Here is a 54,515-nt window from a genome sequence, read left to right on the forward strand (position 1 = left end):
AGCGGCGCGTCAGGACCGACTGCGAAAGGAAAAGCCGTCGCGACGAGGAGGAAGAAGACAATCGGCAGCCACAGCGCCCCGCTACCCCATGCGCGGCGCAGGTCACGCCAGAAAAGCGCAAGGAGAGCGGTCATGCCAGCGCGCCCATGTCGAGCTCGGCCATGTCAGGGATTCCCAGCGCGAAATGCGACGCGAGCAGCACCGCGCCGCCATTCGCGCGGTGCGCAGCAATCGCAGCAACGAGACGTGCCTGCGCTGCATCATCCATGCCGTTGGCAGGCTCGTCGAGCAGCCAGATCGGTGCACCGCTCGCGATCACGCGCACGAGGGCCGCGCGCTTGCGCTGCCCGGTCGAAAGCATCGAGACCGGCACGTCACTGAGACTGGCAAGCGCCATCGCGTCCATCGCCCGGTCGACCGCGTGCCCGTCGACCGTGTCGACCCGCGCCCAGAAGTCGAGCGCGCGGCGCAGCGGCAACTCCGGATCGAGCGCCGCCGCCTCGTCGACCAGCGCAGCGCGCTCACGGCGCGTTATCGTGCCTGCAGCAGGACGCAGGAGGTCGGCAGCGAGGCGGATGAGGCTCGACTTGCCTGCGCCATTGGGGCCGCGAAGCCATAGCGCGCCGCCGCGGGCCAGCGTCATCGACAGCCCTTCGAACAGCAGCCGGTCGCCGCGGATACAGGCTACCCGATCGAACCCGAGCAGCTCGGTCATGCCATGTCTTCCAGGGCGTGCATATCGGCGTCCGAGAAACCGAAATGATGGCCGATCTCGTGGATCAGAACGTGGCGTACGAGCCGGTCGAGCCGCTCGCCTTCCTCGATCCATTCGACGAGAATCGGGATTCGGTAGAGGGTGACGCGGTCGGGCATGCCCCCGCTCTCGTCGATGCTGCGCTCGGTCAGCGGGCGGCCTTCGTAAAGACCGGTGAGTTCATAGGGATGGTCAATGCCGAGCGAGGCGAGAATTTCGTCGTCGGCGATCTCCTCGATCGCGATGACAAGGTTCGCGACATGCGGCGTGAAAACCGCCGGAAGCGTTGCCAGCGCGGTGTCTGCCATCGCCTGGAAGGCTTGTGCATCGGGCGCGCGGCCGGTCCAGCCGTCGGGAAGGTCGAGGAGGGCGGACTTGTCGCTCATCGCGCCCTTCCTTATGGCGGGCGGCACGGCTTGACCAGCGGGAGAAGAAGCAGTGGTTCAGAAACTCAGCGACGAGGCGCGCGCCGCGCTCCTCGCCCGTTTTCCCGACTGGACGCATGATCCTGATCGCGATGCGATCCGGCGGCGTTTCCAGTTCGCCGATTTCGCGCAGGCCTTCGGCTTCATGACGAGCGTCGCGATCATCGCGGAGAAGATGGGCCATCACCCCGAATGGGCGAACGTCTACAACCGCGTCGATATCCTGCTGACCACACATGATTGCGATGGCCTGTCGGAGCGCGACGCCCGTCTTGCCGAAGCCATCGAGCGGCTGGCCGGATCGGCCTAGCCGCTCGGCAGCGCTCGCCAGTCAAATGCGAGCGGGGCTTCGCGGAATGCAAAGCGATCGAGGTGGCGCGCGACAGCGCCTTTCAGCGCTTCGAGCTGTCCCTCCGCGCTCGCCTCGATCCGCACGGCGAGCCCGTCCGCAGCTGCCTCGAAGGCCACGATCGCATCGCCCGGCCAGTCGGCCCCGCGCGTGTCCCTGGGAAAGCATATCTTGCCGCCCTCGGGGGTGAATTCGACGGCCAGATTATGCTGCCAATGCTTGCAGAGCTGGTGCAGATATTTGCCTGCATTAAGGGTGGGAACATGCGCTGCGGCGGATATGGCGATGCTGCCCTCGCTCACAGTCGCTCGATCTTCTGCGCTGCCTCGTCGATGAGGGCGACGATGGCGTTGAGCGTTTCGGTATCCACCTCGCGGCCGCCCAGCCGGTTGATCAGCACCTGACGCAAATTGCCCATGGCGCGGCGGACGGAGGCTGCATCGGTTCGCTGGCGTTCTTCGCCGATTGCAGTCAGGCGCGCGATGAGGGCCGCGATGCGGTCCTGGTTGGCGTCGAGCTCTGCCTGGCCCTCGGGCGTGATTGCGAAGAGCTTCTTTGAACCCTCGCTTTGCTGCGCAGCAATCTGGCCCATGTCATCGAGCAGGGTGAGGGTGGGGTAGATGACCCCGGGGCTCGGTGCATAGGCGCCGCCTGTCAGTTCCTCGATCTGGCGGATGAGGTCGTAGCCGTGCCGCGGCTCGTCGGCGATCAGCTTTAACAGGACGAGCCGGAGCTCGCCGCTGTCGAACATCCGCCGCCGCGGACCGCGGCCGGGGCTGTCATCGCCGTGGCGCCCGCCAAAACCGCGCCCGAAACCATGGCCGAAACCGTGACCCCGGCCGCCGCGATGCATTGCGTGGCGGTGGCCGCAGCGGCCAGTGACATCCATGTGATTGCGCATTTATCTTCCTTAGTGTGTTTCAAGATGGCTCTAAGATATATCTTACAAACATTTCTTCAAGGGCCTTTCGTTCGCGACGAAAAAAGGGCCGGCGGTGAAAGCCGGGAGGCACCACTCGGTTCGTCGATTCTGAACGTCGCCATGACTTGACTAGTTTTCATTTGAAACTAGGGTCGAGACTCAATCACAGCCAGAAGGCGACGGCAGCGGCGAGGCTTACGGCGGATAGGAAGTTGCGGGCGAGCTTGTCGTAACGAGTAGCGATGCGGCGGAAGTCCTTGAGGCGGCAGAACATGGCCTCGACCCGCCAGCGGTCCTTGTAGCGGCGTTCGTCATACTGGATCGGGCGCTTGCGGTTGCGCCGTCCGGGGATCACCGGGATCGTGCCCTGCTCTCGTAAGGCGGCCCTGATGCGGTTCGCGTCGTAGCCACGGTCGGCGATCACCCGCTTCATGCCGATAGTTTCACCGATCAGTAGGTCTGCGCCTTTCACATCAGATGTGTTGCCGGGCGTCAGGACGAGGCGCAGTGGTCTTCCGAGAACATCGACAAGCGCGTGGATCTTCGTTGTCCTGCCTCCACGCGAGATGCCAATGGCATTGGCCCGCGCCCCCCTTTTGCGCCACCGGCAGAGCGGTGAGCCTTGATGTAGCTGCTGTCGATCTGGCCGGTCTCCGCGATCCAGCCTTGCTCGGTCAGCGCCGCCAGGATGCGCGTCCAGATGCCGCGGCGGCTCCACCGGTTCCAGCGATTGTAGACCGTCGTCGAAGGGCCGTATTCGGACGGGCAGTCCGCCCAGCGGCCACCACACTTGAGCATGTGGATGATGCCCGAGATCACCCTGCGATCATCGACCCGCCGCGCTCCGGGCTGGTTCTTCGGCAGGTGGGGCTCGATCGCCCGCCATGCTTCATCCGACAGCCAGAACAACGAACGCGACATCTCCAACAGCCTCCTGCTTCAGTGGAGACTCCCTGAATCAATGTACACGCCGATTTTCAAGAGGCTGATTGAGTTTGGACCCTAGGAGCCCGCATCGCTGAGACCGCGGAAAAGATGCGGCCGCAAGAAATCTGCAGGGCCCGGGCCTCGTTCGCGTCACGCGACGGCCCTTGGGCGAATGCAGAGATTTTCGTTTTGAACATCCATCGGCCCCTTTGCGGGTGGTTTATCGGATTTTAACGGTGCGCCGTTAACGACCGAGGCCTCTCGTATTGGACCAGAAAACGAGATTGTGGGACTCAAATCATGTCGGGGACAAGCACGGCGCGAGGGCGTATTGCCGTCGCCGCGAACGACCGCGCAATGCCCAGCGGCTCGGCGGGCGAAGAGGAATGGCGCCGCATCTATCTGGGCGTGCGGGGCAAGTTCCTGCTGGCGCTGCTGATCGCGGCGAGTTGGACGGCGCTCAGCGTCTGGCTGTCGCGGCGCTGGCTCATTGATCTTGCCGCGGTGACGAACTGGGCGTTCGCGCTCGTCTCGATCATCTTCATCGCCTACGTGCCGGGGTTCATGAATGCCTTTCTGATCGCGACGCTGTCGCTCGATCGCAGGCCTCTTGCCCGGGCTCCCGCGAAAACGCTGCCCGGCGTTACCGTCCTCGTCGCGGCTTACAATGAAGCGGGTGGTATCCGTGACACGCTGACGAGCCTCGCGCGCCAGGATTATGGGGGACCGCTTGAGGTCCTCATCCTCAACGACGGCTCGTCGGACGAAACCGCGAGCATCGTGCGCGAAGAGCTCGCCTCGCTCCCGCTGCCAAGGGACGCGGTCTTCACGCTCCATGACTTCAGCGTCAACCGCGGCAAGTCGGCCGTGCTGAACGACGGTCTGCGCGCGGCAGCGCACGACTTGGTCGTGACGGTCGACGGAGACTGCTGGATGCGGAGCAACGCGCTCACCCAGATCGTCAGTCGCTATCTTTCCGACCCCGACAATACGGTCGCGGTGGCTGGGGCGGTGATGGTCCGCAATTCACGGACCAACCTTTTGACCCGCGCGCAGGAGTGGGACTATTTCCACGGCATTGCGTCGGTGAAGCGGATGCAGGGCATGTACCACGGCACGCTCGTCGCGCAGGGTGCCTTCTCGCTCTATCGCCGCGATGCGCTCGAAGAGGTCGGCGGCTGGCCCGAATGCGTCGGCGAGGACATTGTGGTCTCATGGGCGCTGCTCGAGCGCGACTATCGTATCGGCTACGCCGACAATGCGCTGGCCTTCACCAACGTGCCCGAAGGCTTCCGCCAGTTCGCGCTGCAGCGCAAGCGCTGGTCACGCGGTCTTATGGAGGCGTTCAAGGCGCATTGGCGCCTGCTCTTCAAGCGGCGGATGTCGACGCTGTTCATCTGGTGGAACGTCTGCTTCCTGCCGCTCGACCTTGTCTACAGCTTCATCTTCATTCCGGGGATCATCCTCGCGATGTTCGGCTATTACTATATCGCGGGGCCACTGACGCTCGCGGTCCTGCCGCTCGCAGCGCTCTGGAACATCGTCATCTTCCGCATTCAGCGCGGCGTCTTCGAAGGCCAGGATCTGAAGGTCCGGCGCAATCCGATGGGATTTCTCTTTTACGCTCTGGCGTACAGCCTCCTGATGCAGCCGGTTTGTGTGTGGGGCTATGCCGCCGAGATCATCGGGATGAAAAAGAAATGGGATACCAAGTGAAACGGACATCGATCATCGCCGCGGCGATATTCCTCGCTTCGGCGGGCCTGCCGGCGGGAGCGCAGGAGGGTGCGCATGTGCCCGCTGAAGCGGAAGCCCCGGCGAGCCGCGCGGTGGGGCTCGATCTTTTCGTCTCGACCGACGCCGACAACACCGACGTCTACCGCGCAGGTGTCAATCTGGACCTTCGCTATCGCGGCCAGCAGGACTATCTGGGCGTGCGCGCCGAAAAGGCCTGGTACCGCCCGCTCGGCCAGAAGACGGTGGGCAAGGAGCGCGTCTTCCTGCGCTATGCCGATAGCGGCGGACATTGGGCGTGGAATAGCCAGGTTGGCACCGACGGCGACACGGTGATCGGGTCGGCCTCGATCCACGACGATGCTGCCTTCCGGAAGGAATTCTTCATCGAGCGCGACGTCGTCGAGACGCCGCGGGGGGTAAATGAGGGCATTTATTACACGTTCGCGGGCGCGGCGCTCGACCTGCCGGTCGATGATCGCAATAGCTTTACCCTCGTCGCGGGTGCGCAGGAGTTCACCGGCAAGAATGTTCGCCTCCACGCGCGCGCGAACTATGTGCATGTGGTGGAACCCGAATGGGGGCTGAGCGCTCAGCTTCGCACGCGCTATTTCCGCAGCACCAGGCCTGGCGAATATGATTATTATTCGCCGCGCTGGTACGCCCAGATTCTCCCCGTCCTCCAGGTGCGGCGCTTCAGCGGCGGCTGGCGGTACATGGCCGCGGGCGGAGTTGGCGCGCAGCGCGATGCGATCAGCGACTGGCGTGCCTCCTATTTTGCGGCCGCCGAGGTCACGAGCCCCGAGGTCGGCCGCGGCTGGTATGGGAAGGCGAGCGTCCAGTACAACAATATCCCGCAAAACAGCGGCGCCTATGATTATGGACAGGCAATGCTCGGGATCGCCCGCGCCTTTTAAGCTCGCGCCGAGTGTCTCCAGGCCATCCGCTGCGGAAATCTCCAGCAGTCTCATATGTACTGAACCCGGACACGGCCTTGACTTTGCGGCGCCCACCGCTATGAGGCGGCCCGTGTCGCCGTGGCCTCGGTCCCGGCGATTCCGTCCGAGACAGTTGGTGAAGGGACTTTGCCCTTCTTAATTTCCAGCCGAGACGGGGAACAGTCTTTATCGGTCGCCCGCCCCAGACGGCGTCGCGGCTTGACCGACCCCATCGGACATCGTTGCGCAGGTTGAGGCGGGATCCGTCCCGCGTCTGCCTGCGTGTGTTAGCCGCCCGGCGGCGCGCGTGCCTTGTGCACGCTCGCATTCGGGCAAGAGTGGAGAAACAGGCATGGATCGTGCTGAAAAGGCCGAAGCCGTATCTGCGCTGAACGCTACGCTGTCGAATGCTGCCTCGGTTGTGATTGTTCGCAACCTTGGTCTTACCGTCGCTCAGTCGACGGTGCTTCGTCAGCAGATGCGCGACGCCGGGGCGAGCTTCAAGGTCACGAAGAACCGCCTGGCCAAGATCGCGCTCGATGGCACGCCCTACACCGGCATCGGCGACCTGCTGACCGGCCCCACGGCCATTGCGGCTTCCACCGATGCGGTGGCGGCGGCGAAGGTCGCGGTGGAATTTGCCAAGACCAACGACAAGCTTGAGATCGTCGGTGGCGGCATGGGGGACGTGGTTCTCGACGTGGAAGGCGTGAAGGCGCTCGCGGCGCTGCCGTCGCTCGACGAACTGCGCGGCAAGCTCGTTGGCCTGCTCCAGGCTCCGGCCACCAAGGTTGCCCAGATTGCGGCGGCCCCGGCTGGTCAGCTGGCGCGGGTCTTTGGTGCCTATGGCGCCAAGGAAGCGGCATAATTTTTACCTACCCCTAACAATTCACCGGGCTTTCCCCGGTTCTGATGGAGAATGAAAATGGCTGATCTTGCTAAGATCGTTGACGACCTGTCGGCGCTGACCGTTCTGGAAGCTGCCGAGCTTTCGAAGCTGCTCGAAGAAAAGTGGGGCGTTTCGGCCGCCGCTGCCGTGGCGGTTGCCGCTCCGGGCGGTGCGGGTGCTGCTGCTCCCGCCGCTGAAGAGAAGGACGAGTTCGACGTCATCCTGACGGGCGACGGTGGTCAGAAGATCAACGTCATCAAGGAAGTCCGCGCGATCACCGGCCTGGGTCTTGGCGAAGCCAAGGCGCTCGTCGAAGGCGCGCCGAAGGCCGTCAAGGAAGGCGTGAACAAGGCCGAAGCCGAAGAGCTGAAGAAGAAGCTCGAAGCGGCCGGCGCGACCGTCGAACTGAAGTAATTCAGCTCACGGGACGGGGCCGGTTCGCCGGCCCTCGCTTTTCCGACAAGAAAAAGGGCGGTGCCACGCGGCGCCGCCCTTTTTCATGCTCTGCTCGCAAAATCAGGGACGATTCCATCCCGGGCGGAGCGCGCCCTTGCGGCCGGGCCCCGCTTCAGGGCGACGGACCTCCTGCTCAAGGGGAGCAGGCTCGGCGCGCTGCGACACCTCCCAGGCGCTCGCGGGCTTGCGGCGCAGATCCTTCTGGTCCGCGAGCGTGTCCGCATAGGCCTGGCGCTCCTTCTGGTCGAGGAAGCGCGCACGCTTCATCCGCTTGGAGAGCGTCGCGAAGGGATTGTCGGGCGTTGGGCCCGCCATTGCGAGCGCCTGATGGCGGCCCATGCTACCGTGCGATGCCGGGAAGGCGGGGATTGCCTGCGGCGCACGAGGCGGGGTACGCTTCGGTGCGACCGGCGGATTATAGGGCATCGCCTCGGCCGCTGCCATCTCCTCATAGCTCATACCAGGCGCGCTATTTTCACCGCCGCGGCGGCGGCGCGCGAAGGCAAGACCCGCGCCGCCCGCAAGGAGCAGCGCAGCGGCCCCGCCGACAAGCTCCCAGGGAAAACCATCGTCCGCGGCGGCGCGCTCATCTGTTGCGAGCGGCGCGGTATCCGCTACCGGCTCGGGCTCGCTCGTCATGGGGACGGGGAGCGGCTCGGCGGAGGTGTCCGCGGGGGCTGCGGCGCGCGAGGCCTCAGCCGGCGCCGGTGCCGCAGTCCTGGGAGCCGCGGGAGCCGCGCGCTCGCTGCGCTCCGCCGCGACAGGGCGTTCAGCGCGCTTGGGGACCGGGGCCACCTGGGCTTCGGCCTTGACCGCGGGCTCGGCAGGCGCCGGAAGATCGAGTGGGACGCGGATCACGGGCTTGGGCGCCGGCGCAGTCTCCTCGACCGTCGGGGTCGTCGGGGCCGGCGCCGGGGCTGGTACGATGACGGGCGGAGGCGCGGCCACGGGCGAGGTCATCGGAACATTGGGGGCGTCCTGCGCAAAGGCGGCAGGAGCGGTGATAGCCAGGAACGCGGCAATCGCGCTCGTGGCGGGACGGGAGAGGGGATTATTCTTGCTCATAGTGAAGGAGAAACGGGCAGCGCGCCCAAAGCGCTGCTCAAAACCTGCAGATTTCACGATGAGCGGTGGCTACCGGACGGCATGATGAAGAAATGCGCCGTCGCAAAAGCTCGCGAGGGGGCGCTTTTGCGAAGTGGGCCGCTCCGCAGGCTCGGTTTAGAGCCCGGGTCGGGGATAGCCGGGCCCTGGGGAAGGACCGGCCAGCATCAGTCGGCCACCCAATTGCCGTGAAAGCCGGGCGGGACCCGGTGTGGAAGGTGAACGATGGCTTGCGGTGGTCCCGTAAAATCGTCGGCGTTGAGGATCACCAGGTCCGTCGTTTCATCGTTCATGTCGACGACGAGTCCAATCAGCCAGCCATCATCTTCGGCGCCTTCGGCCGCGCGCGGGACGAAGACAAATTCGCCGGGGTGGCGCCCGGGGCCGAAGTCGCGGGTGTCGGTGACGCCCCGGTCGAGGTCGTGGCGGAAAAGCCGCGTGTCGGCGATTTCGAGCTCGCCCGGCCCATCGGGGAGGGCGACACTGTAGATATAGCGATAGGGACGCGTCGTGCGCCGTTCGTCGTAACGGGGGAACTCCTGGTTATGATCGTGGATGACGGTGCGGGTGGTCACTCCTTGGACGGGATCGATCGTCCAGCGCTCCATGCGCGAGCGCGGGCTGTCGGGACCGCGTTTCGATTCGGCGAACATCGTCTCATGCGCTGCGACATCGACGATCACCTTGCCGTCCCCCGTTTCAAAAGCATTGGCGGGATGAAAGACGTAGCAGGGTTCAACCGGTACCCATATGACCTCGCTTCCCGCGCCCGTCCGGGGGAGAAGGCCGACGCGTGCGGGATGCGCCGGGTTCCATGCATAGGGGAAGCGGTAACCTGCGAGCAGCGACTTCATCGAGAAGGTCACGGGCAGATCGAAGACGAGGACATGGTTTTCGGTGATCGCGCAGTCGTGGATCGAGGGACCATCGGCGACTGCAATGGCTTCCTCGCGGATGACATGCGCCTCGGCATCGAGGACGACGTGCCAGACGGTGTTCAGCTGGTCGCCCTGATAGGTGATCGCGTGGGTTTCGTTCGTGAAGGGATCGTGGTGGGGGTGGGCGGTATAGGGGCCCGCGAGCGTCGCATCGAAAGGATTGTGCGCGATGGTGTCGAGCGTCTCCGACAGTTCAACGGGCTTGCCGCCTGCCTCGACGATCGCAAAGGTGCGCCCTGCGAGGCCGACGACATTGGTGTTGGGCGCATCGGATCCCTCGGTGCGCGGGCCGGGAGGGATCTCCTCGCCGAGCTTTGCGCACGCCTCCGCGCCGCGCACCCAGCGATTGCGATACCAGCGCGCGGCGCCGCCCTCGATGCGGATGCCGTGGACCATGCCGGCGCCGGTGAACCAGTGATAGCTTGCCGGGTCGGGGGGGAGAGCCGGGTTGGGGCCATTGCGCAGATAGCGGCCCGAGAGCGCCGCGGGGATTTCGCCCTCGACCCGCAATTCCTCGAGCGTCATCTCCTCCTCCATCGGCCGATGGATGCCGGTGAGATAGGGATGGGCGTCGACCGGGCGCGGGAGGCGCTTTCGGTTAAAGCCTGCGACCTTGCCGATGCCTTTGGTGACCGCGCTGCGGATCAGGGTTTCGACGTTGCTGGCCATGGCACTTCTCCTTAAGCCCGAGGTTGGCGGTGCCGCGATGCGTGGGTTGCGGAACCGACTCGCTATGTTTACAGTGGAAACATGATGGCAAGCAAAGATAACAGTGTCAACATAAAAGATGCGCCTGCGAAGCCCGCGCGCAGCTATCATCATGGTGATTTGCGCGCGGCGGTGATTGCGGCGGGGCTGAAGCGGCTCGGCGAGGGCGATGCGGGCGAGCTCGGGCTGCGCGCGCTGGCGCGCGACGTCGGGGTGAGCGCGACCGCGCTCTATCGGCATTTTCCCGACAAGGAGGCGCTGCTCGACGCGCTCGCCGACGAAGGACTGCGGCGGCTTGGCGCCCTCCAGGCGCAAGCCTGGCTGAAGGCCGGCGGCGGGCGCGCGGGGTTCAAGGCGACCGGCATCGCCTATGTCCGCTTCGCGCACGACGAGCCTGCGCTCTTCCGTTTGAGCTTCACGCGCCAGATGCCCGAGCGCAAGGGCGAGGAGGAGGGCGACGGCGGCGAGGTCGCCTACAATCTCTTGCGCGCTGGCGTGGGCGAGGTGTTCCCCGCGGAATCGGTCGACACCGCCGCCCTGCACGCCTGGGCGCTCGTTCACGGCCTTGCGATGCTGATCCTTGATCGGCGCGTCGCATGGGACGAGGACATGGTCGCGCGCGTCGTGGGGCTGACCTTCGGCGGGGTCGATTGACGGGCCGAGCGGATCGGCGGTGCGGGCGCGTCACCTTTCCCTCCAAGCTGATAGTTTCTTCGCGTCGGGCGAGAGGAAGGTGGTGTATTTCTGTTTTGGGCCCTGCTGTTCGCGGCAGCGCCGGCGGGGGCCGCGCGGGACAACAGCATTTTAGTAGGCGAGGCGGTCGTAACGGGGCAGCGTGCCTCGGCAGACTTTCAGCTTTGCCCGAAGGTCGACTGACTAGCCTGTGCCGGTCCTTGCTCGCCATGGCTGACGCTATAGGTTGAACCGCGGCGCAATTCTCCTATATATGATGTCGGTAAGGTCGTATTTTGGCAATCAGAATGACATCGCTCACATCGCAGATCATGGATCGTTTGAACAGCGGCCGCGAGCTTCGGCGAGCGGAGCTTAGGTTGAATGCGGCCGACGATTCCGTCGGACGTGTCCTCCGTAAGCTCGTCGCCGAGAAGAAAATCGTGCGGGTGGGGCGCGGCCGTTATCGTAAGGTCGGCAACAAATCTTCGCCGCCCGCCAAAACGATCGCCGAAGCTGTCGCGGCCAAAATCCGGCGATCTAAGCGCAATGTTTTTCTGCGCAAGGATTTCGAAAAGCTGGGCAGTTATGACGCCGTCGGGCGCGCGCTACGACGCGCCGAGGCGTCGGGTATTGTCGTTCAGATCGGTTACGGTCTGTATGCGAAGGCTGAGCGCTCGACGTTTACCGGGCGCGCGGCGCCCGTCATCGGGATCAGACGGTTGGCAAGCGAAGCGCTCGCGCGGCTGGGTAAGAGGACAGCCGCCTCCTCATTCGACGACGCCTATAATCGCGGTCGCTCGACGCAGGTGCCGACGGGCCGAACGATCCAGGTGAAGGACCGTGTTCGCCGGCGGATCGGCTACGACGGCAAATATGTCATTCTCGAACGCGCCGGCTGAAAGCGAGGCCGCATCACGCTGACGATCGTCAATCCTGATCAGTATCGCGATCAGATCATCAAGCTGATAGCGGCGGAAGCGCTGAAGAGTGCGGCGGCATTCGCACCCGGTTATGGGGTCGAGGTTGCAGGGCTCAGCGAGCAGTTGATCTGGGCGCAGGCGAGCGCGACCGAGGTATTTCTCTACATCCCATATCGCTTTACGATAAGGCCCAAGTAAAAGGGCCCACCGGTGTGGCCGGTGAGCCCCTGGTCCTTGGGAATGTGCGGGCCGGTAGAGCAGCGCCGTGAGGGCGACCGGCCCGGTGCTGCTAGGGCGCGAGGATCGCGACGGTGAGGTAGAGCAGCAGCGGCAGGCCGAAGCCCAGCAAAGTCAGCGCCACAAAGGCGACGCGCGTCCACAAGACGTCGAAGCCGAAGTTGTCGGCCATCCCGGCGCAGACGCCGAAGACCATTCCATTGCGACGGTTCTTGCGAAAACCCTGTTTCATTTCTTTCCTTTCGATCCCGGCGCGAGCACCGGCGTCATTGTGCGAACCGGCCGCTGGTCAGATGACCAGACGGCCGAATTCGGCAGCATTCGGGCCGACAGCGGCCAGGAACATCAGCGAGCAGTAGAGCGAAGCAACCGCGGCGATCGCGTAGCTTTTGAGCGATTCGGAGTTGAAGTGAGCCATTTTGAAATCCTTTCTTTTCCTCCCATCCGGACCATCCGGCTGGATGCCAACACTAATGCAGGAGGCGTGCCAATTTCATTCAGCCCCAGTTAACCGCCGTTTTTTGGGCTTTGAAATATAATTACGTTGTGATTTTTGCGGTGTGATGGGGAAAATTGCCGATGAGAGGAAATTTTTGCGGAAACCTCTTGGCCTCGGCCCTCTCGCGCGCTCGATAGGCGCATCGCAGCCTCGGCGTTGCGCGCGGCCGGGATGAAGGCATCGGCGCGAATGAGGGATTTCCCTCGGCGGCGGAAATATCCTAGGCGCTCTTACGATGACGCTCACTCGCCTCTCGCTCACGGATTTTCGCAATCATGCGGGCGCCGACATGAGCGCCGGGCCGGGGCTAGTCGCGCTCCACGGCGACAATGGCGCGGGGAAAACGAATATCCTCGAGGCGATTTCACTCCTGGCGCCCGGTCGCGGGCTCAGGCGCGCGCCGCTTGCCGAGATGGTGCGTGACGGCGCGAGCGGGGGGTTTGCAGTATTCGCCGAGGTCCTCGCAGGCGAAGGGCTCGCCCCGGTCGCGCTCGGCACCGGGATCGAACCCGCGCATCCGGGGCGCCGGCTCGTGCGGATCAACGGGAGCGCGGCGGCTGCCACCGCGCTCGGCGAATGGCTCGCCGTGCTCTGGCTCACCCCAGCGATGGACCGGCTGTTCGTTGAGACCGCGGGGAACCGGCGGCGCTTCCTCGACCGGCTCGTTCTCGCACTCGACCCGCGACAGGCGCAGCATGGCAACCGCTATGAGGCGGCGCTGCGCGCGCGCGGCAAGCTGCTCGCCGATCCCGCGGGCGCCGACGCGCGGTGGCTCGCGAGCCTCGAGGCGCAGCTCGCCGAGCATGGCGCGGCTATCGATGCTGCACGGCAGCGCACGCTGGCAGCGCTTTCCGCCGAGCTCGCGCAGCAACCTGATGCCCCCTTTGCGCGGCCCCTCCTCACGCTCGTCGGCGGCGACGGGACGATGCGCGCCGGGCCGTGGAGCGAGGAGGCCTTGCGCGATCTATTCGCCGAGCGACGCCGGGTCGACGCGGCGGCAGGCCGCGCGACCGCCGGGCCGCACCGCGATGACCTCGCCGCGGTCCATGCCGCGAGCGGACGCGCGGCGGCGCGCTGCTCGACCGGCGAGCAGAAAGCGATGCTGCTCTCGCTCGTCCTCGCGCACAGCGACAGCGTTGCGCGCGCGCGCGGGCATCGGCCCGTGGTGCTCCTCGACGAGGTGGCGGCGCATCTCGACCCCTCACGCCGAGCGGCGCTCTATGAGCGGCTCGCAGGGCAGGGCGGACAGGCGTGGCTGACGGGCACCGAGGCGGCGCTGTTCGAGGATATGCCAGGGTCGGTGAGGCGGTTCCGGATTGCCGGGGGGCGGATTTCGGCGGGGTAGGCGAGCGATTGGTCCCGCAATATACTGCGGCCCATCGTGCAATGCGGGAGAGAGAAATGCGCCTAAGCTCGGCCCTGCTGATAGGAGCCATGCTTTTCAGCGACGCTGCCGCCAAGCAGCCCGCGGCGGACACTCGCGATGTCGAAGTTTTGGGACGGCTTGAGAATCTGTATGATTATGAGCCGACGAACCTTCCCGACGACCTGCTGGGCCACGGCCGGATGACAGCGAAATTTTATGTGGCGCGAGTCTTGCGCGGTCCGCGGCTTCCGCCTGTGGTCACCGTGCAGTATTTCGGGCACACTTTCATCAAGAACGGAAGAATGCGCCTGAAGCTACGGCGCGATGGCGATATTTACCTTGTCTGTGCCACCACTGGGAGCGTCGGGTTTCAATGCCCTTGATACAGGCGACCGACTAAAGAATCTCCCGCACCAGATCCTGCGGGCGGCAGAAGCGGACGCCCTTGTCGGTCTCGACAAACGGGCGATTCACATAGGCGGGATTGGCGACCATCGCGGCGATGATCTCGTCCTCGCTCGCATCTGCAAGGCCGCGCTCTTCGGCGTCGGTACCGCGAAGGCGGAGCGCCTCCCTAGCGGTAAGGCCGGAGTCCCTAAAAATCTGCCGCAGCTTGTCGGCGGTGTAAGGGGTCTTGAGATATTCGACGACGGTCACCTCGACGCCCGGCGTTTCTTCGAGGATTGCGAGCGTCTTGCGCGAGGTGCCGCAAGCGGGATTGTGCCAGATAGTCGCTTTCATGTGGACGCTCTATCGTTCCGTCACGGGCGGGGCAAGGGCCGGGCCGGTATGCCGTCCGCCCATGTAAACCCGTTGTTCATGGCGATTATGGCACAACACCCCGTATGACGAAGAAGATGTGTCTTGCCTTTTTAGGGCAAGTTGCGGCTATTCTCCCGACGAAGGACCGCCAGAGGCGGCATGCGGGGTTGGGTTGCAAGTGAAGAAGATGATCGATCGCAGGTCGATGCTGGCGGGGCTCGCAAGTGCGGGGGTCTTGGCCGCGACGGACGCGCGTGCGCAGGTCCCGGGCTGGATCTCGCAGCACCCGCAGGCGCCCACCGCGGCGCCCGTTGACTATCTCGCGGTCGCGCGCGCGCAGCTTGGGCGCGAGGGCAATCGGATTGCGGTCACCGACCGGGTCGGCATCGTCGATTTCGGGCTTCCCTCCTCGCGGCCGCGCTTTGCGCTCGTTGACATGATCGCGGGGCGGATCGATCTGTACCCGGTTACCCATGGCCGCGGTTCGGACCCGCAGCATGATGGCTGGCTCAAGAGTTTTTCCAACACGCCGGGCAGCCTAGCAACCTCGCGCGGCGCGTACCGCACCAGCGACTATTATTGGGGCGCAAACGGATCGTCGATGCGCCTCGTCGGGCTCGACCCCGACAACAGCAATGCCGACATGCGCGCAATTGTCGTTCACGGCGCCTGGTACGCCAATCCGTCTCTCATCGCGACGCAGGGCAAGCTTGGACGTAGCGAGGGCTGCTTCGTCTTCGGCGAGGAATTGCTCCCGCAGATTCTCTACAAGCTCGGTCCCGGACGGCTGTTGTTCGCCGACCGGCTGAGCGCCCCGCCGCCCCAGCCCGTGCTGCCGCCGCTGCCGGGGACGGAGAATATAGTCCGCACCGGCACGGCAAGCGGGGCATTGCCCGGGACGGCCGACTAAAGCGTCGGTGGGCTGAGACGAGGCTGCCGCGAACAGGCCGCTCAGCGCTCCTCAGCCTTTTGCCGGATCGAGCGCCCGGCTCCGGATGATCGCTTAATAAATCCCCGACATCCCGGGCGCGGCCGCGCGCGGCGCGCTCGCGGGCGCCGCTGGCCCGGTGGCGGTGACAGTGGGGACCACCTGCGGCGGGGTGGGGGAGACCAGCACCGCGGCGGGGCGGCCCGGCTTGGTGAAGCTCGCGACGACGGGGGCGTCGCGGCCATAGATATCGGCGAGCTTCTTCACGCCGCCCTTGCCGTCGGGCACGACGGTCCAATAGGCGACATAGACGGGGAAGGGCTTGTCAAAGCCGAAGCGCGTCGTCTTGCCGCTGGCGATCGCCTCGCCGAATTCTTCGGGCGACTTTCCTGCGAACATCACTGCCATCAGGCCCGAGAAATGAAGCGCCTTTTCGGTGCGGATACAGCCGTGGCTGAACGCGCGCTTCTCTGCCGCAAAGGCGCCCTTCGACGGCGTATCGTGAAGGTAAATGGCGTGCGGGTTCAGCATCTCCATCTTCATCACGCCGAGCGCGTTGCCCGGCCCCGGCTGCTGGACAACCGAAAGCGTGTTGCCCTTTCCGGTCCAGGTGTAGCCCTGCGCGCGGGCGCGGGCGGGATTGCTGGCGATGGTCGCGCCAATACCCTCGTTGATGATGCTCCGCGGGAGCGTCCACGTCGGGTTGACGATGATGCCGGTCGCCAACGGGTTGAGCTGCGGTGTCGGGGTCGAGGGCTTGCCGACGACGGCCTTGTGCGTCGCGATCACGACGCCCTCGTGGACGACGCGCGTCATATATTCGGGAACATTGCTGACGACATAGCCTGCGCCAAGGTCGCGCGGCATCCACCGCCAGCGCTCCATGTTGACGCGGATAACATCGGCTTCGGCGGGCGTCTTGGCCGAGGCGAGCGCGGCCTTCAGCAGCGCGAAGGTCGGGTGAACGGGGTTGAGCCCGCCGAGCACGGCGGGAATATCGTTCGCGGTCAGTGCATAGCTCAAAAGCGGAAGCAGCGGGGTGCTGTCGGCGTCGCTGTCGGTCATGAACCACTGCTTGCGCGCGGCGTTCGGTGTGCGGCCGTCGCGCAGATGCGTCGCGAGCAGAAGGAAGCTGTCGGTCGCCACCTTGTCGAGCAGCGCCTGGTTGCCGCTGGCGAGCGCGGCCTTAATCCCCTCGGGATTATAATCCTTCGGGAAAAGTCCCTCGCCCTCGACCGCCGCGATGAAATCGAGCAGCGCGCGGGCATTGTCTTCGGACCAGCTCGGCAGATTTGCTTCGGCAAGCGTTTCAACGACGGGGGCGTCGTCGGTGACCTTGTCGGGCTGGAGGATGACCGAATCCTCCTTGACGTCGGTCGGCGCGGTCTGCGCAAGGACCGGGACAGCCGCGAGTGCGAGCGGGAGAAGGAGCGCCGCAGCAGACGCGGAAAAGGGAGAGATTTTGACCATGGCGCTTGCCATAGCCAAAATGAAAGGGGTTTGGAAGGCGCGCCGACAGCGCGTGCGGCGCGTTTTTGCGAGCGCAGCGGAGCGAGCAGGGGAGGCCTAACCGCTTAGCATTTCTTCATTTCGCCCGTGGCGCGGGAATGGCCCTTGCAGGCTAGGCGGCGCCGTCCTGCTGCGCGAGCCACTCCTCGAGCCATTTGATCGTATAGTCGCCGTCGATCACGTCGGGCGCGGCAAGCAGCGCCTGGTGGAGCGGAATATTGGTCTTGACCCCGCTCACCACCATTTCCTCAAGCGCACGGCGCATCCGCATCATGCAGCTTTCGCGCGTGCGGCCGTAGACGATGAGCTTGCCGATCATGCTGTCGTAATAGGGCGGGATCGCATAGCCCGCGTAGAGCCCGCTATCGACGCGGACGTGCATGCCGCCTGCGGGGTGATATTGGGTGACCTTGCCGGGTGAGGGCAGGAAGCTGCGCGGGTCTTCGGCGTTGATGCGACATTCCATCGCATGACCGCGAAATTCAAGGTCCTCCTGCCGCACCGACAGGCCGCGCCCATCGGCGATGCGGATCTGTTCGCGTACGAGATCAAAGCCGGTGATCATCTCGGTCACCGGATGCTCGACCTGGATGCGGGTGTTCATCTCGATGAAGAAGAACTCGCCATTTTCCCACAGAAACTCGATGGTTCCCGCGCCGCGATAGCCCATCTTGGCCATGGCATCGGCGCAGATCTTGCCCATGCGCGCGCGTTCCTCGGCCGAGATGACGGGCGAGGGCGCTTCCTCGAGCACTTTCTGGTGGCGCCGCTGGAGCGAGCAGTCGCGCTCGCCCAGGTGGATCGCATTGCCCTGGCCGTCCCCGAATACCTGGAACTCGATGTGGCGCGGGTTACCGAGATATTTTTCCATATAGACGGTCGGATCGCCGAACGCCGCCGCCGCTTCGGACGAAGCCTGGCCCATCAGGTTTTCAAGGCTCGCCTCGTCGGGCACCACCTTCATGCCGCGTCCGCCGCCGCCCGAGGCGGCCTTGATCAGCACCGGATAGCCGATCTCGCGCGCAAGCCTTTTCGTCTCCTCGCCATAGGTGACGGCGCCCGGCGAGCCCGGGACCACCGGCAGGCCGAGTTCGACCGCGGTGCGCTTCGCTTCGACCTTGTCGCCCATCGTGCGGATATGCTCCGCCTTCGGGCCCACGAAGATCAGACCATGCGCCTCGATGATCTCGGCGAAGCGGGCGTTTTCGGACAGAAATCCGTAGCCGGGATGAATCGCGTTGGCGTTGGTGACTTCGGCGGCCGAAATGATCGCGGGAATATTGAGATAGCTGTCCTTTGCCGCGGGCGGGCCGATGCACACCGCCTCGTCGGCAAGGCGGACGTGCATTGCGTCGGCATCGGCGGTCGAATGGACCGCGACGGTCTTGATGCCCATTTCGTGGCACGCGCGGTGGATGCGCAGCGCGATCTCGCCGCGATTGGCGATCAGAAGTTTCTCGATGCTCATGGGCTGAATCAGCCGATAGTGAACAGCGGCTGGTCGAACTCGACCGGCTGGCTGTTCTCGACATGCACCGCCTGAAGCGTGCCCGACCTCGGCGCGGTGATCGGGTTCATCACCTTCATCGCTTCGATGATGAGGATGGTGTCGCCTTCCTTCACCGCCGCGCCTGCGCTCGCAAAATTGGGCGCGCCAGGCTCGGGTGCAAGATAGACGGTGCCGACCATCGGCGAACGAACTGCATCGGCAAAGGCATCGGCAGCGGGCGCTGCGGGAGCTGCCGCGGGAGCGGCCGGCGCAGCCGGGGCTGCGGGCGCAGCGGCGGCGGGAGGGGCGTATGCCATCGGTGCGGCGGCCGCGGTCAGGGTGCGCGCCACGCGCACCTTGCGATCGCCATCCTCGACCTCGATTTCCGAAAGCTGCGTGTCGTCGAGCAGTTCGGCAAGCGCGCGCACGAAGGCCGGATCGATGTTGATGCCCTGCTCTTTATGGTCACCCATTTGTATTTTCCTGTTGTTGCGGCGCCGGATCGGAGGCGCCCTGACCCCTATTTATGATCGCGCCTCTTGTCAGAAGCGCGCGGCGGCGTCCAGCGCCAGCGTGTAACTCTCGGCGCCGTGCCCCGCGAAATGAGCGGCCGCTGCCATCCCCACATAGCTGATATGACGAAATTTTTCGCGCTTCATCGGGTCCGAGAGATGAACCTCGATCACCGGCACCTTGATCGACTTGATCGCGTCGTGGATCGCGATCGAGGTGTGGGTATAGCCGCCCGCATTGAGAAGCACGGCTTTCGCGCCGGCGACATAGGCCTCGTGCAGCCAGTCGATGAGTACGCCTTCATGGTTCGTCTGGCGGCATTCGAGCGAAAGGCCGAGCTTTTCCGCCTGTGCCTCGAGGCGGGCGTGAATGTCATTGAGCGTGTCATGGCCGTAAATCTCGGGCTCGCGCGTGCCGAGCAGGTTGAGATTGGGGCCGGAGAGGACGTAGACGATGGGCTTGTCGGTCAAAAGGCGGGCTTTCGGTTGCGGCAAATCACGCTCCCCCTATATGGGCTGCTTGGCAAAAGGCAAAGCAAGGGTGCAGCGGTGATTTCGATCGTCCTCAACGGCGAACAGCGGCAGGTGCGCAGCGGCAGCATTGCCGATCTCGTCGCCTCGCTGGGACTCGATGTGAAGAAGGTCGCGGTCGAGCGCAATCGGGAGATCGTGCCGCGCTCGACGCTCGCCGATGTCGCGCTCGCCGAGGGCGATGTCCTGGAAATCGTCCATTTCGTTGGAGGCGGCTGATGGCCGCTGCGAGGATCGTACCCAATCGCTACACCGGCGATGCCGGGGCGGGGGCAAGCTTCTTCAACGATGTGCTGGGGCTCGAAACCGCGATGGCGATGGATTTCATCACCATCTATCGTTCGCCCGCGCAGCCGATGGCGCAGATCAGCATCCTCAGCGAAGACCCCTCGGGCCTGCGTCCCGCCTATTCGGTCGGGGTCGACGACGTCGATGCGGTCCACGCGCGCGCCATCGAGGCGGGGCACGAGATCGTTTATGCCCTGCGCGACGAGCCCTGGGGTGTCCGTCGCTTCTTCGTTCGCGATCCGCTCGGCGACATTGCGAATATCGTACAGAATAAGGATCGAGTGTGAGCAGTATCGACAGTTGGAGCGTTGCCGGGCGGACATTCACCTCGCGGCTGATCATCGGCACCGGGAAGTACAAGGATTTCGAGCAGAATGCGGCCGCGGTCGAGGCCTCGGGGGCCGAGATCGTCACCGTCGCGGTGCGCCGGGTCAATGTGTCCGATCCAGCCGCGCCGATGCTCACCGACTATATCGACCCCAAAAAGATCACCTACCTGCCGAACACCGCCGGCTGCTTCAACGCCGACGACGCGATCCGCACGCTAAGGCTCGCGCGCGAGGCGGGGGGATGGGACCTGGTGAAGCTCGAGGTGCTCGGCGAGGCAAAGACGCTCTATCCCAATATGCGCGAGACCCTTGAGGCCACCGAAGTGCTCGCCAAGGAAGGCTTTTTGCCAATGGTTTATTGCGTCGATGATCCGATCGCGGCGAAGCAGCTCGAGGACGCCGGTGCCGTTGCCATCATGCCGCTTGGCGCGCCGATCGGGTCGGGGCTCGGCATCCAGAACCGCGTCACGATCCGCCTGATCGTCGAGGGCGCCTCGGTGCCGGTGCTTGTCGATGCTGGCGTCGGCACCGCAAGCGACGCGGCGGTGGCGATGGAACTTGGCTGCGACGGCGTGCTGATGAACACTGCGATCGCCGAGGCAAAGGATCCCGTTCGCATGGCGCGCGCGATGAAGCTCGCGGTCGAAGCGGGACGCGATGCCTATCTTGCAGGGCGGATGGGCCAGCGCCGCTACGCTGATCCATCGAGCCCACTCGCCGGGTTGATCTAGATTAATTTTCGCCTTTTTGGTGGGGCGCTCAGGCGGAACACTGACGGCCCGGACTCGTTGATCTGTCGTGAGGCATGTGCCTCGTTCCAGCCAAGGAGATCTCCCCGTGGGTGAATTCAAGGACAAAACGAAAGGCCTCGCCAACGAAGCCGCCGGCAATGCCAAGCAGGCGGTTGGCGACGCGACTGACAATGAGCGCCTGCGCGCCGAAGGCGCAGCGCAGGAAAGGAAGGGCGAAGCCCAGAACCTGACCGGCAAGGTCAAGGGCGCGCTTGGCGACAAGATCTGACGCGGCCTCCCTCGATTGAAAATAAAGGCCTCCGGCAAAGCTCGGGGGCCTTTTTCATATAGCCTGTCCGATCAGGGCAGCCGCCGGAGGGGCGGCGGCGTCCAGCGACCATCGAGCGCTTCGCGCCGCGGCAGGTAGAGGCGCAGGTTCATCGTGAAGGGCCCGTCGGGGGCCGGCAGCCAATTGGCCTCCCTTTCAGCGCCGGGGTTCTCGTTCTGGATAAAGAGATCGAGCGAGCCGTCTGCGTTGAAGTGAAGCTTGTCGCGGTCGCCGATCGCAAAGCGGTCGATCGGATTGGCTACGAAGAACTGGTCGGCCCCATACATGGTCAGCGACCAGAAGGCGTCGGCGGGCGGGAGGTTCTCCTTGTCAAAATGAAGGACATAGCGCGCTGCGCCGGTGAGGAGCTTCCCCTCGCCATCGAGCGGAACCATCGGATAGATGGCCTCTTCGGGCGGCAGGGCGCCAAGCCCCGCAAAGCCTATGAAGGCGCGCTGGAGATAGTCGTTCCCGTAGACGCCGAGCGCATTCCCGAGTGCGACCCAGCCATTTTTGGTGAGGCTGAGGCCCCGGCGCCTTTCGGCGATGCGCCGATAGGCATCGGCCGCGGCGCGGGTGAGCCCGCGCTCGACCGCAGGGTCCGCGGCGGCAAGATCGAAGCTTTGCCCCGGCACCAGCCCGATACGCTCCATGCGCAGCAGCATCGCATAGTCGCTCGCGTGCGGCGGGTTGCGCTTCAGCGTCTCGGCAAAGAGCGCAAAGAAAGCGGCGGGCGTCATCCGCGCGACCTGATCGGCGGGCGGGGTCTTCATGTCGACACCGGGGTCGAAGCTCACCTCCTGTGCGGGGCGGGATTTTCCCGATTGCGACAAGGGCGCAGCGGCGAACCCGGCCTGCAGCGCATGCACATGATCATAGTCGGCAGCGCCATTGGTCTGGATACGCCCGATGATCCATCCCTGCTCGGTGGGGCTGCGGAGCATCCGCACGCCCTTGGGGAGCTTTCCCGCCCAGCGCGGGCCGACGAGCGCGACGGTGCCGCCGCCGTTTCCCGTCGTTCGCGTGCCGAGTGCTGCGAACACTTCGGTCCACATGTCCATGATGGGGACCACATGATAGCGCCCCGCGGTGTCCGGCAGCGTCAAGAGCAGCGGTTCCTTGCCGACATCGAACCAGAGGGTCGAATAGAGGGTGTCGGCGTTCGGCCGCACGACATCCTTGAAACTTGCGTCGGGGTAGGCCTTCATGTGGGCGAACTGATTCATCGGCGCGCGCATGCGGTCCCCGCCGGCATTGGTCGAGACGCGGCGCGTGACCTCCATGAGCACCATCGGATAGGCGTAGGTATAGGCCTCAAGGCCGATGGCGTAGGCGTCTTCTTCGGTCACGGGCGCTGTCTCAGGCGCGGCTTTCACCGGTCCGGTGAGAAGCGCTGCTGCCATCGCGGCAAGGGCAAGAAGCATTTTCATGGCGCATGGGTCTCCTCTCGGGCCTCGCGTACACGCCCTTCACCGCCAAGTCTGTCAGCGAGCCGACAATCTCTACTGGGAATCTATCGCGCACCCCCTAAAACGGCGAGGGAAGGGGAGTGGATATGCGAGCGAGGCTCGAGGCCGACCGATCGCAGGGCCGTTGGGGCAAGGAGGAGCGAATAGAGGCGCTTCGTCTTTGCCCGCTTTTTTGCAACTGGCCCGAGGCGCGGCTTATCGAGCTCGGCGCAGTCGCCCGCGCCCAATTTTACGCGCGCGGCGCCGACATAGGCGCGCAAAGGGCGCAGCGCCGCGAGGTGATTGTCGTCGCCGAGGGCGGCGTCGAGATCTGCAGCGCTTCTGCCGAGGGCAAGCGCTTCGTCCTCGGTCTTGCCGGCGCGCCCGACGTGCTTGCACTGGTGCTGCTTTTCTCGAAGGTGCGACTGCCTTACGAATTCCGGGCCTATTCCGAGAGCGTGCTGCTCCACCTGCCGTGCGATGCGCTGACCGCAATCCTTGATGCTGAGCCTATCCTCTGGCGCGACGTCGCACTCCTCCTTTGCACCCGGCACGGCGACAGTCTGCGCCTTCTCCACGACCAGACGCTCGGCTCGCTCGAACAGCGGATGGCGGCGACGCTGGCTCAGCTTGGACGGATTCACGGCATCGCGGCGCAAGGGGGCACCGAAGTCGGGCTCCGGCTGCCGCAGGAGCAACTGGGCGCGATGCTCGGGGTCACGCGGCAGAGCGTCAACCGCGTGCTGCGCGGCATGGAGCGCGCCGACTTGATCGCGATCGATTACAACCGCATCACGATCCGTGACGTCGCCGCGCTCGAGGCAATCGCGCGGGAGGGCTAATGCCTCAGCGACCGCCCGAGGCGACGATGTCGACGTCGGTCATTCCGCCGTCGCGGCGCAGCATCACGACATAGGCAAGATCGCCCTTGGTGCCGCCGAGCATATGCTCGTTGCCGCGCACGCGGTGATCGCTCGTATAGCCTGCACGCACCGCCATCGTGTGATAATAGTCGAGCACGCCCTGGATCGATGCGGCGGTCTGGAAATTGACAACGCGGATGTTGCACTTGCCGCCGTCGACGCCCGCCGCCTCGCGCAGCGTCGCGCGCGGATAGACCGGGAAGGCCGCGGGCATGCGGTCCGCCCAGCCGTTGGAGTAGGTGAGCTTCGCATCGCAGCTGCCCTTGGTCTGCTCGCGCGCGAGCGCGCCGATGGTGACGGCGCGCTTGGAAGCGCAGTCGCCCGCGCAGCCTTCCTCCATTGGGAGCGCCTTGGGTGCGGCGAGTAGTTTGCCCGCCTTCATCGCCGCTGCCGCCTCGGCAGCGGTCGCAGCCTTGCCGGCAGCGACGCCGGGGACACCGCCGTCGACCGGACGATTGCCCGGTCCCACCGCGTTGCGATTGGCCTGCCCTGCAAGCTTGGGGTCGACCATGATCTTGTCTTCAAGCGCGCCCTTGATCGCGGGATCGGCGCCCGTCAGCCCATCGTCGAGCGGCGCGAGATCGGCCTTCTCGGGATTGTCCCGGCAGCCGGCGAGCCCGGCGGTCGCGATCAGCAAACCGGCAACGAGCCATTTTCCCCGCAAGATCATCGCTAACACTCCCTTAATCTTTCATCCGGACTAGCCGAAGTCTGGTTAAGAAGATGTGAGGAAAAAGCGTTAACCGGTAAGGCTTTGTTAGCCGAAAACTGTCTCGGAGCGAGACGCCTTCGGGCTGCAGCGGATGAGGCGCGAGGTTTCGACCGCGGCCTGGCGGTGGACGACCGCTTCCCGGTAAACCGGGTCGGTGACCATTTCCATGAAGGCGCCGCTGCTCGGATATTCAGCGATAAAGACCGCGTCCCAGCTTTCGCCGTCGGGACCGATCACCATCGCCTCCATCGTACCGCGCCAGACAATCCGGCCCCCGACGCGCTGGAAGATTGCGCCGCTCTCGGCGCCATAATGGCGATAGGCCTCGGCGCCCGTGAGATCTTGGTCCGCGAGCGGATGGCCGGCGGGATAGGCGGCCTTCTTGCGAAACCGGACGAGATTGAGCATGTGGATCACCGTGTCGCGCGGCAGCGCCTTGAAGGCGTCGAACTGCGCGCGTTCAGGGTCGACATGATGGTCGGTCATGGCATGAGTTCCTTGCGCTTTTGCCGCCACTGATCGGCGCTTTGCCTCCAGGCATCGACCGGCGCGTCCTCGAAGGGGGCGGGAAGGCGGGTCGGGCCGCTATTCGTCGCGCCGAGCCGTTTGGCGAGCGCCTGCGAGCGGTGATTGGCAGGATCGATACTGTGCATGATCTCGGGCCATTTCAGAAACTCGACCGCAAAGTCGCACGCCGCAACCGCGCCTTCGAAAGCATAGCCCATGCCGGCGAATTTGGCGCGCACACCGTAGCCGATTTCGGGACCCGGCCAGCCGTCGGGTTCCCAGGGGCCGAGCCGCCCGACCCATTCGCCCGTCGCGCGCTCGATGACCGAGAACATCGAATAGCCGCGGATGTGCCACGCGCCGGCAAGCGTGCACCAAAGCCGCCAAGCTTGCGCCCGCGGGCAGGTCCCGCCGATGAAGCGCATCGTCTCATCCTCGGCGCACATCTCGGCAAAGGCGCCGAAATCCTCAGCGGCGGGCGGGCGCAGGATTAGCCGCTCGGTGACGAGAAGAGGTCCATTGAGCATGGCAGTCCTTTCGGCGAGGCGGCGAGGTGAGCCCCGCTTCTGGGCGAAGAGGAAAGCAGGGGCAAGGCGCAATTGCGCCGGCGTGCAACAGACGAGGGCGCCGTCCAAAGACGACGCCCTCTCCATCACGCGGTGCGGGTGGAGGGGTCCGAACCCGCACCCGTAACGGTTTTGTGCAGCTTTTTAGCGGCAGCGATATTTGTCGCGGTCGATCTCGCGGCCGAGAAGCGCGCCGCCCGCGGCGCCGATTACCGTCCCAAGCAGCTTGTCGCCGTCGCCAGCAATCTCGTGACCGGCAAGGCCGCCGACAGCGCCGCCGATCAGAAGGCCCGTGGTGCCATTGTCCTTCTTGCAGCGATAGCGGCCGTCGCTCCCGCGCCAGATGCGCGTATTCTTGTTGACGCGCTGGTCGTGCGCATAATGGCGGCGATCGCGCTTCTTGCGATAGAAGCCTGCGTCCTGGTCGGCCTTGACGAAAACATGGCCGGGCGCCGGGGCGGCGGGCGAGACGCCGGCATAGGCGGGGGCAGTGGCGGCAACGCCGATCGCCGCAACCGCTCCGAGCAGGCTTTTGGTGAGATTACGCATCATAAGTCCTTTCCTGGTTCGACGCCTCGATGCCTGACGGTATCCGGCGTTTCGCTGTGAGAACGGCTCCAAACTGAACTGCGTTGCATGAACCCTAGGCAACAAGATGAAAGGAGCGCTGACGGCGACGAACCGATAGGGTCTTGCCGTGCTACCGATGAAGTGCGACATTGGATCCATGCTCAACTTCGCATCGATCGTCGTCGGCGTTATCGCCTTGATTTTGGCCATTCCCGCCTTCATCCCGCTTCTCGGCTGGGCGAACTGGATCGTGGTGCCAATTGCGGTTGTCGGGCTTGCGCTCGGCGCGATGTCGAACCGGACCAGCGGCCGCAACCTCAATATCGTCGTGATCGTCGTCGGCGTTGTGCGCCTGATGATCGGCGGCGGTCTTTTCTGATACTCTCGCTTTTCCAAAGAGCCGCATCATGAACGACCCAAAAGCTCCTCCGGGGAGGAATCAGGGTGGGCTGCCCTACGCGCTGGCGGCTTACGGAATCTGGGGTTTCGTTCCGCTCTTCTTCAAGCTGCTCGAGACCGTGCCGCCGGTCGAAGTGCTCTCGCAGCGTATCATCTGGTCGCTCCCGCTTTGCGTCGTCATCATGCTCGCGCGGCATCAGATCTCCGACTTCCTGGCGGCCCTCAGGAATATGCGCGTTCTGAGGCTGCTGCTCGCCAGCGCGCTGCTGATCGCGCTCAACTGGCTGGTCTATATCTACGCGATCTTCACGGACCATGTGCTTGCCGCGAGCCTTGGCTATTATCTGAACCCGCTCGTCAATGTGATGCTCGGCATGCTCGTCCTCGGCGAGCGACTGAGCAGGCTCCAGATGCTCGCGGTGGCGATCGCCGGGGTAGGGGTGGCCATCCTCCTCGGCGGCGCACTCGATACGCTGTGGATCAGCCTGACGCTTGCCTTCAGCTTTGGCCTCTATGGCCTGATCCGCAAGATCGCACCTGTCGGCTCACTCCCCGGCCTTGCGATCGAAACGACGCTTCTGCTGCCGCTCGCGGCCGCTGCCGCGCTCTACTATATCTGGATCGGCGACGGTGCCGGTTTCGGGAGTGATACAGGGATCAGCTGGCTGCTTGCAGCGGGCGGCGTCGTCACGGCCGTGCCGCTCCTCCTTTTTGCCACCGCCGCGCGGCGGATGAGCTATGCAACGCTCGGCTTCGTCCAGTTTCTCGCCCCCACGATCCAGTTCCTGCTGAGCCTTTTCGCCTTTGGCGAGCCGCTGAAGCCCGTCCAGTTTCTTTGCTTCCTGCTCATCTGGACGAGCGTCGCGGTGTTCAGCTTCGACATCTGGCGCAAGCTCCGCGCCGAACGAGCGATGGGCGCGGCCTGAACCTTCAGGCGTCTTGCCGGGCGAGGCGCCACGCGAGCGTCTCGCCGGAGTGGAAGGGCACGACGTCACCGATCCGCTCTGGAACGACGGCCGCGCCGCGCTCGAGCGTAATGCGGCCCTCGTTGAGCGGGAGGCCGTAGAAGCGCGGGCCATGCTCGCTGGCAAATCCCTCGAAATGGGCGAGCGCCCCGTCTTCGTCGAAGGCCTGGACATAGCTTTCGAGCGCATAGGGCGCATTGAAGATCCCTGCGCAGCCGCACGCGGCTTCCTTGGTGTGGACCGCGTGCGGCGCGCTATCGGTGCCGAGAAAGAATTTGGGCGACCCCGAGGTTGCGGCGGCGCGGACCGCGAGGCGGTGATGCTCGCGTTTGGCGACGGGCAGACAATAGGCGTGCGGCCGAATGCCGCCGACGAGCATCGCATTGCGGTTGATATGAAGATGCTGCGGGGTGATGGTTGCGGCGATGGTCGCCGGCGCGTCGGAGACGAACTGCGCGGCCTCTGCCGTGGTAATATGTTCAAGGACGATCTTGAGCGCGGGCAGCGCCTTTGCCAGGGGCGCGAGGGTTCGCTCGATGAAGACCGCCTCGCGATCGAAAATGTCGACCTCGGCGTCGGTGACCTCGCCATGGACGAGCAAGGGCATGCCGACCGCCTGCATCCGCTCGAGAACCGGCATGATGTTCGCGATATCGGTGACGCCGTGCGCGCTTCCCGTGGTAGCATGCGCGGGATAGAGCTTTGCTGCCGTGAAGACGCCCTCGTCATGGCCGCGCGCCAATTCGTCCGCGTCGCTCCTATCGGTGAGATAGGCGACGATGAGCGGGGTGAAATCGAGCTCGGCGGGGACCGCCGAACGGATTCGATCCCGGTAGGCAATGCCCTCGGCGACCGTCGTCACCGGCGGCGCGAGGTTCGGCATCACGATCGCGCGCGCGAACTGGCGCGCGGTATAGGGCGCGACATGCGCCAGCATCGCGCCGTCGCGCAGATGGACGTGCCAGTCGTCGGGGCGGCGGATGGTGAGGCGGTCGGTCATAAGGAGGCCTTGGGCAGATCGTGACTTGGCTTTGGCTCGCGCGTCCCTAGATTATCGGAATGGCCAATACCACCCTCAACGATCGCGCCCTCATCCGCCTTTCGGGCGATGATGTCCAAGGCTTCCTCCAGGGACTTGTCACCAACGATGTCGCGGGAAATTTGCCGGTCTGGGCGGCGCTCCTGACGCCGCAGGGAAAGGTGCTTTTCGACTTCCTCGTCTGGGGCGACGAAGATGATCTGCTACTCGATTGCGAGCGCGATGCGGCCGAGGAGCTAACCAAGCGCCTGACTATCTACCGCCTCCGCCGCGCGATCAGCATTGTGCGCGAGGAGGAGCTAGCGGTGCATTGGGCACCGCTTGGCGACCTCGGCGTCCCCGACCCGAGGCTCCCCGCGCTCGGCCAGCGCTGGCTCGCGCCGCGCGGCCCGGGCGAGGAGGGCGCTGATGCCAATTGGCGCGCACACCGGCTGTCGCTTGGCGTCGCCGAAGGGCGCGCCGAGCTCGGCGATGGGACAACGCTCTGGCTCGAATGCAATGCCGCTGAGCTCGGCGGCGTGAGCTTCACCAAGGGCTGCTATGTCGGGCAGGAAAATACGGCGCGCATGAACTGGCGGCAGAAGGTCAACCGGCGTCTGGTCGTGGTGCCGCTCGCCGCGGCGGAGCCCGCGCGGCAGATCATCGCCTATCCCGATCTCGGCTGGTCGGTCGAGCATCGCCGCATCGAGATGATTGATGCCGCGAAGGCGCCGGAATGGCTCCGCGCAGGGCTCGCTGCGCCGGCTTCGTGACGCACGCGCCCCGGCATGATATCGTGCGGGTCATGCGCGCTCTTCTGGTCTTCTCGGCGCTCCTCGCCGCTTTCGCCGCACTTCCCGCCATGGCGCAGGATTGCACGGCCTCCACTCCGCAGGTCGAAGTGGGAGCGCCGCTGGTGCCGATAGAACCCGCGCCCGCCACCGCGCCTGCGAGGCTTGCGCCGCTCGCTGCGGACTCGCCCTGGCTGTCTCGCTTCGCGGCCGCGGCGGACGAGCTTTTTCCGGCGCTTCGCTCACGCGAGGCCGCGCGCTGGGAGCCGCTTCTTGGCGGACGCTGGCTGGGGGCTGCAAAGCGCGAGGCTGTCGCGGCGCTGCTTGCCGACCGCTGCGCTGCGTTCGCGCCGCTGTTCGCGGCCACTGGGCCTATCGAACGCAGGATTTTCGGCTGGAGCGTTCCCTCAAGCTACAGCGCCGCCGACCGCGCCGAGATCGATGCGAGGCCCGAGGCCGAGGCGCTGGTCTGCTGGGCGGCGGGGGAGGGCGGGGCGCAGCTCTGGCCGGAAACCGCAGCCGAGGCGGACAATAGAGCGGGGCGGCCCTATGCCTGCGCGCGTATCACCTATTCGCTGCGCGGCGGGGTGTCGAGCTGGCGGGCGTTCGTAGAGCGCGGCTGATCTCAACCCGTCTTAACTCTTCTCCAACGCGCCGCGTGCGAAAGGCAGCCTATGTTGGGGCGATTTATCGGTATCGCCGCGGGGATCGCGGCCGTGTCGGTCGGCGTGGCCGGGATTGCCAGCCGCTCGGCTCCTGATCGCGTGCCATCCACGATGGACGCGGGCGATGAAAATTCCAATTGGACGACCCAACGCCGCGAGCGCGGTGGTTGGACTGCCGCCTCTCCACGGGGAAGCAGCGAGGTCCAGCTGAGCCGCGCCGGGGATTCGCATTTTTATGCCGATGCCGAGATCAACGGCCGTCCGGTGCGAATGATGGTCGACAGCGGGGCTTCTATTGTTGCGCTCACGAGGGCCGACGCCGAGGCGGTCGGAATCGATGTCGATCGATTGCCCGTTTCCGGGACCGCCCGCACCGCGGGGGGCGATGTGCCGATGCGCACGCTCTTGCTCACAAGCGTCGAGGTGGGCGGGATCGAGATTCGCGGAGTGCCGGCTGCGGTCGTCGATGCCGATATGGGCGTGTCGCTCCTCGGGCAGAGCTATCTTGCGAAACTCGGCGCCGTCACGATCGAGGGAGACACGATGACCCTGCGGTGAGGGATGGCCGGCCTGCCGTTCGTCAGGCGGGCCAGGTCAGCAGGGCGCGGGCGCCCTCATCGAGTTCGATCGATGCTGGGTCGGTGAGCAAAATGGCCTCGCCGAGCGTGAACGCCTCTCCCTCGGCGCGGCATCCCGGCGAAAGCGGGACGAAGGTGGCCTCGCCCGCGATGCGCCCGATCATTTCCGGATCGAATGGCCCGGCCAGATGGGCGAGGTGAAAATAAGGACCTTCGACCAGCATCCGGCTCGTCTGCGGGTCGACCAGCGTATCGCGCGGGTCGTGAACCGGGCCCGGCGTCGCGACCTTTAGCCCTTCGTCGAGATGCAATTCCCGCGGGCGACCATAATCATAGAGCCGATAGGTGCAGTCGACATTCTGTTGCACCTCGACGACGATCAGCCCGCCGCCGATCGCGTGGATTGTGCCAGCGCGGTTGTAAACGAAATCATTGGGTTTTGACGCGCGCCAGTCGATCATGTCGGTTATGCTGCCGTCGAGCGCTGCGGCACGCAGCGCCTCGCGCGTCGTCTCCGCGGTCAGCCCGACGCCGAGCTCGGCCTCGGGATCGGCGGAGAGTATCAGCCAGCATTCTTCCTTGCCGCGCGGATAGCCCGCTGCGCGCGCGGCCTCGTCGTCGGGGTGAACCTGGATCGACAGCCGCTCGGAGGTGAAAAGAAATTTGACGAGGGTCGGCGCCTCGTCTCCTGAGGGATGGGCGAACCAGATTTCGCCGATCCGCCGGCCTCCAAAGTCACCGAAGGTGGGGGGGATGTCGGTGCGGCCCCAAGGCTTTTCGACGATGATCGTTTCGAGGCGCGTCAACATGGGGCTAAGATCGGATGCGGGCCCTGGTAGGTCAAGCCCTATGGGTCAAGCCGCCCGATGAAGACGATTGGAGTGCCCGCCGCTCGGCTGGTCTAGCCAGAGCCCGCGCGTGTCATAGACGATCTTGTCGGCGCGCTCTTCGAGCGGGATGGACTTGAAAAGGTCGTGGTCCACGAGGACGATCAAGAGCTCGCATTCAGACAGAGCGCTGTCGAGGTCAATGAGGCGCGCGCCGGTGCCAGCAAACTCCATTGGCAGGCCCCGTGCATAGGGTTCGACTATATCGATCTGGGGGCCGAAGCGACGCGCGAGCGCCGCGGCGACCTCCAATGCGGGGCTTTCGCGGAAATCGTCGATATTGGGTTTGAAGGCGAGACCAAGGCACGCGACGCGCGCATTGGGATGTTGCGATACGAGCATCTCGGTAGCGCCGATCACATGTGCGGTCTTGGCAATATTCACCTCGCGCGCCGTGCGTATCAGGCGGCTGTGCTCGGGCGCTCCGTGGACCAGGAACCAGGGGTCCACCGCGATGCAGTGGCCGCCGACGCCTGGGCCCGGCTGGAGAATATTGACGCGGGGATGGCGGTTGGCGAGCCGGATCACTTCCCACACGTCGACCCCGAGCGCCTCGGCCATCATCGACAATTCGTTGGCAAAAGCGATGTTGACGTCGCGGTAGCTGTTTTCCACCAGCTTAACCATCTCGGCAGCGCGCGCCGTCGTGGTGACACAGGCGCCGCGCACGAACTGGCGATAGAAGGTCATCGCTCGGCGCGCGCAGCGCGGCGTGACGCCGCCGATGCAGCGATCGTTGTCAACCAGTTCGACAAGGATGCGCCCCGGCAGAACGCGCTCGGGGCAATGGGCGATAAAGATGTCGGCGGCGCCGCTGCAGCGCCCCGGCACTTTGAGATCGGGGCGGAGGTCGGCGATCAGATCGGCGACCTTTTCGGTTGTGCCCACCGGCGAGGTCGATTCCAGGATGACAAGATTCCCCACTTCCAACACCGGGGCGATCGCCCGCGCAGCGTCGAGGACAAAGCTGATGTCGGGGCGATAGTCGGCATCGTGCGGCGTCGGCACGGCAATGACGAAGGTATCGGCGGCGGCCATTGTCGTCGAGGCAACGAGCGTGCCGCGCGCGACCACACCCTGCACAAGCCCGTCAAGGTCGACTTCCTCGATGTGCACCTTGCCCTTGTTGATGGTCTCGACCACCGTGGCGCTGACGTCGATGCCGGTGACCTGACAACCTGAACGGGCAATGAGGGCCGCGGTGGGGAGGCCGATATAGCCGAGCCCGACAACAGTCACTTTCTGTTCGATATTAACGGCCACGCGCGACAATCTCCGCAATCTGGACGCCGGCGGTCCCGTCGCCAAAGGGGTTATGGGCGCGGGCCATGGCGTTGTAGGCGCCATCATCATCTAAAAGGCTGAAGATTTCGGAAACGATATGGTCGCGCCGCGTACCGACGAGCCTTGCCGTGCCTGCGGCGATGCCCTCGGGGCGCTCGGTGGTCTCGCGCATCACGAGCACGGGCTTGCCGAGCGACGGCGCTTCTTCCTGCACTCCGCCGCTATCGGTGAGAACAAGGTGGCATTCCGCGAGCAGCCGCACGAAATGCGGATAATCGAGCGGGTCGATGAGTGCGACATTGGCAAGCCCGCCAAGGGTCGGCTCCATGGCACTGCGCACCTGCGGATTGGGATGAACGGGAAAGATGACCGCGACGTCGCTGCGCGCGGCAATCGCCGCGATCGCATCGGCAATCGCCTTCATGCCGTCTCCGAAATTTTCGCGTCGGTGCGAGGTGACGGCGACGATCCGCTTGCCCTGAAAGCGGGCGACGAGCGGATCAAGCCCGGCGGCGAGCGAAGGCTCGTCGTCGATGCGCGCCTTTGTGGCAAGGAGCGCGTCGATCACGGTGTTGCCGGTGACGTGGATCTGGCTGTCGGGGACATTTTCGGCCCGCAGAGCCGCAGCGGCGGTCTCCGTTGGCGCGAAATGGAGGTCTGCGACCGCGCCTGCAACCTTGCGGTTCACCTCTTCGGGCCAAGGGTGATAAATGTTGCCGCTGCGCAGCCCCGCCTCGACATGACCCACCGGGATCTTACGGAAATAGGCGGCGAGCGTCGCCGCCATCGTCGTCAGCGTGTCGCCGTGAACGAGGACGCGGTCGGGGCGCTCGGCGTCGAGGGTCTCGCCGAGCCCCGTTACAAGGCGCGCGAGCAGCGCGTCGAGCGTCTGGTTCGCCTGCATGAGATCAAGGTCGATATCGGGCTTGATGCGCGCAATGTGGAGCACCTGGTCGAGCATCTCGCGATGCTGCGCGGTGACGCAGACACGCACGTCCGCGTCATCACGGCCTTGCAGCGCGTGGATGACGGGGAACATTTTGATCGCTTCCGGACGCGTCCCGAAAACAGTCATGATTCTCATAGGTTGTGTCCGCGCTTGTGGTTAAGGACGCACTAAGCGCAAATACTTGCGACACCCTTAAGTTTGCCGAGGCTATGAAAAATTCCGCTTGGGGCGCCGTGCACTGCAACGCTATCGCGCGTCCCGCGTATATTGCCACGGCCGATCGGGGGGGCTAGGGCGAGTATCGCCTGCAAGGCCCTGTTTTCGGCCATATGTCTTGTTGAGTAACGGTAGATCGGTCTGTTTGTTCATGTTTTGGAAGCGTAAATGCAAGCCTGCCCAACCGGCGCGCAGCGGCTTTTCGATCCCCGAGGGGCAGCGCGTCTATGCGATCGGCGACATTCACGGTCGCGACGATCTTTTTGCCGGAATGCTTGATTTGATCCGCGCCGATAATGCCACACGCGGCGCGGCGCAGGTGACAATCATTCTCCTCGGCGATCTTATTGATCGCGGGCCGCAATCAGCTGAGGTCGTCGAGCGCGCTATGCGGCTACGCGAAGAATTTCCTGATACCAGGCTGCTTATCGGCAATCACGAGGAATGCTTTCTCGCCGCGTTGACGGGTGACGTGCGGCGTCTGCGCTATTTCATGCGCATTGGCGGCGATGCCACCGTCGCGAGTTACTGGGACAATGAGGAAAGTCTTGCCGACGCGACCTTCGAGGAGGTCGCCGAGCGGTTGCCGCAGCTTGTGCCCGCCGAACATGTCGCATTTTTGGGAACGGGCGAGGATATTATCGAGATCGGCGATTATGCCTTTGTCCATGCGGGCATCCGCCCCGGAATCCCGCTCGAGAAGCAGTCGCTCTCGGACCTGCGCTGGATTCGCGATGAATTCCTCGACAACCTCGCCGACCATGGGAAGATGATTGTCCACGGTCACAGCATCACGGCAGAACCAGACGAGCAGGCGAACCGCATTGGCGTCGACGTGGGTGCCTTTCGCAGCGGGACGCTCGCAGCCCTTGCGCTTGAGGGCGACCAGCGCTGGTTTGTCTTCGCGCACGAGTGCGAGGCGAGGGCGAATGCGGCCTGAAGCCTGCGTCAACCCAGGGGAATCGCATTTGAAAAATATAGTAGCGCGATGAGTTGATATGGATTCTTTGGGTGTCCTTCATAGTAAGGAGGATATCCATGTCCTGGTTTGCCGCGGCGTTTGATGATCTTCGCGATCCGCGAACGGGCAACGCGCGCCGTCACGATCTGCTGGAAGTGCTGACGATGGCGCTGACGGCGTCGATTTGCGGGGCGGAGAGTTGTTCGGATTTTGCGGATTTCGCGGTGGATCGCGAGGATCTGTTCCGGGAGTTTCTGCGCCTTGAGAATGGGGTTCCCAGCCATGACACCTTCTCCCGGATTTTCCGGCTGCTGGATCCGGCAGCCTTTGCACGCTGCTTCGAGCAGTTTCTGACCGCTCTTGGCGAAGCGGGTGCCGGTGTTGTCGCCATCGACGGCAAGACACTGCGGCGCTCGTTCGACACGGCAGCCGGCCGATCGCCGCTGGCGGTGGTGACGGCCTTTGCCTCGTCGACACGCACCGTCATCGGCCAGGAAAGCTTCCGTCCGGGGGAAGGCGACAGCGAAATCCTTGCCGCAAGAGCGCTCCTCGAATGCCTGGACCTCACAGGCCAGCTTGTCACCGCCGATGCCCTGCACTGCCAGACCGAGACTGCGCAGCTGATCCTCGATCGTGGCGGCGATTATCTCTTACGTCTCAAGGCGAACAGACCGGCCCTGCATGAGGCGGTGGCCAGCTACTTCGCTGCACCGGATATCCTTGCCGGTCTCGCCACGACTGAGACAAGCGATGCCGATCATGGACGTCTCGAAGAGCGGCGGGCTTTTGTCAGCCATGACCTTGGCTGGCTGCACGGTCCCAAGCGCGCCTGCACCGAACCGGTGGACATGCCCGCTCTTGCCTGTCTCGGCATGATCGAGGCCACGGTCACCCGCAATGGAAAGACCACAACGACCCGCCATTATCATCTCTCATCCCGGACGCTGAGCCCGGAAGAATATCTTGCCGCCGCCAGATCCCACTGGTCGATCGAAAATGGTCTCCACTGGGTGCTCGACATGACATTCGATGAAGATCGCGCCCGCAGCCGAAAGGACCATGCCCCCGAAAATCTCGCAACCTTGCGCAAGCTCGCCCTCAATGTCCTGCGAACCGCCAGACCCGATATCTCCATCAGGAGAAAACGGAAACGCTCCGGATGGTCCAACGCCTTCGCCAAAACCATCCTCGGTCAAATGCGATAGCCCTGTGCGTCAACCTGCCCCGCCTTGCCACTCTTCGCGGGACTGTCTATTCGTGTGGCCAGGCGCGTCGGTCGCCCGGCTTCCTCCCAAATCCAAGTCCTAGAACATCTATAATATGAGCAGACGAACTAGAGGGGCCGCGCGCCCGACGGGCTTGGGTTCCTCCCAGATACAAGAGTGGGTGCCACTTCTGTTTCTGCTGTTCGTGTTTCTCACCGGGGGTGGCTCGCGAAGTGACGTGGCTTCGCTCCCGATATTGCGAGGCGTTTCAGTACTGTTCGCGTGCTGGGCAGTTACCCGTATGACGCGGGAGGACTGGCGCCGTATCCGCAGTCCCCTGGCAATCCTGCTCGCGCTGGCCGCCTGGATCGCGATCCAACTAATCCCTCTCGCGCCTTCGATCTGGCACGCATTGCCCGGCCGTGAACTGATCATCGAGATTGATCATGTGCTCGGGCACCAAGATCTGTGGCGGCCGATTTCAATGACCCCTTCGGATGGTTGGAACAGTCTCCTCGCGATGACGGTTCCGATTGCGGCGTTACTGGTCTCCAGCCGCCTTTGCGCCGATGATATGGCCCGGTTGATGCGGGCTTTGGTGATCATTGCCGTCGCAAGCGGCCTGCTTGGGCTACTCCAGATCGTCTCGGGCAATGGCAGTCCCGCCTATCTATACCGGATCACCAACCCCAACTCGATGGTAGGTGTCTTCGCCAACCGCAATCACCACGCCGTTTTCCAAGCATGCGCAATCATCTTTGCGGCAACCCTCCTTCGTGACGAGTTAATGCGGAGGCAGCAAAATATTCTGGTTCAACTCGGATATGCTGCGGCAGCGATCCTATGTACCTCCATGACGATTTTGATCGGCTCGCGGGCTGGCTTGTTGGCTGGAGGGGTCGCGTTCGCAATAGGCTATGCAATGATCCTCCCTGCTTGGCGTAGTCGGCCCGCAGCTGCTCAGCACCGCGCGGGCGGCGGAAACCGGCTTGCGTCGCAGTGGCTTATTTATGCTCCCCCAGTATTACTTGCGGCCCTCTTGGCAACGATCCTGTTCTTGGCCGACCGCACAACTTCATTAAGCCGGGTAACGGATAATCGGGTCGCGGATGATCTTCGGATACTCGCTTGGCCGAGCGTTCAGCAGATGATCGAGACATATTGGCTCGTTGGTGGCGGCTTTGGTTCTTTCCCAAGCATTTACCAGATATTCGAGACCGATGCGTTGCTACAGCCCGCCTACTTCAATCACGCCCATAATGACTGGGCTGAGATGCTGATTACAGGCGGTCTGCCGTTTGCGGTGATCGTTTTGTGTGGCTTGGCGTGGTTTGGCAGAGCCGTCTGGCGCATCGGTTTTCAGCGGCTAGTTAAAGGATATCGTGGCGACTATCGCCTCCCGGTGCTCGCGACGGCAGCGATACTCGCCGGGGCCAGCGCTGTCGACTATCCGCTGCGAACGCCATCGCTGCAGGTCATGACGATCATGCTTCTTGTTGTCTTCGTATGTCCTATGCCCGCCACGGCCCAGCGGGAATAGGGTTGCGAGCAAAGGCCGAGCCACTATAGCTTTTTGCCGTCGATTACGGGGTTTGACAGTTTTCCTATGAAAAATCTTCTTCTGTGTGCCGCGACCGCCGCGCTGCTTGCTGGATGCGTGAAAAGCGCCCCTCCGGTGGCTAGTGTGCCCGGGACGCCGATCACTGCAGTGTCAGAACTGCCCCCGCCCGAAGCGTCCGACGTGATCCGATCGACACGGTTGGCGTTCGTCGGTCCCTTCACAGAGTTGCGTATTGAAGTCTTTGGGGTGCCGGATCTTCAGCGCGACATTATGACGGACGGGGAGGGGAATTTTTCCTTTCCTCTCGTCGGAACGGTCGCGGCCGCCGGTAAAACCCCGTTGGCCCTTGCCGATCAAATTCGATCACAGCTTGCAGAAAAATATCTCCGCGATCCCCAGGTTACGGTGAACTTCAAGGCACCTACCAGTGCAAGCGCGCTCGCATTCCAGTCGATGGCGGTCTCGGTTGACGGTGAGGTTAAGCGGTCGGGTTCTTATCCCGTCGCTGGTCGCGTGACCCTGATGCGCGCCATTGCGCTCGCGGGTGGTCTCACCGAATATGCAAAGCTTGAGGATGTTGTCGTGTTCCGCAACGTCGGAACGAAGCAATATGTAGGCATTTACAATATTGAAGCCATTCGTCGAGGCAACTACGCCGATCCGGAGATATTCCCCAACGACGTTGTAATCGTGGGCGATTCACCGCAGCGTCGGATGTTTAAAGACATTCTAGCCGCTACGCCGGCGCTCCTGTCGCCGCTGATCTTGCTTGCCCGAGAATTTTGATAGGGATTGACCGCCAAATGAACGAGATTGTCCGCGGCCCTGTCGTGTCTGTTGATCCCGCTGCTGTTCACCGCGAAGATGGCGAGCGGCAATATGCTACATCGCTTCCAGAAATTGAGCGCATATTTGCAGCGATTATAAGCCATCGTAACTGGGTCATGGCGGTTATTATTGGTACGCTGCTACTTGGCCTCCTTGCGACATTTCTCACGACGCCAGAATATACTTCGACTGCGCGGATCGAGGTTCTCCCCGATGCTCCCGTTGACACCTCGGTAGAAGAACAGCGAGACCGAAGCGCGATCAACGAGATCGCCTTCTACAATACTCAATATTCGCTGCTTAAGTCGGAATCTCTCGCCGAACGCGTCGTTCGAGCTGGAAACCTTACCGCGGACAAGGCGTTTATCGACGCGTTTGACCTCGAGGTTTCCGACGGAGGGATGACCAGCGCCGAGCGAAGGAGCCTGACCGACAAGGCGGTAACTGCTTTGCTAGACCACCTTGACGTCTCCCCAGTGCGGACCTCAAGTCTAGTCGACATTAGCTTTTCGACGCCGTCCCCCACATTGTCTGCAAAACTTGCGGACCTCTGGGTTACCCAGTTCGTGCAAGCGACGATCGATCGTCGTTTCGCAGCAACTTCGGACGCCCGCAAATATTTGGAAGCGAGACTGGAGACGCTTCGAAAAAATCTCGAGTCTTCTGAGCGGGCGCTGATCAACTATTCGGTTTCCAAGGGGATCGTCACCGTAGCCTCCGAAACGGACACCAGTGGGCGGACGCGGACCCAAACGCTGGTGGGGTCCGATATCATCCAGATCAGCCAGGCGCTTGCCAAGGCGCGTGAGGCGCGCATAGCCGCCGAAGCCGAACTGGCCAATACGATGACGGGCGTAGCGCAGGTGAACGCGCCGACGATCAGCGCCTTGCGCCAGAAGCGAGCTGAGGCGGAAGCCGAACTTGCGCGAATGCAAACGGTCTTCGCGGATGATTATCCGGCCGTAGCATCGTTGCGGTCGGAAATAGCAAATTTAGACCAGAGCATCCGCGCCGAGGTCGGCCGTTCGTCGGAGGGCAATCGCGAGGCATATAACGCTGCGGTGAAGCGCGAACGCGAATTGGAGGCTGAGCTTGATGGATTGACGAGCCGCTACAATAGCCAGCAGCGGGAATCGATCGAGATGGCGATTTTGCAGCGGGAAGTAGATTCGAACCGGCAGCTTTATGAAGGCTTGCTCCAGCGCTATAAAGAAATCGGGGTTGCGGGCGTGGGGACAAACAACGTTTCGCTCGTCGATCGCGCTAAACCTGCAGAACGTCCTTCGAGCCCCCGCTTGTTGGTCAACATTGCTGTATCGCTTCTCATCGGTATGGCACTGGCTGCCGGTCTCGTGTTTGTACTCGAGAAAATGGATAGCTCGATCCGCGATCCGCAGGACGTTCTGCCACGCTTTGATTTGCCGCTCCTGGGAGCCATCCCCGAAGTGCTCAGTACGCCGATCGTAGACGCGATTGCGGACAAGAAATCGGCAATTTACGAAGCCTATTTCTCCTTGATGACCAACTTGACCTTCCTAACCGAACACGGGGCGCCGCGAGCGATCATGCTGACGTCGTCGAGGCCGAAGGAAGGTAAGAGCAACTCGTCTCTGTGCCTCGCGACGGTGCTTGCGGCTACAGGTAAGTCCGTCATTTTGGTCGATGCGGACGTTCGCAATCCATCGCTCAATCGCTACCTTGATATTCCCAACCAACGTGGCCTCAGTCACTATCTTTCGGGCGACGACGACCTCGATGGAATGATCGCGGAGTTACCCAACTTCGGGTTCTCGATCATCACTGCCGGCAAAATGCCGCCGAATGCTGCAGAACTGCTGGGAAGCGAGAGGCTTGGTACGTTGATCACCGAATTGTTGAATCGCTACGATCACGTACTGGTGGACGCGCCGCCGTTGCTAGGATTGGCTGACGCGCCGCTCATTGCGCGCCGGGTGGAAGGTGTATTGTTCACCATTGAGGCGAACGGCACCAAGAATCGAGCGATCGCAACGGCGCTGAACCGCCTCCGGATGTCGGGAGCGAAGCTGTTCGGTGCGATCGTAACGGAGGTCGGCGCCCGCAACCAAGTCTACGGTTATGGTTACGGTTATGGGTACGGTTTCAGCTATGGCGCCGCCAGAAGCGGTGATGAATGAGTTGGCTGGGCCGGCGTGAGAAGTTGGCGGAACGGTGAGAACTGCTCGAATTTTTTTATGGTCGGCGTCGGGTGTACTGGCTCTGCTGGTTGGCACCGCGAGTGCGGTAATCAGTAATCAAGTCAAATATCCGAGTAAATCCGCGGCGCTCGGCGTCGGCCCCATGGGACAGGTCCAAGCAAATCTTGCTTTCGCCTCCTATGCGGTGCGGCAAGCGACCGACCGGAAGGCTGTGGTTTCCTCGCACGAGCGCGAGTTGGCTTCGAGCGCATACAGGAAGGAGCCTTTGTCATCCGCTGCGCTCGGACTCTTGATCGCATCATTTGACCGCGCGAACGATGCGAAGAGGGAGAAATTACTAGACCTAGGTGGCAGACTCACCCGCCGGAGTTCGTTAATTACATCGGCTTCGGTGGAAGCCGCAGCCCGCCGAAATGACGAACACAGCTTCTTTCGCTGGCTGTCGCGCGGCATTCTAACAAACGAGAGCTTGCGCGCCACGTACATTGGAGCGATGGCACAGGCAACAGCACGTCCGGGCGCAGATGCTACGCTTGCTCCAGTTCTAGGAGCGAAGCCGAGTTGGTCAGCGCGCTATTGGAAGACTGTCCTCGGTACACCGGAAAGCCTGGTTAACGCAGCGAAGCTGCGTATTCGTGTGGCAAGAGCGCCGTGGAAGCAGACGGACATAACCGACGCCGATCCGGTTCTCATGTTGTATCTTGTCCGCGATGGCCATTTCGATACGGCGCGGCAACTGTCGCAGGTATTAGGACGACCGCACCAGGCATCAACGGGGCAGGGGGACGATGTCGCTCTCGCTAATTTCTCCCGGCAGCCACTGTTGCCGCCGATGGATTGGCAGTTGGCCTCATCTGGAAATCTGGGTGCAACGATCGAACCGGAGCGCAAGCTTCTGTCGATTTCCGCTATCGCCGGCGCGAGGGGGTATGCCGCCCGCCGCTTGGTTGAGCTGGCGCCAGGGTCATACGAATTGGATTGGACCATCTCCGCGAACACAGCTCTCGACAAGGGCATGTTGACGGCACGGCTCGATTGCGCGGAAAAAGGTGGCAATTCGAATGTCGCGCAGGAAGTCGACCTGGATGCAGGGCGCCAGCGTGCGGACCTAGGCCGTGGACTCATAAGCGTTGATCCAGAGGCGTGCTGAGAAGAGCTTGATGGCGGCGAGGAAGTTGTCGGCTCGCTTGTCGTATCGGGTGGCCAAGCCTCTGGCGTGTTTGAGTTTTCCGAAGAAGCGTTCGATCAGGTTGCGATATCGGTAGAGGAAGGTGCTGAACACAAAGCCCTGCCTGCGATTGCGCTTGGCGGGAATGTTGGCGAAGCCGCCTTGTGCTGTGATCCGCGCGCGGATGGCGTCGCTGTCATAGGCCTTGTCGGCGAGGAAGGTGCTGCCTTCCGGCACGGCGCCGAGCAGCGGATCAGCTTGTTTGCAATCGCTCGCCTGTCCTTCGGACAAGTGCAGCTGGATCGGCAGGCCTCGTCCATCAACCAGTGCGTGGATCTTGGTCGTCAAACCGCCGCGGGAACGTCCCATGCAGCGATTTGGGTCCCCCTTTTTAAGGTCGCACCGTGCTGGTGGACCCGGATGGAGGAACTGTCGATCATCACCAACTCGCCGTCGAAGGCATGGGAAACTGCCGTCAGCAGCCGATCCCACACACCGGCTTTGCGCCAGCGCACGAAGCGATTGTAGCAGGTGGTGTGTGGACCATAGCGTTCCGGAATATCCGCCCAGGGGCTGCCTGTGCGGAACCGCCACAATATCCCGTTGATCACCCGGCGATCATCCACACGTGGCACGCCCCGCGGCTTGTTCGGAAGCAGCGGCTCGATCACAGACCATTCGAAATCTGTCAGCTCAAAACGGCGACGCATCTCCAAGACTCCTTTCCCGAGCCTTGAATCAATCACTGCCGCCTCGCGCAACTCAGTTTATGAGTTTACCGCCTAACACTCGCGAACGATACCTGCCGGTGGCATTGGTTTTCGATCAATCTGAATGTCCCCGACAGTGCATCCGGCGTTGACGCCCAGCTTCACGGCCTGAACCTCAAGCACGTTCGTTAATGACCCCCAATATTTGAACGGACTCTAAAGGAACAAAGCCCTGACCTATCCCTCTTCCTCCTCTCCTGCGCGCAGAGTTCTCATAACCGGTACGGCCGGTTTCATCGGATTCCACCTCGCGAAGTTGCTCCTCGCCGAAGGATTCAGTGTTTGCGGGTATGACGGGATGACTGACTATTATGACGTCAACCTGAAGCGACGGCGGCACCAGACGCTTTTGCAGAATATGCAATTCTCAGCGACCGAAGCGATGCTTGAGGATGGTGAGCACTTTTGGCGGGTTGCCGAAGATTTCCAGCCTAATGTGATCGTACATCTCGCGGCGCAGGCCGGGGTTCGGTACAGTCTGGAAAATCCGCGCGCTTATATCGACAGCAATATCGTGGGCACTTTCAATGTGATGGAGGCGGCGCGAAAGCTGCAGGTGTCCCATTTGCTTATGGCGTCAACCTCCTCTGTATATGGTGCAAATGACGTGATGCCTTTCACGGAAACTGAAAAGGCTGACACCCAACTGACCATCTATGCTGCGACCAAGAAGGCCAACGAGAGCATGGCTCACAGCTACGCTCATCTTTGGAACCTTCCAACGACGATGTTCCGTTTCTTTACGGTGTACGGGACTTGGGGCCGACCGGATCTTGCCCTGTTTAAGTTCGTCGATGCTATTCTCGATGGGAAACCGATCGACATTTATAACCACGGCGACATGTACCGAGATTTCACTTATGTCGATGATCTGGTGCGCGCCATCCGGCTTTTGATTGACGTGCCGCCAGTGCGTCCCGCGTCACCCGGCGACATCGCTGACGGCGATAGCCTATCGCCGGTTGCGCCCTATCGGGTGGTGAATATCGGCAATTCGGAGAAAGTCCGCCTGCTCGATTTCATCGAAGCTATCGAGCAGGAGCTCGGGGTCAAGGCGGTTCGCAATTACATGCCGATGCAGATGGGCGATGTGCCAGCGACATGGGCTGACGCTTCGCTCCTGCAAAAGTTGACAGGGTATCAGCCCCAGACAAATTTTCGAGATGGGATCGCCCGGTTCGTCGGATGGTTCCGCGAATATTATCAAAAGTAGGTGGTATGTCGATTTCTCCCATGATTTCCGAGGAGACGCCGATCGGGGTGATCGGGCTTGGTTATGTCGGGCTGCCGCTGGCTGTCGAGTTCGGCAGGTTGCGGCCAGTGATCGGATTCGACATTGATGGTCGCCGCATCGAGGAGTTGCGTGGCGGTATTGATAGGACCCGCGAGACGTCACCTGAAGAGCTGGCAAGCGCCAGCTGCCTACACTTAACAGACAAGATCGATGAACTGGCTGCTGCGAGCGTTTATATCGTAACGGTTCCCACGCCGATTGACACTCACAAGCGGCCGGATCTGACGCCGCTGCTCCGAGCCTCAGAAACTGTCGGCTCTGTTTTAAAGCGCGGCGACATCGTCATTTATGAAAGCACGGTCTACCCCGGCGCCACGGAGGAAGACTGCGTCCCGGTTCTGGAACGAGCGTCTGGCCTGATCTTCAACGAAGATTTTTTTTGCGGCTACAGCCCAGAACGAATTAATCCAGGGGACAAGGAGCATCGGCTTCCCAATATTAAGAAGGTAACGAGCGGATCGACGCCCGAGGTAGCCTCGCTCGTTGACGAACTTTACGCATCGATCATCACTGCCGGGACGTTCAAGGCGCAAAGCATCAAGGTGGCAGAAGCCGCCAAGGTCATCGAAAATACGCAGCGTGACCTCAATATTGCGTTGATGAACGAACTCGCAATCATCTTTGATAAGCTCGGGATCGACACCCAGAGCGTTCTCGCAGCAGCTGGCACCAAATGGAATTTCCTGAAATTCTCACCAGGTCTGGTCGGCGGGCACTGCATCGGCGTGGACCCCTACTATCTTACACACAAGGCGCAGGCAGTAGGATATCATCCGCAAGTGATCCTCGCGGGGCGACGCGTAAACGATGGAATGGGGAGTTATGTAGCCGGTCAGCTCGTACGCCTGATGATCAAAAGAAGTATCCAGGTTCAAGGTGCCCGTGTCCTCGTCTTGGGATTAGCATTCAAGGAAAATTGCCCTGATCTCCGGAACACCCGGGTGGTAGACGTGATCGACGAACTCAGGGATTATGGCATTGAGGTCGATATTCACGATCCTTGGGTCGACGCTGCCGAAGCGGAGAGAGAATATGGACTGTCGCTCACCGATCCTGCACCAGGGTTTTATGATGCGGTGGTACTGACGGTCCCGCATCGCGAATTTGTCGATGGCGGCGCGGCGCGCCTGAGGGCCTGGACTCGAAGCGGGGGTGTTTTCGTGGATATCAAGGGCGTGCTTGCGCCTGAGGAGAGCGATCTTCGACTGTGACGGGCGTTGCGATCGGGAGCCGCTTCCCGTCGAAACGATCACGGCGCGCCGGAGGCGTCCAATGAAGGTTCTTTCATGCTTGCTGCCTTTGATCGACTGGCAAGGCCTCGCTTTCATATGGTCAGCGCGATATCGATGCTATGGTTAGGTTCGCTCGCCGGATCGGGATGTGCATTTCTAACCCAGATATTGCTGGCGCGTAATCTGAACCCGGCGGGCTTTGGCGCCTTCGCAGCTGCGCTCAACAGTGTAACGCTGGTCGCGCCCTTGGCTAGTTTTGGCCTGGGCGGTTTTTGGCTCCGCGCCTTCGGGGAAGAGGGCTGGGAGGCCGAGCGCTGGCTCAGAGCTTCACTGCGCTATGCCGCAGGCACGACGATCGCGGTGATGGCCGGTTTGATGCTCTGGGCTTTCCTAGGGCCGCATGATGACGCGACACGCTGGTTACTCGGTATATTGTCTTTCCACTTGGTCGGGTTTGTCGCGGTAGAGCTTGTAAGCTCGAAGCTGCAGCTCGAGGCGCGCTACAGGGCGCTCGCACTTTGGCAATTTTTTCCGCACATGGTCCGGCTGACCCTCGTTGCGACGCTCGCCCTGGCTGTGGCACGGGGACTTCGATTACAGGATGTCGTCATCGTCTACGCAATGACTGCCGCTGCCGTATCGGGGCTGGGCGTCCGCTACCTATGGCAGATGCGCCAAGGGCGTCTTCAACTCCACGGTCATGGTCCAAAGCCCGATACTGCCGGATGGCGGCCGGCGCCCACCGCAATGCAGGTTATGGCGGAAGCGTGGCCGTTCGGGGTCGCTGGCGTCTTCTATTTGATCTATTTTCAGATCGACATCGTTCTTCTCAAATATCTTCAGGGAGATCAGGCCGCAGGTCTCTACAATGTCGCGTTCGTGGTCATGGGCGCGGTATATCTGCTGCCGAGCGTGCTGTATCAGAAATTCCTGCTCCCAAAAATTCACCGGTGGGCAAGCCACGATAGGGAGCAGTTCGTCCGGGTCTATAAGATTGGCAGCGTCGCGATGCTCGGGATTGGCCTTGGGGCCATGGCGGCGGTTTGGTTACTGGCCCCTTGGGCGGTCACGTTCCTGTTCGGCGCCCAATATGCCGAGGCGGCGGCGGTCCTCCGCATATTGGCCTTGGCAATTCCGATGCGCTTTGTCTCGACGGCCGTTGGATCCACGTTGACGACATCCAATCATATGAAAACCAAGGTAAAGTTGATGGGAATTGTCGCAGTCGTCAACATTGTCGGAAATTTGCTCCTGATCCCCAGGTACGACATATACGGTTCGGCGGCTGCGACGCTGGCGAGTGAGGCGGTTCTTCTTTGCCTGTATGTCATGGTTTCGAAGCGATCCGTATTTTCGGAAACTAGGTAAGAAGAATGTCTGATATTCAACGAGTGGTCGAGAATGGCTATTGCATCGGATGCGGTGCCTGCGCGGTCCAGGATCCGGCGATTGCGATAGAGGTTTCGCCGCTCGGCCTTCCGCGCGCCCAGTTGCCGCGAACCGCCGACTCCGATGCGGTTTGCCCCTTTGCAGCCCGCAAGACCGAAGACGATCTGTCGCGTGAGCTTTATTCGGCGGACCTTGCGAACGACGCTCGCATCGGCCGGCATATCGGAACCTATGCGGGCGGGGTCCGCGACGAAGCGTTTCGGGAGAAATCCAGTTCGGGGGGGATGGTAACTTGGATTCTCCTCCAACTGCTGGAGCGCGGCGAAATCGACGGCGTTGTTCATGTCGGACGAAGCGCGGGATCGGGATATGAATATCGAGTGTCGGAGACCGCCGATGACATCGTAGGCAACGCGAAATCCAGATACTACCCGGTGCATTTCAACGAGGCGCTCTCCACCGTCTTGGATAGCGGCAAATCCTATGCGTTCGTAGGTGTGCCCTGTTTCGTTAAAGCGGTGCGGCTATTGGCCGCGGAGAATGCGCGTGTCCGGGATGTCGTGAAATATTGCATCGCGATCTTCTGCGGGCACATGAAGAGTAGATCTTTTTCGGAAATGATCGCGTTGCAGCAAGGCGTAACACCCGCTGCATTGAAATATGTCGATTTTCGCGTGAAGAACCGCGCCGCGCCGGCCAATCGCTACAGCAATCAGGTCCACTTTATCGACGAGGACGGTGCGCTCCAGAGCCGTCCACCCGTGCCGACCAAGGATCTGCACGGCATGGATTGGGGATTGGGATACTTCAAAGCCCCACCTTGTGATTGGTGCGATGATATTGCTGGGGAAGTGGCTGATTTTTCCTGCGGCGACGCCTGGCTTCCCGAATATGTATCGGATTCGCTCGGGACCAGTGTGATGATCACCCGAAACGCGGTCATCGACGCGATCCTGAACGATGGCCGCGCCAGCGGTGTGCTGGCACTGGATGACGTCGATGTCGGCAAGATATATGAATCCCAGGCGGGAAACTATCGCCATCGGCAAGAAGGGCTGGCAGTTCGCTTGGCGGATGCGCAGCGCGCTGGGACCTGGACCCCAAAGAAGCGTATTCGTCCGGATAGCTTCAAAGTCGATGCGCGCCGCCGAGCGATATATCGCCACCGTCAGCGCCTGATGAGCAAGTCACACAGCGCTTTCCAGGCTGTCAGATCTGGAAACAAATATCTGATTTTTATGCTAAAAATGCTTCCATACGAAGTATATTATGCAATCCTGAACCGAAGGCTTGTCCGCGGAACCGGGAAGATACTCTTGCAATTCGTCAAATATTTTAAAGTCAGGTACAAAAAATGAGGCGCTTTTACTTGAGCGGTCAGCGGACGTTTGGAAACCGCGGTTGTGAAGCGATCGTCCGGAGCACGGTTGCCTTGCTGCGTGAGCGGTTCGAAGGGTGCGAGGTGCTCGTCCCCTCCGATGACGCCGAGCGCGACCGTCGACAATGGAGCGAGGCCGCCCAATCGGGCGTGCGGTTTGTCAAGGCATATCGCCCCTTCCATTCGAAGCTGTGGGCGCGGGTGCAAAAGGCTCCGGTGGGCTTGATCCAGCGCGCGGGTTGGCCGTTTCCGCTTCCGAGCTGGTTAAAGGCCGATATGGCGAGTGCGGACGCGGTCATCGCGGTGGGGGGGGACAATTACTCGCTCGATTACCTTTTGCCCTCACTTTATATGGGAATTGACCGCCTTGCGATGGACATGGGTAAGCCGGTCTGTCTGTGGGGCGCATCGGTAGGTCCATTCGAGCGCGAACCAGCTTTCGTGCCGGCCATTCGCGATCACCTGTCACAGATGAAGTGGATCGGCGTGCGGGAGAGCCTTTCGTATCGCTATCTCACCGAAACGCTAGGGCTCAAAAACGTTGGAATGATGGCTGACCCCGCGTTCACCTTGACGAAATCTCCCACCGACAGCGCTGCCTTCTGGCCAGAGGAGGCCGACATGGGGGTGATCGGGTTCAACATCTCGCCACTCATCGAACGGTATAAGAGCGAACAGCAGAATTTGCGCGAGGAAGCGATCGGCTTCATCAGAGCGGCCGTTGCCAGAGGGTTTGCGATCCTTCTTGTTCCGCATGTCATCCCCAAGGAGGGGGACCCCAAGAATAATGACAGCATTTATATGGCGCGGATGCTGGAGGATGTGCAGGATCTCGGAGCCCGCGTTACCCTGATGCCATCACTTAACGCCGCCCAGATCAAGGACGTCGTTTCGCGACTCCGCTTTTTCATTGGTGCGCGAACTCATGCCACGATCGCCGCATTATCAAGCGGAGTTCCAACCATTTCGATTTCGTACAGCGTCAAGTCGATCGGTATCAACCAAGACCTCTTGGGTGACAGGCCCGTTGTGCTTAAAACGCCGTCGCTGACGACTGAGAGCCTGCTCGGTAAGCTCGATTATCTATTGGACAAGGAGACGGAAATTCGCGATCGGCTGCACACCCTCCTGCCGGAATGGCGGGGCAAGGTGCAGGACGCCATGCTATCGGTCGCGGAACGGCAATAGACGAAAGCGTATCAGAATCTCATGTCCTGTCGGTTCTCCGTGGTCATCCCGCTTTACAACAAGGGTTCCCATATAGCGGATACGCTTGATCGTGTGCTGGCGCAGAGCTTTGCCGATTTCGAGGTAATTGTCGTCGACGATGGATCGACGGATGGCGGCGTCGAGATCGCGCGCGCCTTCGCATCGGCTCGGGTGCGGGTGATCGAACAGGCAAATGCAGGCGTGTCATCCGCCCGCAACCGCGGCATTGATGGAGCGAGAGGTGATTATATCGCCTTACTGGATGCCGACGACATGTGGACCCCCGATCATCTCGAAAAGCTCGATGCCCTGATCGAATCCTATCCTGGGCGCGCTATCTACAGCTGCGCCCATGCGTTGATCCGAAACGGCACCCATCATTACAAAAAGCAGCCGGACACGGAGCCTTTCATCGCAGACGGTCCTGAATTTCTCGAAGAATATGCGAAAAGTTTTGCGCTCGTTCATAGCTCCACGGTGTGCATTCCCCGGCTGCTTTTTGCAAAAATAGGCGGATTCCCGGTAGGAATTACCAAGGGCGAGGACGTGTATGTCTGGATCCGGGCGGCCCTTGCGGGGGGTATTGCGTATAGTAGTGCGTTATGCACCTATTTGAATCAGGACGCCGAAAACCGCAGTGTGCTGAATAGGAATGGTGAGATACCCTATTATATCCGGTGGCTTGGAAAGGAGCTGGGGGCTGGTAAACTAGGCCCGGAGGAATCCAAGCACGCGCGACGGTTGCTGCGCCGGAGCATACTTTTTAATGCCGCGGCGTGCCGGGCTCAAGGAGATCCGACGTCATTGGCAGCGTATAGGTCGTTGTCCTGCGCACGATCGCCAGATATCTCTTTTCCGCTTGCCGCGATATCCGTCTTCCCTGAGGCCATTCTACGGCTGTTAAGAAGATACCGGCATAAAGCAGCCCCGGTACGTTTGAGCGAGGATATATAATGAACTTTGCCCATCGCCGGCTAGGATTCTTCGCGGTAGCGATATTATTCATCGTCGTATCTATATTCGTAGGAAATAGAGATTTGTCCGTGGGAACGGACACGATGGCTTATAGCTACAACTTTTCTTCCATGTATTCAAGATTCGTCTTGAAGGAATACGATGTAGGGTTTTACTATCTTTCGGAGCTTATTCATTTTTTTACAGATGATTACAGAATATATTTCTCTATACTATTTTTGATATTTAATATATCTATATTTTTATTTTCAAAGAAGGTCATACCATCTGTAGATGTGGCAACATTGTTCATGTTGTCTGGATTTCTATTTATTTCAAGCTGGTATGAAAATGCCACCCTGAACACGATCAGGCATGGCTTGTCTTTGCCATTTTCATATTTATCTTTAATTCTCTTCCATGAAAAGAATTTCTTAAAGTCGGCTATTTGTGGAGCGGTCGCAACTGCGCTTCATTTTTCTGCTCTTATGATATTTCCGTTTTTTGTGCTGATGATGATACCATTTCGGTTCGTATTTATATTGTTTGTGCTGATGTCAGTCGCCTACGTAACGGGAATATCTAACTTTATATTCAAGTTCATTTCAGGAGTCTTATCTTTATCATATTATGATGATATCCAGGAGTACGCGCCAGAAGTTGGTGGTTTTTTTGGCTTCTATGTCGGATTCTTTCTTTACAGCACATTTTGGGGTATATTCTACTTCTGCCTGCAGCGTTTCATACGTAGGGAGTATATTGAAGATTTCAGGGTATCTCTGAAGATTTACTACGTCCTGATTATGCCATTTTTTGCCTTTGCTCACGGCTCTTTGCCGAGCCGCTTTGCCTTTATTGCATGGCTATATCTTCCTATACTGCACTGTTCTTTCGTTCGGTGCAGTAAGCTCAAGGATTACGACATATATTATATTTCTTTTATAGTATTTACTATTGGAGTTTTTAATTACCTCGCGGTCATTCTAAATTTTGCAAGGTAGTTGTCGTGGCCGCGGAATATAGAAAAGATATAGATGGGCTGCGTGCGATTGCTGTTGGGCTCGTTATTGGGTACCATTTCTTTCCTAATCATGTCAGGGCCGGATTTGTCGGGGTAGACATTTTCTTTGTTATATCCGGCTATCTCATTTCCTCCATTATTATGGATAAATTGGAGGATGGGAGTTGGCGGTACGGTAGTTTCTACACTCGGCGTATCAACCGGATATTCCCCGCCCTGATCGTCATTCTGTCCCTGAATTTGGCACTCGCCTGGTATGCATTGGTACCGAACGAGTTTTCCACTTTGGGGAAGCACGTCGCAGCTAGCGCGGGCTTTGTAGAAAATTTCGTCCTGTGGGGCGAGGCTGGCTATTTTGATGGTGCTGCGGAGTCGAAACCGCTGCTTCACCTTTGGAGCCTGGCCATTGAGGAGCAATTTTATATCTTATGGCCGGTCATCCTAGCGCTCACCCTGCGAGCCCGCTTTTTATGGATCTGCGCCGCCCTGATCGCTGGGTCCCTAGTTTATAGCTGCTATGCCGCGTTTTATTCGTCGACAGCGGCCTACTATTCCCCGCTCTCTCGATTTTTTGAGTTGGCAATCGGCGGCGTGCTCGCCTTCGTGCATCAAAGGTGCAGCCTCAAAATTGATCGATTGAAGGCGAATATCCTGGCCATATCAGGCGTGGCTGCGATGCTGGCGGCGCTGCTTCTAATCGACGCATCAAGCCCGTTCCCCGGCTATTATGCTCTCCTCCCGACCCTTGGCACGGCGGCGCTCATAGCGGCCGGACCAGGTTCGTCCATCAATCAGCTCCTTCTTTCTCCACGGCCGATGGTTTGGATCGGGCTAATCAGCTATCCTCTTTATCTGTGGCACTGGACAACGTTGGTTTGGGCGAAAATACTCACGTTCAGCAATTCCATATCAGCTGGGCACCGGCTCGGTCTGATCGCAATCTCTTGCGCGTTGGCTTGGCTGACTTTCCTCTGGGCGGAGCGTCCGGTAAGAAAGCATAACACACCAAAGACAGCCCTCGGCCTTGCGTTCGTAATGGCCTCAATCGCCGCGATTGGCTTGCTGTTCTGGTCGGGACGAATTTCAAATCGCTTGGCGATGCCCGAGCTGGAAAAGGTCGTGGAGGCGGTTGATGACTGGGATTACCCTTCGAAAGATATGGCCGTAGAGACGCGCTTTTCTGATTATTATTTCTATCGCAAGGCTGGGCTGCCCGGACATTCCGTGCTGTTTGTCGGAGATTCAAATGCCGAGCAATACGCGCCACGGGCCAGCCGGCTTATTGCAGGGGATCCGCGCGTTCCCGGCGTGATTTTTGCTACCAAGGGCGCTTGTCCCTTTGCCTCGCCCAAACTCGCACGCGAGAAGCGAGACTGTGTGAATAAGCTGAGCGAAATTCAGCGCCTAGCTCAATCCCGTGAGGTGCAATCCGTTGTCATTGCTCAACAGTGGACTGCAATGGAAGTCATGCTTGATGACCCCTCTGCTGCGCAATCGTTCGAAGCATGGCTCGCCTCCATTCCGGCCAGCAAGAAGAAGTTTGTAATACTAAATATTCCCAGCGGCGAAGGCTTCGGGCCGAGCGATTTGTTGAGTGGGTCACGCCTTGGTCAATTGCGATATCGACCTGCAGAATTTCGCGATGCGACGAGGCAGCGTCGCCGACTATCGGACTTGAACGCATTGTTGCGTGCTATCGCTGCGCGGCAGGGCGCCATCGTTATTGACCCGTTCTATACTCTATGTCGGAAGGACGTTTGCCGCGTTACTTATGGAGACGGTCGGCCTGCCTATAAGGATCGCGAGCACTTGGCGGCCAGCTTCGTAAGCGATCACGCTACGTTTATCGACCCGATTTTCCAGCCGGACGAAAATTGAGAGTGAGGATATGGCTAGCGAGGCAATCGACCTCCCCTGAACGCTCAAACGATAGATCAGGCATGAACCTTCGTAACCGACCGATTGAGGCCGCCTGCCGAGGATTGATGTGAGTGGGTAAGTGACGTCCATAAGGACGTCGTTATGGACGTCCTGTTCGAGAGCGAGGGACGGACGGTGGAGATTCTGGGCCGGGAACGGCGGCGGCGATGGAGTGAAGCGGAGAAGCTGGAGATTCTGGCGGCGGTGGAAGCGCGCGGCGAGACGCTCGCGCGCGTTGCCCGGCGCTACGATGTGTCGCGGAGCCAGATTTATACCTGGCGCCATCAGTTCAGGAAGAGCGGGCTGAGGTGGTGCCGGTTTTCCGGACAGGGTGTTAAGCTATTCCCGACCTGAAGGAATGGTACGGGAATGAAGACGACGAGGAAGCGCTACAGCGCGGATTTCAAGGCGAAGGTGGCACTGGAAGCGATCCGGGGCGATCTGACGCTGGCGGAGCTGGCCGCAAAGCATGGCGTTCACCACACGATGATTGCGTCGTGGAAGCGGCAGGCCATCGCGGGGATGACGGGCACATTTTCCGGTGCAGGTGAAGCGGCCAGGGCAGCGAGCGAGGCCGAGGTAGACAAGCTGCATGCGAAGATCGGGCAGTTGCTGGTCGAGCGGGATTTATATGAGGGCCGTTTTGTCAAGGAGGGCGCAATTCGTCGGTAGCCGTCCCGTTGGGACTGCTTTGCGCATGAGATAGAATTCTGCGGGGTCGATCATCATCGTGCAGCCGTGCGCCTGGCGCATCAACTTATATCCGGCAGCTCCGTGACGGCTTGCCACAATCCTGCATGCACAGCACAGACGATCGAGGGGACGGCTTCATACTTTTTACCGGTGCCTTCCGCACCAATCGCGCTCTCGAATTCCGTCACCCCGCTTTCAGACCCTGGCCAGGGTCTGAAACTGTTCAGTTCCGCCGTCAGGCGAAGGCTTTGGCGTCCAGTTCGACGCCCTCCGGCACGGTGCCAGTCTCCACGTATCGCCAGAGGGTGATGGCCAACTTTCGTGCCATGGCCACCAGCATAATGCGCCGGATTCTTGGCGACTGCGCCTTCGTTCGCGCTTTATACCACCTTGACAGCGGACTTTCCGGATGTCGGCTCTGCCAAATCCATGCGATCTCGATAAGGATGCGCCTCGCCCAGCTGTTGCCGGCTTTGGAAATACCTTGGCATCGCGTCGATGAGCCACTGTCGAACGCACTTGGCGTCAACCCGAGATATGATCCCAGATGTGATCGGCTATTGAACGACCTAGCAAAAATTTCCCGCGCCATGACCGCGGCTGTCGTGCCGCCAATCCCTGGTATCAACATCAGCATCTGGCGCTTCTTTTCGACGCTCGGGTCTTGCGCGTCCGCCAAATCTCGCTCTTTCTCGACGGATCGGATTTGATCTTCAACGACGGCGAGGCGGGCGTACTCACGCTCCAGTTCCCGCCGCAGGCGATCGGGCAAAGAATGGCCTTCGGCGGTAACAAGAGCCGCGAAGTCGATGCGGGTGAGGCGAAGCTTCGGTTCGATGCCCCGTATTCCTTGGCCGAAAAGCAGTCCTTTGATTCGATTGATATGGCCCGTTCGTTCGCGCACCAGGCGCTGACGTTCGCGGTGAGAGCGGCGAGCATCTTCTTCCTCTATGGTTGGTACTCGTACGACCGCACAAACGTGATGGTCTCCTCGGTCAATCGCAATCACTGCCCTGAGCAGCATCAACG

Annotated in this window: 60 protein-coding genes and 2 pseudogenes (2 of these 62 only partly in view); 36 read left to right on the forward strand and 26 right to left on the reverse strand. The window is 61.7% G+C overall.

What is annotated here, in order from left to right; genetic code table 11:
- The 3 genes in view from LH20_RS08615 to LH20_RS08625 are tightly spaced (each overlapping or abutting the next) and all read right to left on the reverse strand, a layout consistent with a single transcriptional unit that may run on beyond the window.
- Positions 1–134, reverse strand: the beginning of a protein-coding gene (locus LH20_RS08615; protein WP_053553852.1) for a heme exporter protein CcmB. Its footprint begins 514 nt before the window's first position; 134 of the gene's 648 nt are visible here — the first part of the coding sequence; the start codon lies at positions 132–134; the stop codon falls past the left edge of the window.
- Positions 131–715 (reverse strand): heme ABC exporter ATP-binding protein CcmA, encoded by a 585-nt coding sequence (ccmA, locus tag LH20_RS08620; protein WP_053553853.1) that lies wholly within the window; start codon positions 713–715, stop codon positions 131–133. Before ccmA ends, LH20_RS08615 begins: the two co-directional genes overlap by 4 nt.
- A complete protein-coding gene (locus LH20_RS08625; RefSeq protein ID WP_053553854.1) occupies positions 712–1,140 on the reverse strand; it encodes a metallopeptidase family protein in 429 nt (142 codons plus the stop codon). Before LH20_RS08625 ends, ccmA begins: the two co-directional genes overlap by 4 nt.
- Before the next feature lie 52 nt (positions 1,141–1,192).
- On the opposite strand from LH20_RS08625, the gene LH20_RS08630 reads away from it, so the two are divergent.
- Entirely contained in the window at positions 1,193–1,489 is a 297-nt protein-coding gene (locus tag LH20_RS08630) for a 4a-hydroxytetrahydrobiopterin dehydratase (RefSeq protein ID WP_053553855.1), read from the forward strand.
- Here LH20_RS08630 and LH20_RS08635 read toward each other — a convergent pair.
- The 3 genes and pseudogenes from LH20_RS08635 to LH20_RS22875 form a co-directional block, all read right to left on the reverse strand.
- Positions 1,486–1,830: a DUF2218 domain-containing protein gene (locus LH20_RS08635; RefSeq protein ID WP_235527158.1), complete on the reverse strand. Its 345-nt coding sequence runs from the start codon at positions 1,828–1,830 to the stop codon at positions 1,486–1,488. The two genes, LH20_RS08630 and LH20_RS08635, sit on opposite strands and share 4 nt — an antisense overlap.
- Entirely contained in the window at positions 1,827–2,429 is a 603-nt protein-coding gene (locus LH20_RS08640) for a PadR family transcriptional regulator (protein WP_442800453.1), read from the reverse strand. The genes LH20_RS08635 and LH20_RS08640 overlap by 4 nt, the downstream gene beginning before the upstream one ends.
- A 184-nt stretch (positions 2,430–2,613) precedes the next feature.
- Positions 2,614–3,371, reverse strand: a pseudogene (locus tag LH20_RS22875) (IS5 family transposase).
- 306 nt (positions 3,372–3,677) lie between these two features.
- Here LH20_RS22875 and LH20_RS08655 point away from each other — a divergent pair.
- From LH20_RS08655 to rplL, 4 genes are all read left to right on the forward strand, one after another.
- Positions 3,678–5,093, forward strand: coding sequence for a glycosyltransferase (locus LH20_RS08655; RefSeq protein WP_200905452.1), 1,416 nt, complete (start codon positions 3,678–3,680; stop codon positions 5,091–5,093).
- Positions 5,090–6,028, forward strand: a complete 939-nt coding sequence (locus tag LH20_RS08660) for a hypothetical protein (protein ID WP_053553856.1) — start codon at positions 5,090–5,092, stop codon at positions 6,026–6,028. The genes LH20_RS08655 and LH20_RS08660 overlap by 4 nt, the downstream gene beginning before the upstream one ends.
- A gap of 373 nt (positions 6,029–6,401) precedes the next feature.
- The gene (gene rplJ, locus LH20_RS08665) at positions 6,402–6,917 is read left to right on the forward strand and encodes a 50S ribosomal protein L10 (protein ID WP_053553857.1); all 516 of its coding nucleotides are present in this window, start codon (positions 6,402–6,404) and stop codon (positions 6,915–6,917) included.
- Between the two features lie 57 nt (positions 6,918–6,974).
- Positions 6,975–7,352: a 50S ribosomal protein L7/L12 gene (rplL, locus tag LH20_RS08670; RefSeq protein ID WP_053553858.1), complete on the forward strand. Its 378-nt coding sequence runs from the start codon at positions 6,975–6,977 to the stop codon at positions 7,350–7,352.
- A 102-nt stretch (positions 7,353–7,454) separates the two neighbouring features.
- Here rplL and LH20_RS08675 read toward each other — a convergent pair whose 3' ends face one another.
- Entirely contained in the window at positions 7,455–8,459 is a 1,005-nt protein-coding gene (locus tag LH20_RS08675) for a hypothetical protein (protein WP_053553859.1), read from the reverse strand.
- 206 nt (positions 8,460–8,665) lie between these two features.
- Positions 8,666–10,105: an 8'-apo-carotenoid 13,14-cleaving dioxygenase gene (locus LH20_RS08680; protein ID WP_053553860.1), complete on the reverse strand. Its 1,440-nt coding sequence runs from the start codon at positions 10,103–10,105 to the stop codon at positions 8,666–8,668.
- A gap of 84 nt (positions 10,106–10,189) precedes the next feature.
- Here LH20_RS08680 and LH20_RS08685 point away from each other — a divergent pair, with 84 nt between their 5' ends.
- Positions 10,190–10,798, forward strand: a complete 609-nt coding sequence (locus LH20_RS08685; protein WP_235527159.1) for a TetR/AcrR family transcriptional regulator — start codon at positions 10,190–10,192, stop codon at positions 10,796–10,798.
- 350 nt (positions 10,799–11,148) lie between these two features.
- Entirely contained in the window at positions 11,149–11,718 is a 570-nt protein-coding gene (locus LH20_RS08690; protein ID WP_235527160.1) for a DUF6088 family protein, read from the forward strand.
- Between the two features lie 310 nt (positions 11,719–12,028).
- Here the strand turns inward: LH20_RS08690 and LH20_RS08695 are convergent, their stop codons facing one another.
- Both LH20_RS08695 and LH20_RS24195 read right to left on the reverse strand, forming a co-directional pair.
- Entirely contained in the window at positions 12,029–12,208 is a 180-nt protein-coding gene (locus LH20_RS08695; protein WP_053553863.1) for a PspC domain-containing protein, read from the reverse strand.
- A gap of 57 nt (positions 12,209–12,265) precedes the next feature.
- Complete coding sequence (locus LH20_RS24195) at positions 12,266–12,394, reverse strand: hypothetical protein (RefSeq protein WP_268796105.1); 129 nt, start codon at positions 12,392–12,394, stop codon at positions 12,266–12,268.
- A gap of 316 nt (positions 12,395–12,710) precedes the next feature.
- Here LH20_RS24195 and recF point away from each other — a divergent pair, with 316 nt between their 5' ends.
- Positions 12,711–13,820, forward strand: a complete 1,110-nt coding sequence (gene recF, locus LH20_RS08700) for a DNA replication/repair protein RecF (RefSeq protein ID WP_053553864.1) — start codon at positions 12,711–12,713, stop codon at positions 13,818–13,820.
- Between the two features lie 89 nt (positions 13,821–13,909).
- Positions 13,910–14,224, forward strand: a complete 315-nt coding sequence (locus LH20_RS08705) for a hypothetical protein (RefSeq protein ID WP_053553865.1) — start codon at positions 13,910–13,912, stop codon at positions 14,222–14,224.
- Positions 14,225–14,237: 13 nt separating this feature from the next.
- Here LH20_RS08705 and arsC read toward each other — a convergent pair whose 3' ends face one another.
- Positions 14,238–14,582 (reverse strand): arsenate reductase (glutaredoxin), encoded by a 345-nt coding sequence (gene arsC / locus LH20_RS08710; RefSeq protein ID WP_053553866.1) that lies wholly within the window; start codon positions 14,580–14,582, stop codon positions 14,238–14,240.
- A gap of 208 nt (positions 14,583–14,790) precedes the next feature.
- On the opposite strand from arsC, the gene LH20_RS08715 reads away from it, so the two are divergent.
- A complete protein-coding gene (locus LH20_RS08715) occupies positions 14,791–15,513 on the forward strand; it encodes a murein L,D-transpeptidase catalytic domain family protein (protein ID WP_235527161.1) in 723 nt (240 codons plus the stop codon).
- Between the two features lie 93 nt (positions 15,514–15,606).
- On the opposite strand, the gene LH20_RS08720 is transcribed toward LH20_RS08715, so the two are convergent.
- From LH20_RS08720 to LH20_RS08735, 4 genes are all read right to left on the reverse strand, one after another.
- Positions 15,607–17,001 carry a L,D-transpeptidase family protein gene (locus tag LH20_RS08720; RefSeq protein ID WP_083455357.1) on the reverse strand — a complete coding sequence of 465 codons (1,395 nt, stop codon included), beginning with the start codon at positions 16,999–17,001 and terminating at the stop codon, positions 15,607–15,609.
- 151 nt (positions 17,002–17,152) lie between these two features.
- Positions 17,153–18,508, reverse strand: a complete 1,356-nt coding sequence (gene accC / locus LH20_RS08725) for an acetyl-CoA carboxylase biotin carboxylase subunit (protein ID WP_053553867.1) — start codon at positions 18,506–18,508, stop codon at positions 17,153–17,155.
- An 8-nt stretch (positions 18,509–18,516) separates the two neighbouring features.
- Positions 18,517–19,002, reverse strand: coding sequence for an acetyl-CoA carboxylase biotin carboxyl carrier protein (gene accB, locus LH20_RS08730; protein ID WP_053553868.1), 486 nt, complete (start codon positions 19,000–19,002; stop codon positions 18,517–18,519).
- 69 nt (positions 19,003–19,071) lie between these two features.
- Positions 19,072–19,512, reverse strand: coding sequence for a type II 3-dehydroquinate dehydratase (locus LH20_RS08735; protein WP_053553869.1), 441 nt, complete (start codon positions 19,510–19,512; stop codon positions 19,072–19,074).
- Positions 19,513–19,590: 78 nt separating this feature from the next.
- On the opposite strand from LH20_RS08735, the gene thiS reads away from it, so the two are divergent.
- From thiS to LH20_RS08755, 4 genes are all read left to right on the forward strand, one after another.
- Positions 19,591–19,791, forward strand: coding sequence for a sulfur carrier protein ThiS (thiS, locus tag LH20_RS08740; RefSeq protein ID WP_200905453.1), 201 nt, complete (start codon positions 19,591–19,593; stop codon positions 19,789–19,791).
- Entirely contained in the window at positions 19,791–20,147 is a 357-nt protein-coding gene (locus LH20_RS08745; RefSeq protein WP_053553870.1) for a VOC family protein, read from the forward strand. The genes thiS and LH20_RS08745 overlap by 1 nt, the downstream gene beginning before the upstream one ends.
- Entirely contained in the window at positions 20,144–20,920 is a 777-nt protein-coding gene (locus LH20_RS08750; protein WP_053553871.1) for a bifunctional sulfur carrier protein/thiazole synthase protein, read from the forward strand. The genes LH20_RS08745 and LH20_RS08750 overlap by 4 nt, the downstream gene beginning before the upstream one ends.
- Positions 20,921–21,026: 106 nt before the next feature.
- Positions 21,027–21,209 carry a CsbD family protein gene (locus LH20_RS08755; protein WP_053553872.1) on the forward strand — a complete coding sequence of 61 codons (183 nt, stop codon included), beginning with the start codon at positions 21,027–21,029 and terminating at the stop codon, positions 21,207–21,209.
- 71 nt (positions 21,210–21,280) lie between these two features.
- Here LH20_RS08755 and LH20_RS08760 read toward each other — a convergent pair whose 3' ends face one another.
- Positions 21,281–22,678, reverse strand: a complete 1,398-nt coding sequence (locus LH20_RS08760; RefSeq protein WP_053553873.1) for a DUF1254 domain-containing protein — start codon at positions 22,676–22,678, stop codon at positions 21,281–21,283.
- Between the two features lie 125 nt (positions 22,679–22,803).
- Here LH20_RS08760 and LH20_RS08765 point away from each other — a divergent pair, with 125 nt between their 5' ends.
- On the forward strand, positions 22,804–23,538 hold the full coding sequence (locus tag LH20_RS08765) for a Crp/Fnr family transcriptional regulator (RefSeq protein WP_053553874.1): 735 nt from the start codon (positions 22,804–22,806) through the stop codon (positions 23,536–23,538).
- Positions 23,539–23,542: 4 nt separating this feature from the next.
- Here LH20_RS08765 and LH20_RS08770 read toward each other — a convergent pair whose 3' ends face one another.
- The 4 genes from LH20_RS08770 to LH20_RS08785 form a co-directional block, all read right to left on the reverse strand.
- The gene (locus LH20_RS08770; RefSeq protein ID WP_053553875.1) at positions 23,543–24,289 is read right to left on the reverse strand and encodes a hypothetical protein; all 747 of its coding nucleotides are present in this window, start codon (positions 24,287–24,289) and stop codon (positions 23,543–23,545) included.
- Positions 24,290–24,376: 87 nt separating this feature from the next.
- The gene (locus tag LH20_RS08775) at positions 24,377–24,817 is read right to left on the reverse strand and encodes a DUF1330 domain-containing protein (RefSeq protein ID WP_053553876.1); all 441 of its coding nucleotides are present in this window, start codon (positions 24,815–24,817) and stop codon (positions 24,377–24,379) included.
- Positions 24,814–25,365 carry a GNAT family N-acetyltransferase gene (locus LH20_RS08780; protein ID WP_053553877.1) on the reverse strand — a complete coding sequence of 184 codons (552 nt, stop codon included), beginning with the start codon at positions 25,363–25,365 and terminating at the stop codon, positions 24,814–24,816. Before LH20_RS08780 ends, LH20_RS08775 begins: the two co-directional genes overlap by 4 nt.
- A gap of 183 nt (positions 25,366–25,548) precedes the next feature.
- On the reverse strand, positions 25,549–25,956 hold the full coding sequence (locus tag LH20_RS08785) for a glycine zipper 2TM domain-containing protein (protein WP_235527162.1): 408 nt from the start codon (positions 25,954–25,956) through the stop codon (positions 25,549–25,551).
- A 175-nt stretch (positions 25,957–26,131) separates the two neighbouring features.
- Here LH20_RS08785 and LH20_RS08790 point away from each other — a divergent pair, with 175 nt between their 5' ends.
- Both LH20_RS08790 and rarD read left to right on the forward strand, forming a co-directional pair.
- Complete coding sequence (locus LH20_RS08790) at positions 26,132–26,353, forward strand: hypothetical protein (protein WP_053556185.1); 222 nt, start codon at positions 26,132–26,134, stop codon at positions 26,351–26,353.
- A gap of 28 nt (positions 26,354–26,381) precedes the next feature.
- Positions 26,382–27,299, forward strand: a complete 918-nt coding sequence (gene rarD, locus LH20_RS08795) for an EamA family transporter RarD (RefSeq protein WP_053553878.1) — start codon at positions 26,382–26,384, stop codon at positions 27,297–27,299.
- Positions 27,300–27,303: 4 nt separating this feature from the next.
- On the opposite strand, the gene pyrC is transcribed toward rarD, so the two are convergent.
- Positions 27,304–28,338: a dihydroorotase gene (gene pyrC, locus LH20_RS08800; protein ID WP_053553879.1), complete on the reverse strand. Its 1,035-nt coding sequence runs from the start codon at positions 28,336–28,338 to the stop codon at positions 27,304–27,306.
- A 59-nt stretch (positions 28,339–28,397) separates the two neighbouring features.
- Here pyrC and ygfZ point away from each other — a divergent pair, with 59 nt between their 5' ends.
- From ygfZ to LH20_RS08815, 3 genes are read left to right on the forward strand one after another with little or no spacing between them, the layout of a single operon-like run.
- The gene (gene ygfZ / locus LH20_RS08805; protein WP_053553880.1) at positions 28,398–29,129 is read left to right on the forward strand and encodes a CAF17-like 4Fe-4S cluster assembly/insertion protein YgfZ; all 732 of its coding nucleotides are present in this window, start codon (positions 28,398–28,400) and stop codon (positions 29,127–29,129) included.
- A gap of 32 nt (positions 29,130–29,161) precedes the next feature.
- Positions 29,162–29,770 (forward strand): hypothetical protein, encoded by a 609-nt coding sequence (locus LH20_RS08810; protein WP_158501120.1) that lies wholly within the window; start codon positions 29,162–29,164, stop codon positions 29,768–29,770.
- A 51-nt stretch (positions 29,771–29,821) separates the two neighbouring features.
- Complete coding sequence (locus tag LH20_RS08815) at positions 29,822–30,370, forward strand: retropepsin-like aspartic protease family protein (protein WP_053553882.1); 549 nt, start codon at positions 29,822–29,824, stop codon at positions 30,368–30,370.
- 22 nt (positions 30,371–30,392) lie between these two features.
- Here the strand turns inward: LH20_RS08815 and LH20_RS08820 are convergent, their stop codons facing one another.
- From LH20_RS08820 to wecB, 3 genes are read right to left on the reverse strand one after another with little or no spacing between them, the layout of a single operon-like run.
- The gene (locus tag LH20_RS08820; RefSeq protein WP_053553883.1) at positions 30,393–31,199 is read right to left on the reverse strand and encodes a class I mannose-6-phosphate isomerase; all 807 of its coding nucleotides are present in this window, start codon (positions 31,197–31,199) and stop codon (positions 30,393–30,395) included.
- Positions 31,200–31,244: 45 nt separating this feature from the next.
- A complete protein-coding gene (gene wecC / locus LH20_RS08825) occupies positions 31,245–32,540 on the reverse strand; it encodes a UDP-N-acetyl-D-mannosamine dehydrogenase (protein WP_053553884.1) in 1,296 nt (431 codons plus the stop codon).
- A complete protein-coding gene (gene wecB / locus LH20_RS08830) occupies positions 32,530–33,645 on the reverse strand; it encodes a non-hydrolyzing UDP-N-acetylglucosamine 2-epimerase (RefSeq protein ID WP_053553885.1) in 1,116 nt (371 codons plus the stop codon). The genes wecC and wecB overlap by 11 nt, the downstream gene beginning before the upstream one ends.
- Positions 33,646–33,877: 232 nt before the next feature.
- On the opposite strand from wecB, the gene LH20_RS08835 reads away from it, so the two are divergent.
- The 6 genes from LH20_RS08835 (at position 33,878) to LH20_RS23295 (ending at position 41,608) form a co-directional block, all read left to right on the forward strand.
- The gene (locus LH20_RS08835; RefSeq protein ID WP_053553886.1) at positions 33,878–34,666 is read left to right on the forward strand and encodes a metallophosphoesterase family protein; all 789 of its coding nucleotides are present in this window, start codon (positions 33,878–33,880) and stop codon (positions 34,664–34,666) included.
- 98 nt (positions 34,667–34,764) lie between these two features.
- Positions 34,765–35,892, forward strand: a complete 1,128-nt coding sequence (locus LH20_RS08840; protein ID WP_053553474.1) for an ISAs1 family transposase — start codon at positions 34,765–34,767, stop codon at positions 35,890–35,892.
- Between the two features lie 301 nt (positions 35,893–36,193).
- Positions 36,194–37,432 carry an O-antigen ligase family protein gene (locus LH20_RS08845; protein ID WP_053553887.1) on the forward strand — a complete coding sequence of 413 codons (1,239 nt, stop codon included), beginning with the start codon at positions 36,194–36,196 and terminating at the stop codon, positions 37,430–37,432.
- A gap of 66 nt (positions 37,433–37,498) precedes the next feature.
- On the forward strand, positions 37,499–38,239 hold the full coding sequence (locus tag LH20_RS08850; RefSeq protein WP_235527163.1) for a polysaccharide biosynthesis/export family protein: 741 nt from the start codon (positions 37,499–37,501) through the stop codon (positions 38,237–38,239).
- Between the two features lie 17 nt (positions 38,240–38,256).
- Entirely contained in the window at positions 38,257–40,437 is a 2,181-nt protein-coding gene (locus LH20_RS08855; RefSeq protein ID WP_053553888.1) for a GumC family protein, read from the forward strand.
- 34 nt (positions 40,438–40,471) lie between these two features.
- A complete protein-coding gene (locus tag LH20_RS23295) occupies positions 40,472–41,608 on the forward strand; it encodes a hypothetical protein (protein ID WP_235527164.1) in 1,137 nt (378 codons plus the stop codon).
- Here LH20_RS23295 and LH20_RS22880 read toward each other — a convergent pair.
- A protein-coding gene (locus LH20_RS22880; RefSeq protein WP_144423492.1) for an IS5 family transposase occupies positions 41,567–42,336 on the reverse strand; the annotation gives its coding sequence in 2 pieces (ribosomal slippage) (positions 41,567–42,021 and positions 42,021–42,336; 771 coding nt in all). The genes LH20_RS23295 and LH20_RS22880 overlap by 42 nt on opposite strands.
- A 232-nt stretch (positions 42,337–42,568) precedes the next feature.
- On the opposite strand from LH20_RS22880, the gene LH20_RS08875 reads away from it, so the two are divergent.
- The 10 genes and pseudogenes from LH20_RS08875 to LH20_RS08920 form a co-directional block, all read left to right on the forward strand.
- Complete coding sequence (locus tag LH20_RS08875) at positions 42,569–43,609, forward strand: GDP-mannose 4,6-dehydratase (protein ID WP_053553890.1); 1,041 nt, start codon at positions 42,569–42,571, stop codon at positions 43,607–43,609.
- A 5-nt stretch (positions 43,610–43,614) separates the two neighbouring features.
- Positions 43,615–44,901: a Vi polysaccharide biosynthesis UDP-N-acetylglucosamine C-6 dehydrogenase TviB gene (tviB, locus tag LH20_RS08880; protein ID WP_235527165.1), complete on the forward strand. Its 1,287-nt coding sequence runs from the start codon at positions 43,615–43,617 to the stop codon at positions 44,899–44,901.
- A gap of 6 nt (positions 44,902–44,907) precedes the next feature.
- Positions 44,908–46,290, forward strand: coding sequence for a flippase (locus LH20_RS08885; RefSeq protein WP_200905454.1), 1,383 nt, complete (start codon positions 44,908–44,910; stop codon positions 46,288–46,290).
- Between the two features lie 5 nt (positions 46,291–46,295).
- A complete protein-coding gene (locus LH20_RS08890; protein WP_083455359.1) occupies positions 46,296–47,669 on the forward strand; it encodes a Coenzyme F420 hydrogenase/dehydrogenase, beta subunit C-terminal domain in 1,374 nt (457 codons plus the stop codon).
- Positions 47,666–48,877 (forward strand): polysaccharide pyruvyl transferase family protein, encoded by a 1,212-nt coding sequence (locus tag LH20_RS08895; RefSeq protein ID WP_053553892.1) that lies wholly within the window; start codon positions 47,666–47,668, stop codon positions 48,875–48,877. Before LH20_RS08890 ends, LH20_RS08895 begins: the two co-directional genes overlap by 4 nt.
- 39 nt (positions 48,878–48,916) lie before the next feature.
- Positions 48,917–49,852 carry a glycosyltransferase family 2 protein gene (locus tag LH20_RS08900; RefSeq protein WP_158501121.1) on the forward strand — a complete coding sequence of 312 codons (936 nt, stop codon included), beginning with the start codon at positions 48,917–48,919 and terminating at the stop codon, positions 49,850–49,852.
- Positions 49,852–50,853, forward strand: a complete 1,002-nt coding sequence (locus LH20_RS08905) for an EpsG family protein (RefSeq protein ID WP_053553894.1) — start codon at positions 49,852–49,854, stop codon at positions 50,851–50,853. Before LH20_RS08900 ends, LH20_RS08905 begins: the two co-directional genes overlap by 1 nt.
- 5 nt (positions 50,854–50,858) lie before the next feature.
- On the forward strand, positions 50,859–52,751 hold the full coding sequence (locus LH20_RS08910; protein ID WP_053553895.1) for an acyltransferase family protein: 1,893 nt from the start codon (positions 50,859–50,861) through the stop codon (positions 52,749–52,751).
- Positions 52,752–52,895: 144 nt separating this feature from the next.
- Positions 52,896–53,147 (forward strand): transposase, encoded by a 252-nt coding sequence (locus tag LH20_RS08915; RefSeq protein ID WP_083455360.1) that lies wholly within the window; start codon positions 52,896–52,898, stop codon positions 53,145–53,147.
- 15 nt (positions 53,148–53,162) lie between these two features.
- Positions 53,163–53,426: pseudogene (locus tag LH20_RS08920) on the forward strand (transposase); the annotation flags it as partial.
- 295 nt (positions 53,427–53,721) lie between these two features.
- Here the strand turns inward: LH20_RS08920 and LH20_RS22885 are convergent.
- Positions 53,722–54,515, reverse strand: the 3' portion of a protein-coding gene (locus LH20_RS22885) for an IS110 family transposase (RefSeq protein ID WP_083455361.1). The gene runs 334 nt beyond the window's last position; only the last 794 of its 1,128 coding nucleotides appear in the window; its start codon lies beyond the right edge, outside the window; the stop codon is at positions 53,722–53,724.

The organism is Sphingopyxis sp. 113P3, from assembly GCF_001278035.1.
Taxonomy (GTDB): domain Bacteria; phylum Pseudomonadota; class Alphaproteobacteria; order Sphingomonadales; family Sphingomonadaceae; genus Sphingopyxis.

What these genes read in the sequence shown, in the direction of transcription:
- ygfZ (WP_053553880.1), top strand. Translation starts at nt 28,398, where the DNA reads ATGGCCAATACCACCCTCAACGATCGCGCCCTCATCCGCCTTTCGGGC.
- LH20_RS08855 (WP_053553888.1), top strand. Translation starts at nt 38,257, where the DNA reads ATGAACGAGATTGTCCGCGGCCCTGTCGTGTCTGTTGATCCCGCTGCT.
- LH20_RS08695 (WP_053553863.1), bottom strand. Translation starts at nt 12,208, where the DNA reads ATGAAACAGGGTTTTCGCAAGAACCGTCGCAATGGAATGGTCTTCGGC.
- rplL (WP_053553858.1), top strand. Translation starts at nt 6,975, where the DNA reads ATGGCTGATCTTGCTAAGATCGTTGACGACCTGTCGGCGCTGACCGTT.
- tviB (WP_235527165.1), top strand. Translation starts at nt 43,615, where the DNA reads ATGTCGATTTCTCCCATGATTTCCGAGGAGACGCCGATCGGGGTGATC.
- LH20_RS08775 (WP_053553876.1), bottom strand. Translation starts at nt 24,817, where the DNA reads ATGACCGACCATCATGTCGACCCTGAACGCGCGCAGTTCGACGCCTTC.
- LH20_RS08895 (WP_053553892.1), top strand. Translation starts at nt 47,666, where the DNA reads ATGAGGCGCTTTTACTTGAGCGGTCAGCGGACGTTTGGAAACCGCGGT.
- LH20_RS08850 (WP_235527163.1), top strand. Translation starts at nt 37,499, where the DNA reads ATGAAAAATCTTCTTCTGTGTGCCGCGACCGCCGCGCTGCTTGCTGGA.
- LH20_RS08840 (WP_053553474.1), top strand. Translation starts at nt 34,765, where the DNA reads ATGTCCTGGTTTGCCGCGGCGTTTGATGATCTTCGCGATCCGCGAACG.
- LH20_RS08915 (WP_083455360.1), top strand. Translation starts at nt 52,896, where the DNA reads ATGGACGTCCTGTTCGAGAGCGAGGGACGGACGGTGGAGATTCTGGGC.
- LH20_RS08680 (WP_053553860.1), bottom strand. Translation starts at nt 10,105, where the DNA reads ATGGCCAGCAACGTCGAAACCCTGATCCGCAGCGCGGTCACCAAAGGC.
- LH20_RS08685 (WP_235527159.1), top strand. Translation starts at nt 10,190, where the DNA reads ATGGCAAGCAAAGATAACAGTGTCAACATAAAAGATGCGCCTGCGAAG.
- LH20_RS08845 (WP_053553887.1), top strand. Translation starts at nt 36,194, where the DNA reads ATGACGCGGGAGGACTGGCGCCGTATCCGCAGTCCCCTGGCAATCCTG.
- LH20_RS08810 (WP_158501120.1), top strand. Translation starts at nt 29,162, where the DNA reads ATGCGCGCTCTTCTGGTCTTCTCGGCGCTCCTCGCCGCTTTCGCCGCA.
- accB (WP_053553868.1), bottom strand. Translation starts at nt 19,002, where the DNA reads ATGGGTGACCATAAAGAGCAGGGCATCAACATCGATCCGGCCTTCGTG.
- recF (WP_053553864.1), top strand. Translation starts at nt 12,711, where the DNA reads ATGACGCTCACTCGCCTCTCGCTCACGGATTTTCGCAATCATGCGGGC.
- LH20_RS08765 (WP_053553874.1), top strand. Translation starts at nt 22,804, where the DNA reads ATGCGAGCGAGGCTCGAGGCCGACCGATCGCAGGGCCGTTGGGGCAAG.
- LH20_RS08675 (WP_053553859.1), bottom strand. Translation starts at nt 8,459, where the DNA reads ATGAGCAAGAATAATCCCCTCTCCCGTCCCGCCACGAGCGCGATTGCC.
- LH20_RS24195 (WP_268796105.1), bottom strand. Translation starts at nt 12,394, where the DNA reads ATGGCTCACTTCAACTCCGAATCGCTCAAAAGCTACGCGATCGCCGCG.
- LH20_RS08770 (WP_053553875.1), bottom strand. Translation starts at nt 24,289, where the DNA reads ATGATCTTGCGGGGAAAATGGCTCGTTGCCGGTTTGCTGATCGCGACC.
- rarD (WP_053553878.1), top strand. Translation starts at nt 26,382, where the DNA reads ATGAACGACCCAAAAGCTCCTCCGGGGAGGAATCAGGGTGGGCTGCCC.
- LH20_RS08720 (WP_083455357.1), bottom strand. Translation starts at nt 17,001, where the DNA reads ATGGTCAAAATCTCTCCCTTTTCCGCGTCTGCTGCGGCGCTCCTTCTC.
- LH20_RS08820 (WP_053553883.1), bottom strand. Translation starts at nt 31,199, where the DNA reads ATGTTGACGCGCCTCGAAACGATCATCGTCGAAAAGCCTTGGGGCCGC.
- pyrC (WP_053553879.1), bottom strand. Translation starts at nt 28,338, where the DNA reads ATGACCGACCGCCTCACCATCCGCCGCCCCGACGACTGGCACGTCCAT.
- LH20_RS08715 (WP_235527161.1), top strand. Translation starts at nt 14,791, where the DNA reads ATGATCGATCGCAGGTCGATGCTGGCGGGGCTCGCAAGTGCGGGGGTC.
- LH20_RS08790 (WP_053556185.1), top strand. Translation starts at nt 26,132, where the DNA reads ATGCTCAACTTCGCATCGATCGTCGTCGGCGTTATCGCCTTGATTTTG.
- LH20_RS08640 (WP_442800453.1), bottom strand. Translation starts at nt 2,429, where the DNA reads ATGCGCAATCACATGGATGTCACTGGCCGCTGCGGCCACCGCCACGCA.
- ccmA (WP_053553853.1), bottom strand. Translation starts at nt 715, where the DNA reads ATGACCGAGCTGCTCGGGTTCGATCGGGTAGCCTGTATCCGCGGCGAC.
- LH20_RS08705 (WP_053553865.1), top strand. Translation starts at nt 13,910, where the DNA reads ATGCTTTTCAGCGACGCTGCCGCCAAGCAGCCCGCGGCGGACACTCGC.
- LH20_RS08690 (WP_235527160.1), top strand. Translation starts at nt 11,149, where the DNA reads ATGGATCGTTTGAACAGCGGCCGCGAGCTTCGGCGAGCGGAGCTTAGG.
- accC (WP_053553867.1), bottom strand. Translation starts at nt 18,508, where the DNA reads ATGAGCATCGAGAAACTTCTGATCGCCAATCGCGGCGAGATCGCGCTG.
- LH20_RS08835 (WP_053553886.1), top strand. Translation starts at nt 33,878, where the DNA reads ATGTTTTGGAAGCGTAAATGCAAGCCTGCCCAACCGGCGCGCAGCGGC.
- LH20_RS08780 (WP_053553877.1), bottom strand. Translation starts at nt 25,365, where the DNA reads ATGCTCAATGGACCTCTTCTCGTCACCGAGCGGCTAATCCTGCGCCCG.
- arsC (WP_053553866.1), bottom strand. Translation starts at nt 14,582, where the DNA reads ATGAAAGCGACTATCTGGCACAATCCCGCTTGCGGCACCTCGCGCAAG.
- LH20_RS08905 (WP_053553894.1), top strand. Translation starts at nt 49,852, where the DNA reads ATGAACTTTGCCCATCGCCGGCTAGGATTCTTCGCGGTAGCGATATTA.
- LH20_RS08815 (WP_053553882.1), top strand. Translation starts at nt 29,822, where the DNA reads ATGTTGGGGCGATTTATCGGTATCGCCGCGGGGATCGCGGCCGTGTCG.
- LH20_RS08890 (WP_083455359.1), top strand. Translation starts at nt 46,296, where the DNA reads ATGTCTGATATTCAACGAGTGGTCGAGAATGGCTATTGCATCGGATGC.
- LH20_RS08785 (WP_235527162.1), bottom strand. Translation starts at nt 25,956, where the DNA reads ATGATGCGTAATCTCACCAAAAGCCTGCTCGGAGCGGTTGCGGCGATC.
- wecB (WP_053553885.1), bottom strand. Translation starts at nt 33,645, where the DNA reads ATGAGAATCATGACTGTTTTCGGGACGCGTCCGGAAGCGATCAAAATG.
- LH20_RS08655 (WP_200905452.1), top strand. Translation starts at nt 3,678, where the DNA reads ATGTCGGGGACAAGCACGGCGCGAGGGCGTATTGCCGTCGCCGCGAAC.
- LH20_RS08745 (WP_053553870.1), top strand. Translation starts at nt 19,791, where the DNA reads ATGGCCGCTGCGAGGATCGTACCCAATCGCTACACCGGCGATGCCGGG.
- rplJ (WP_053553857.1), top strand. Translation starts at nt 6,402, where the DNA reads ATGGATCGTGCTGAAAAGGCCGAAGCCGTATCTGCGCTGAACGCTACG.
- LH20_RS08625 (WP_053553854.1), bottom strand. Translation starts at nt 1,140, where the DNA reads ATGAGCGACAAGTCCGCCCTCCTCGACCTTCCCGACGGCTGGACCGGC.
- LH20_RS08760 (WP_053553873.1), bottom strand. Translation starts at nt 22,678, where the DNA reads ATGAAAATGCTTCTTGCCCTTGCCGCGATGGCAGCAGCGCTTCTCACC.